Below are 57,268 nucleotides of genomic sequence, written 5' to 3'. Positions count from 1 at the left end.
GCCGTCAGCGCCGCTGAGCACGGTCACCGCCTGGCCTTCGATACGGCGGAAGCCGTACATGTACACAAGATGACCTCTACCACTCTGCACCACCACCGGCACGCCGGCGCGCGGCGTGCCGCCGAGGTCGCACACGCGCACCCGCAGCGTACGCGGCTGGCCCAGCCATGCCGTCTGCGGCAGCACCTCGATGCTGACGCCGAGCCCGGTTTCGGCTTGGGGGGCGAGTGGGTCGCCGCCGTAGAACAGCGCCACCCAGCGCACCGGGTCGAGCCCGAGCGCGGCGACGCAGATCTCAGTGAAGCGTTCAGGCCCGATCAGGCGGATTGCGCGCACCTGCAGGATGTCGGTGAAACGGCCGCCGAGCGCCGCGCGCGCGTCGAGCAGGCGCTGGCCCAAGCGCACGCCGATGTCGGGCTCGCCCGGAAACTCGATGTCGCGGTCGAGCTGGGCAGGGCTCGTTGCCCGGTTCAGAAAGTCGAGCACCTGCGCCGCCTGCGCGGCAGACAGATCGCTCGGTTGCAGATGTACGATCGGCATGGCCTTGGCGTCGGTTCGTGGTGGCGGGCCCTTCGCCTTCAGCGGATCCTGCTCGCCAGGCCGCTGAGCGAGGCGTTGATTGCGTTCAGGCGCGACCCAAGGTCGGCTACCTGGACGACGTCGATCTTGTTGATGCCGTCGCCGAGCGAGCGCAGTCCGGCGCTGATCTCCTTGCCGGTCTGTTCCGCGGCCTTGACGCGGTTCTCCAGCACGGTGACCGCCTGCTTGGCAGTGGCGGCATCCAGTGCCGTGTCCTGCGCCGCCTTCGCGGTCTGGCTGACCTGCTGGGTGACGCCGGCCTGGCGGGCGTAGCCAGCGGCCACGCCGGTGTCGGCGAAGCCCGTCGCGAACTGCATCTGCAGTGCGCCTTGCATCATCGCCTTGCCGTGCTGCATCAGCGTGTCGTTGCCCGGGTTGATGACATTGGCCGCCTTCTCCAGGGCCTTCATGTCGCGGATGCGGCCGAGCACGCCGGCATCGGTCGCACGCTTGTCGAGTTCGCTGACCATGCGGTGCACAAGGTCCGGTACGCGGATGTGGACGTCGAGCAGTCGCGACCAGTCGGGCAGCACCGGATCCACCCAGTCGATGTGGCCGAAGGACCAGTTCGGGATCCATTCGCGGAAATTGACCTGAATGGTGGCGACGCCGCGTGTCGGGTCAGGCGAGGTGGCGACGGCATCGGGCTTGGCGAAGGCCATCACGGTAGCGCGGTAGTGGCGCCATTCGCCCGGGTTGAGGCTGATGCCGCCGATGATGCGCCCTCCGGTGTACTGGTCGATGTAGGCATCGGCAAAGCCGCGCACGCTGCGGTTGCCTTCGTACATCGTGCTGATCGAGCGGAAGGCCATCTGCGCTTCCGGGTCCTGCGGCGAGGCGGCCTCCTGCAGCACCCGCATCACGGTCTTGCCGCTGTTGCCGGCCTGGGCCTGGAGCACGCCGGCAAAGGCCGCTTCGGTGCTGGCAGTGATGCCCTTGGTGAAGTGCGAGCGCAATTGCACCCGCACCTGGCCGGCGTTGTTGAACTGCACCGCGAGCGCGTTTTCCTCGGCGTTCTCGCGCACGATGAAGCCGGGTACGGCGCGCAGCCGGCCCCAGGTGGTGACGATGTCGAGCCAGGGCCGTGGCTCCGGCAGCGGGCCGCCATCGAGCGCGGTGGCGGTGAACACCAGTTCGGCGACCTGGCCGACGAGGTAGTGTTCGTTCGTCGTGCTCACCCTGAGCAGGTAGTTCTCGCGCAGCGGGGCGGTCTCGGCATCGATGCGTGCGACCACTTCGTCCAGGCCTTCGAGCGGCGCGACGCGCGCTGCGAGCTCGGCGATCGCGGCCTGCACCTCCGTTGCCAGTGCAGCGACGTCGGCCTGCACGTCCTGCAGCCCGGTGTCGAGGGCCTCGATCTGCGCGCCATAGGCGCCGAGCACGCTGACGAGCGCATTCCAGTCTTCGGCCCGGATCAGGTGGCCCGCCGCCTTGCCGCCAAGCCCGTCGACGATTGCCTTGGCTTGTTCCAGGGTCATGATGTGCTCTCCTTGACGATTCTGCCTTCGACCATCAGTTGCAGCGGCACCCCGGCCGGGCGGGCGCGCTCGACCAGCTTCCACACCCGCTCGATGAGCGCCGGGTCGGCGGCGGCGTCGGGCTCGGGCAGGCACAGTCGGATGCGGATGCCCACCGCCGGGCCGTCCGGCAGCAGCGCCCACAGCCGTGCCGAGGGCGGGTAAGTGAAGGCGAGGTGGTCGAATTGCCCTTCGCCCTCGGGGTCGGCGACGAAGGTTGGTGCGCTGCGAAAATGCCCCGGCAGCACAGCCTTGCGTGCCGGCGCGGGAAACAACTGGCCCTCGGTCGACCACCATGGGCTGTCTCCTGCGGGGGGCGCGGCGGCGGTGGCTAGTTGGAGGTAGCGCCAGCGCTCGTCGCTGCGGCCGCTGGGCGGCGGCAGCAGGGGCGCGACGCCATCGACCACGCGCAGTTCGTCCGCCTTGATGCGCAGGCGCAGTTCGGCCGGCGGCACCTCCGCATGTGCGCTGAAGCTGCCCGCGGCGGCATCCCACTGGCCGAGTTCGGCACGCACGCCCGGGGTGAACAGCACGGCGGAGATGTTCGCGTCGGCCCCGGCGCCCACGGCTGCGTTGCGGCGGTCAGCCAGCCCGGGGTCGGCGAAGCGCCGCTGCACGGCGTCCCAGCGCAGCCAGCGCGCCTGGTCGCGGTCGTAGCGCCAGTGGCCGCGCGGCATGCTGGTGAAGTCGCTCGGGTAGGCCGTGTCTGCTCGCCCCTCCGCCAGCCAGGTGCCGGCTTCGGTATCGTGGCGTGCGAGGTCGCGTCCGTCGTAGCGGAACAGGCCGTTGTCGGCGGCGATCCACAGCATGCCGCGTTCGTCCACCACCAGGCTGCGCACCGCGCCGATCAGCTCGGGGAAGGCCTCCAGCCGCGTCCCTTCGCCGTCGGCGACATGCCAGCGCGCCAGGCCCTCGGCGCCGCCCAGCCACAGGCTGCCGTCGGCCGTCGCCGCCAGTATGTCGAGCGGCGGCAAGGGGCTGTGCAGGCCGGCGGCTGCGGCAGGCTCGGCCTGCCAGTCGGGCAGGTGCTCGGAGACTGCCGCGCCTTCGTAGCGCCAGCACCGTCCCTGGCGGAACATGAAGAGCGCGTCGGCGGTGGCGACCAGCTCGCGGTCGTGGTCGATGAGGAAGGTGTGGATGTCGAGACCGACATGGCGGCGTTCGATCGCCGGGTGCTCTCCGGGCTGTTCCAGATCGAGCACGCTCAGACCGTCCGCGCCGCCGGCGTAAAGCGTCGATCCATGCGTGGCCAGCGCGCGCACGGCGCCGTCGATGCCGTCGACGGCCTGCCAGCGCAGGCCGCCGGCTTGCGGCCACAGCCGACAGCGGAACAGGCCGGCATCGGTGCCCAGCCAGGCCGAGTCGCCGGCGCAGCACAGGGCAAGGTAGGGGCCGTCGGGTGCGTCGGCCTCGATCGCCGTGAAGCTGCTGCCGTTGAAGCGTTGTACGCGCCAGGTCTGTTGCGTGCGCTGGCGCGCCCACAGGCTGCCGTCAGGGGCGGCCGAGAGGCTGAGGATGCGCCCTGCGGGCAGGCTGGCGGCCTGTTGCCAGGGGCCGTTGGCCGAGGGGTCGCGGCCGGCGTTGGCGGCCGATTCCGCTGCGCTGGCGAACAGGTGGGCGTCGCGCGCCAGCCAGCCGCGCCGGGTGGGCGTCAGGCGTAGTGCCTGGTCGGGCGCCAGTGTGCCCGTCCATGCCAGGCCGATGCCGACCGGGTGGGTGCCGGGGGTGTAGCGCTCGATCATCGGCGTTGCCGTGGCGGCGCAGGGCGGGTCGGCGGCAATGCCGGCGAGGACGAAGCCGGGGGTCGTCGGGGCGTCGAGCCGCCAGCGTGCGAGCGGGGCGATGCGGTCGCCTTGCTGAACCGTGGGCGGAGCGGTCAGCGCGCGCACCCGGCGCAGCACGACCACCGGTTCCTCCAGTGCGAAGCGGCTGCGCTGGCGGGCGAGCGGCGCCGCCATGTCCTCGGGCAGGGCGGCATCGACCAGGCGTTGCAGCGCATCGGGGGTGGTGAGCCCGAGCCGCCAGGCGTCGACGATGTCGGGCAGGCGCTGGCGGTATTCTTCGACGTTCTCGCGCAGGCTGGCGGGCTCCTGCCAGGGCGGCAGATCGAGCAGCGCGCCGATGCGGGCGAGGTCGCGGACCCAGGGGTAGCGCTGCAGTTCGGCGCGGTCGCGCGGCTCGCGCACGTTGGCGGCAGGCAGGCCGCGTTCCCGGCGGTCGGCCTGGTAGTGGCGCGCCCACAGTGCGGCGTCCGCGGTGTCCCACCAGTGCGCGCGCAGAACGTTCTGAAGTTCGGCAGCGGCTTCGCCCTGGGCTGCGGCCACTGCGGCCAGCCAGTCGGCGAGCAGGCCGCCCTCGTCGTGCTGCGGACGCCACAGGCTGGGCAGCAGCGCCAGCAGGCGCTCGTGCTGGCTGGCGTAGGCCGGATCGCGTGCGCTCATGCGGGCCTCCGAGGGTGGGTGGCGTGGCGTGCCGGGGGCGTCCTCATGGCGCATCCTTCGGCTTCACTTCGACCACGATGCCGGCGAGTGACAGGCGTTCGCCGGTGGCGAGTGCGAAGCCCGGGGCAGTGGGGCCGTCCAGCACCTGGCTGAGTGCGTTGGGGCGGGTGAGCACCCAGTGCACCGTGTAGGGGGCGACGTCGGCTGCGCTGGCACCCGCCGTGCCGGCGAGCTGCTGGGCCAGTGTGGCGCTGCTCCAGCCCGCATGCGGGAGCGGCAGGAGGCGGCTGAGCCGGCTCCAGTCGAGCACGCGCTTGGCATCGTCGCTGGCGTTGCCGGCTGCGGCGAGCTCGTTGAGCGCGGCGATGGCGGCCTCGGTGGCGCTGCTCAGCCTGGCCTGGTCGGGGATCGCGGCGCTGCGCGGGTAGCGCAGCACCAGGCGCAGGGCGGTGGCGAGCGCCGGGTCGACGATGCGTACTTCGCCCAGTTCGGTCGATAGCGAGGCCAGGTTCAATACCCCTTGCGCGCTGTCGAGCACGTCGGCGCCGTCCGCGTGGGCGGCCGTGATGCGCACGTCGTCGACGCCGTCGACGCCGATCGCAAGCCCGACCAGGCGCGTCAGGCTGCCGTCGCTGGCCAGCGGCAGGTGGGCGAAGTAGTCGGCGTAGCGCTTGCGGATGCTGTCCTGGACCGCGCGCAACTCGGTGTCGAGCAGGCCCGGGGCGGTGGTGAGACGCAGGTCGAGCGTGATCTTGGCCGGCGGGCTGCCGTCATGGATGTGCACCTGCACGCCGGCCGGGCGCGCGCTGCGCACGGCCTTGTCCAGGCGGGCGCGGTGGTCGGGGTCGAGCACGCCCTGCAACTGGATATCGACGCGGCCGGGCGAGGGTTCGAGGATCTCGGCGCGCAGGCCTTCGGCGGCCACCGCGGCTTCCAGCGCGCTGCGTGTGCCGCGTGCCGAGCCGGCAAGAAAGCGGCGCGCGCGGCTGCGCAGTTCGTCGTCGTTCTCGTCGCGCTCCTGGCGTGCGGTGGCGGCCGGATTGGTGACCGCCTCGACGCCGGCGATCGGGCGCACCATCAGCACCAGGCTGTCGGCACCAAGGGCGTCGTTGGCGGCGACGAGGTCGCGTGCGGCGACCTTGGCCGCGGCCTGGCCGTCGACCAGGGTGAGGTCGGCGGTGGTCTCGTACTCGATTGCACCGTCAGCGGTGGCCACCCGGGTGCCGGCGGGGATGGTGATCTCGCCCGCGGTGTTGCGTGCGCGGGTAAAGCGCAGTTCGCCGCTGTTGCGCCCTGCGCGTACGCGGCGGATGCCGAGCAGGCCCACGACGTGGTCGAGCGCTCCGCCGCTGGCGGTGTCGAGAAAACCCGCACGGTAGACCGTTTCCATCTGTGCATACAGGCCGGCAGTCTCGAGCGCGACGGCTTCCATCAGCGTGCGCACGACCGAGCCGGGATAGAGATCGTTGACGCGCATTTCGCGCTGGCGCGGCAGGTAATGCACCTCGAAGGCCGTACCCTCGTCGGGGCGGGCACCACCTGGCCGCCATTCGAGTTCGGCGCCGTCGGCCGACAGGGCGTAGTCGGCATCGGCGGCGAAGCGGTAGGTCTCGCCGTTGTGCGCGCCCCACACCGCGGTGATGCGGTCGACTGGCGGGCGTTCCAGTGCATGGCGGTAGGGTTCGCGCGCGGCCTTGGCCGGCGGATAGGGGTGGGCCTCGCCGCTCACGCCGCCCAGCAGGCGGTTGAGCAGGCTTTCGGCCACTTCGGGATAGGTTTTGCGGCGGAAAGACATGGCGTCCTCACACGGCAAGTTCGATGGAGAAGGGGCCGATCGTCACCAGTTCGGTGGCGGCGACCGGCTTGACCCGCAGCAGCACATCGACCGTGGAGCGGCTGCCGGGCGAGGGCTCGACACGCAGCTCGGCCACCTTGTCGATACGCGGTTCGGCCTTCAGCGCCTCGAGGATGAAGAGCCGCAGCAGGTTGCGGCGCGGGCTGTCGTTCTCACGCCCGATCAGCTCGTGCACGCGCGAACCGTAGTCGGGGTGGCCGAGCGCGGCGAGTTCGCCACGCGGTGTGAGCAGGCGCAGGATGACGGCCTGGGCGAGGTTCTCCAGGCCGTCGCGGGCGACGAGGTCCCAGGCCGAGCGCGGCCGCCGAGCAGTCTCGCTGGGGCGGTACACCGGACGCAGCTCTCGATGCACCGCATGGATGGCGATATCGCACAGCAGGTGCGCAGTGGAGGGAGGGCGGAAGCTGGGCATGGCGTTCATCCGATCAGGACCGTGCCGCTGGCGATCACGCTGCCGGCGGGCAGGTCGGCTGGGTCGTTGCAGGTCTGCGCCATGTCGCTCATGCGCGCCGCCGGTTTGCCGTTGATGTGCACCGTGGATGAGCCGGCGAGGATGGTGGCACTGTTCGACGGCGGTGTCTGGAACGGACCACCGGCCGGGATGTGGCCGGGCGTATTGGTGGCGGTCGAGTCCTTGGTGGCGGCGGCCTTGCCTTCGATGAGCACGTCGGCCGACAGGCCACCGTCGAGCGTGCCGACGAAGGGGCTGGGCAGCGGTGTCGGCACCGGGCCACCGGGACTGGGCAGCATCACGATGTGGATGTCGGTGGCGAGGATGCGGTCGCCTTCTTTTGCGGCTGGCAGGCTCATCGTCGCGTCTCCCTCGTCAACCTAGTTGATCTTGACCATCGCGCCCTTGAGCACGAGGTTTCCGCCAGCCTCCAGCGTGGCGTCGCCGTCCGCCTTGAGGCGTAGCCTGCCCGCGGCGGAGACATCGAGATTGCCCGGGGTGTCGATCTGGACGCCGCCGCCACCGTCGATGCTGATCGTGGTGTCGGCGACCTGCAGCCGCATCACCGGGTCGTCGTCCTGGACCTCGAGCTTGAAGCGCTCGCCCATCAGGCTGACGCTGAAGCCCTGCGGCGACGACTGGCGGATCTCGACGCGCACGCCGCCATCGCGGGCGTCGGCACCCGAGGGCAGTTGCAGCACCCAGTCGTTTTCGCTGTTGTCGGGCGGCGTGTCGGCCTCGTTGTAGAGCGTGCCGCACACCACAGGGCGGTTGAGGGCGCCACCGACGAAGCTGAGCAGCACCAGGTCGCCGACCTCGGGCAGGCTGGCGAAGCCCTTGCGCGGGGTTGCGACCGGAACCTGGCGCAACACCAGCTCGGTGTCGCGCAGCACCACGTCGGCACTGTAGGCGCCGCCCCCCGATGCGGCCGGGAATACTGCCTGCACGATGCCGATCTCTGTCTGGCGGCGGCTGGCGAGTTCGCGCCGGATCATCTGCTGGATGGTGTCGTAGAGCGTGCTCATGCCGGCACCCCCGTCGCCCGGGTGATGAAGCCCCGGCCGGGCTCAAGCCGGTGCGTCACCGCCACCGCGATCCAGTCGCCGTCGCCGCGCCCGCCGGGGCAGCCTTCGAGCCTGAAGGGGCTGGCGATCTCCAGCGCCGGGCAACCCGGCACGCTGACGTTAACGCGCCCCGCGGCCTTGGCTGCGGCGGGGGCAGCGCCGAGCAGGGCGGCGACCGCGCCGGCAGCACCACCAAGGCCGCCCGGGCCCGCGCCGGGCGCGCCACCGCCCGGCGCGCCCGGCGTGTTCGTGGCTGGCTTTTCGCCGTCGCTCCAGGCGCCTTGCTCGGTGCGCCCGGTGAGGTCGGGGGCAAAGGGTGCGATGGCGGTGTCGTGCAGGTCGGCCTCAAGCGCGAGCAGGTCGCGCCCCCAGGCCCACTTCGCCACTGGCTGGCCGCGTGCGGCACGGGCGTTGAGGCGTCCGGCAGCGTCGGTCCACACCGGCACCCCGGCGGCCTTGCCCAGGCGGGACATCCATTCCCACAGGGAGCATTGGGCGTCGATGGCGAGGAAGGCGAATCGAGGCCCGGTGTCGAGCTCGCCGATGTCGAGCTGCGCTTCGCCCGCCCACAGCGTGAGCAGGTCGGCAAAGTGCTGGTTCTCATAGCCGGCGTTGCGCCGCAGCCGCGCCAGCGCGGTGGCCGGTGCGCCGAGTACGAGTTCGAGCACGCCGCTGGCGCCGCCGAGCAGGGCGATCGGGCCGCTGAAGACGGCCGGCGGATCGTCTCCTGCGCCGAGCTGCAGCTTGAGCACGTCGCCGGCGGCAAGCGCGGGGAAATCGGCGCGCGGCAGGAAGCGCAGGCGGCATGAGGACAGCGCGGGTGCGGGCAGCAGGTTCACTTCGGCGCCAATGAGTGCAGTGGTGAGTGGATCGGGCTGGCCGGGACCGGTGACCAGGGCCACGAGTTCGGCACCGAAGCCCCCCGCCGAGGCCGCGCCGCCGCCGCGCGAAACCTTGGCCTGCGGCGGTGGCAGCGTGCCGTTGCCCGCGCTGTGGTCGAGCGCGGCGCCGAGTGCATCCATGAGCGCGTCGCCGATCATGGTGGCAGCTCCGTGCTGCGGGCGTTGTTCGAGCGGTACCAGCGCAGGTTGCGCAGCACGCCGTCGCCCGGCGCGTCGGCGAAGACGAAGGGCAGTGTGTAGTCGCCCAGGTCGCCTTCCTGCAGGATGGGCCGCGGCGGGGTGTGCGTCGCCGCGCTTGGGTCGGGGCCGGGGACGACGTGCAGGTGAAGGTGGTTGTGGAAGCTCACGCCGGTGCTGCCCGCGCGCATCAGCGGGTTGCCGCGGCGCACCCGGGTGCCGATGATGTCGAGCGCGCCCTTGCCGTAGAGTGCTTGCCACAGCTCGCGCACGCCGCCGGTGGCGCCGTGGCCGTACACGGCATAGGTGGTGACCGGCGTGCCGCCCTGGTCGCGGTCCTGGTTGTCGATGCGGCTGTCGTGGCGGACCACGATGTAGTTCCAGCTCGGATTGCCATTGCGCCAGCCTGCGCCCATCACGGTGTCGGATGCGGTGCGTGCCGCGGTGCGCTGCGTACCGTCGGGATTGATGTTGTCCGGGATCCAGTCGAAGAAGTCGATCACGGTGCCGTCGCGGATGGCGAGGATCTCGTCGCCGAAGTCGTGCGCGAAATCGTAGGCATAGATCTGTGGGAAGCTGTTCCAGCGCGCATGGCTGAAGAAACCGAGATTGGCCTGGCCGACGTACATCGCAATGCCGGCCGCGTAGGGCAGTTGATAGGGCGAGCCGGCCTTGTCGGGATAGCCGGCGAAGTCGCTGCGCGGATTGCCGGCGGCGTCCGTGTAGGGCGTGCCCGCGGGGTCGATGCGCGGGTTGTAGCGCCCGTCGTCGGTACTGCCGTCGCGCTGGGCGTAGAACTCGACGATGAAGGAAAGGGTGCCGACCAGCGCGCCGACGCCGATCTTCTCGCCAAGCTGGATCGGTGTGTGGGTGCGGGCGATGGCCCAGGCGAGCAGGGTGCCGATGGCGTTGGAGAAGGCGCTCGCGAGCGGGGCGCCGAGCAGCATCCAGGGGAAATAGAGCGGGCCGAAGGCGGCCGCGCCGTTGTTGTCGAAGGGCAGGCCGTAGTCGTCGCGCGGAATGAGGGCGCGGAAGCCGAAGCCGATCGCCAGGTTGACGAGGCCGATGACGGCGTCTGCATGTGCCCAGTTGGCCGGGCGCAGGTCCTCGCCCGACGCGGGTGGGCCACCCGCCCCGGTCTGGTTGATCAGCGTGAACAGCGACAGGAAGAAGTCGTTCACGCCCTGGGTGGCGCCGCTGATGGTGTAGGCCGAGAGCGCATCGCCGCCGATGAGCGTGAGCCACTGCAGGAAGCCGAGGCCGGCCGTGGTTTCGGTGTGCACCCCCTCGAAGGAGCCGCCGATGACGGTGAGCATCGGCAGCAATGACGAGAACAGCCAGGTCGAACCCACCCCCCAGCCCAGCGAGCGGCAGAGCAGCGAGGGCAGCGGTGCGCCGCCTGCCCCGCGCGCGATGCCGTCTGTCCAGTGCCACAGCCAGAGCGGGATGTTGCAGGCGTACTCGCGCTCGCCCTGGCCCATCGCCACCGCATGCCAGAAGCCCGCGCCAAGTTTCTGCAGGATGGCGGTGGCCTGGGTCCAGCCTTCGAGGAAGGCTGGCGGTATGGCGCCGAAGCTGAAGTGCTCGCGGCTGGGCGGGCCGGCGAACTGGGGGGCCTGGAACCAGGCGAAGGGCGCGTCGGCGCGGTGCAGCACGGCGTCGTCGACGGTGGCACGGCGCAAGGTCAGGCATCGACCGTCGGTGCTGCGCCAGACCTCGTCGCCGGGGTAGCCAGGGGTGACGTTCTGCAGCAGGCCGATGCCGGCGCCGTTCGAGAACCCCTGGCGATGGCGTGCATACAGCCAGGAGGCGTACCAGCAATACTGTCCGTCGTCTTCGCGGCGGGGCGCGGCGTCCGCACGCGCGCTGGCCGGAGCTGTGCGACGCGCAGCCATCGCCGGTGCGGCGGCAGGGGGCGCGCTTGCCCGCGTGCTGCGGGCTCTGATTGCAGCAGCGCGGGTGATTTCGGCGAGCAGGCGCAATACCGCCTCGATGCGCCCGAGCAGGCATTCGGCCTGGCCGCCGATGCGTGGCAGCGGCGTTGTGCGCAAGGCGCGGATGAGGATGGCGGTGAGGCGGTCGACATCCAGGTCCAGGGTGGGGAAGTGCGGATAGACGTCCGTCTCCAGCCGGTTGAGCAGGCAGGCGAAGCTCTCGCGCACGGCGCGCGCGGCCGTGCTGGCGCCGGCGGGGTGTGTGCGCAACTCGGCGCGTACCTCGCCGAGCATGACCAGGAAGTCGGCGCGGAAGCCGGCCTGGCTCAGGCCCAGGGTGTCGGTGAGGATGCGGCTCGCACGCCGCAGGGTGCTGCGGATCTGTGCGTCGGACAGCAGGCCGGCGAGCGGTGCCAGGCGCTCGAGGCCGGCGGCGATGTGCTCGAGCATGTCGGCGGTCGTGGCCGGCGGCGGCCCGCTCGCAAAGCTGGCAAGCGGTGTGGTGAGGGGCTCTACCAGTGCGCGCAGTTCGTTCAGTGCCTGCGGCAGGCGTGGGCCGATCCGTGCCAGCAGGGTGGAGGCGAAGCGCTGGCCGGCAGCCTCGAAGGCCGGCAGGACCGCGTCCGCGGCAGCAGGGTTGAGGCTGAGCAGGTGTGCGAGGGCAACGACTTCGTCGGCGATCTCGTCACCGGCGCCGCGCCCCTGCATGCGGTTGAGCATTTGCGGCTGGATCAGGAGGGAGCCGAGCATCGTCCTGTTCTCCTAGGTGCCCACGCTGACGCTGACGCTGGCGCTCACGCTCACTGATGCGCCGCTGCCGCCGGGAGCGCTGGCAAGCAGTGCGGCGTAGGCGGCGTCAACGCGGCTGATGTGCAGGCGCAGTTCGGGTGGCAGCGCGTTGATCCAGTCGACGATGAGCTGGATCGAGGCGCTGGCGTCGAGCGCTGCGACCAGCGGCTCCACCGTCGCCCGCCAGGTCTCGTCCAGTGGCTGGAGCAGCAAGGGGTCGGGGTCGAGCGCGCCGACCTTGGCCTGCAGCTCACGGTGCATGGCGTCGAGCTGGGCGCGCTGGGCAGGCGGGATCACGGTGTCGAGCGAGATGCGCGCGAGCAGGCGGTCGCGGGTGGCCTCAAGCGGCTGGCGCAGTCCGGCGGGGTCGAGGGCGCGCAGTTCGCCGAGCAGGTCGCGGTATAGGGTATCGACCTGTTGCGCGTACAGGCCCGGGTCGAGTCCGGCGACGCGGTCGGTGAGCGATTCGATGCCTTCGAGCAGTGCGGCAAGCGCCTGCGGGGCGGCCAGGAGTTCGTCGAGCCTGGCCTGCAGGGCGTCGACCAGGCGGCGCAGTGCGGCCGTGGCGCTGCGCAGCAGGGCCACCAGCACTTGCAGACTGTCGAGGAAGAGCACCAGCGGGCGGCCGAACTGGCGCACCAGGGCTTCGCGCACCCAGGCGCGCAACTGGACGGGGTTGCCCGGCAGCAAGGCGGCGAAGGGGCCTTGTGCGGCCGGAAAGCGGTTGCCGAGCTGGTCGAGCAGGGTTGTCATGCGGGCGTCGGTTTCGGCCAGACGACGCGACAGCGCGGCGATGGCGATCAGGCCGTCCTCGGCGGCGCGGGTGTCGGCTTCGTCCAGCCAGCTGGCGATCGGGTTGGCGAGCGCGGGGGGGAGTGCGCCGAGCTGGCCGCGGATGCGGGCGCGGGCGAGCGCGAGTTCGCGCAGCAGCGCTGCGGACTGGGTGCCGGGGCTGGTGTCGGCGAGTGTTGTGGCGAGCGCGTCACGGTGTGCGGCCCACTGCGCGCGCAGGGCGTCGGCACTGCTGGCGAGCGCGGCCTGGCGCAGCGTGTCGAGGGCCTCGAGCTGCGCTGCTGTGGCCGTTTCCGGGATCTTGGCGAGGATGCCGTCGAGCCAGCTGTCGAACTCGCTGCCGGCGTCTCCCAGGGTGCCGAGACGGTCGACGAGGTGGTCGGCGACATCGAGCGCGCTTGCCAGGGTGCTGGCGAAGCTGCGTATGCGGTCGAGTGTCGCCGCCAGCGCCGTGCCGAGCTCGCCCGCCGGTACGGCAGCGTCCAGCGCCTGGAGGGCCTGGCCGAGTGTGGTGGTGAGCGGCTGCAGCAGGGCGGATGGGCGCAGGCCTTCGAGCTCGCGCACCAGCGCGCCATGGGCTTGCGCCGGTGCGGCGAGCGCGCCGCCGATGTCGAGCTGGCGGCCGAGGCGCTGGCGGGTTTCGGCCAGCGTGCGATCGGCTTCGTCCAGCCATTGCGCGGGCTGGAAGGCGGCCAGGCCGTCGCGCACTGCAGCAAAGGGTTCGGCCAGCAGTGGGGCGAGGGCCGCGCGCGGCGACAGTGCGAGCAGGCGGGCTCGTGCCTCTTCGGGAATGGCCTTGAGCTGGGTCAGCAGTTCGGTCGGGCTGGCCTCGAGCTGGGTGTCGAGACGGACGATGAGCGGGTCGGTGAGCGGCACCAGCGAGGGCGGCAGTACGCTCATGGCCGAGCGGATCAGCTCGGGGCCCGGAGCGGGCAGGGTGGCGGGGTCGATTGCGCGCAACACGGCTTCGAGCTTGCCGATGGCGGCGATGACCTCGTCCGCCACCGGTGCGAAGGAGATGCGTGACAGCGATTCGCTCAGCGCCTTCACCTGACCGAGCACTTGGATGAGCCGGGCCACGTCTTCTTGCTGACTGAGGCTGGCAAGGGGTTGCAGGATCTGCTGCAGCGGTGCGGAGAGCGCTTCCGGATCGATCGCGTCCATCGCCGTGTCCGCGGCCTGGAGGGCCTGCGCAAGGGCCGTGGTGGCGGGCGCAAGCGTGGCGGCAAGGGCTGCCTCGATGGCCCCCACGGCTTGCTCCAGGCTCTGTTCGAACTGACGCTGAAGGCGCGCGAGGTCGAGTGTCTGGAGCTGGCTGCGGGCATCGTCGAAGGCGCGTGCGCTGCTCGCCCCGAGCGCGGCGAGCTGGGCTTCGATGTTTGCGAGGGTACTGTTTGCGCGCGCCAGTGCGGTGGTGACAGGGGCGCTGACGGCGCTGATGTCGAGCAGGTCGAGCACCGTCTCGAGGCGCGTCTGGATATCGTCGATCAGGGCCTCCAGTGCGGCGAAGGCATTGGCAGGCAGACCCGGGATGGCGAGTCCGGGTACGGACTGGGTGAGGTCGGCCAGGCTCGCCCGTGGCAGCAGCAGGACCAGCGTGCGGCACAGCCCGGCGTCGAGGGCGCCAGGCAGCGCGAGGAGGGCGTTGTGCAGGCGTGCGCGGGCTGCCGTGCTGGCCGGGGCGAGCGTGACGTTGCGCGCCGCGAGCAGCGGTGCGCGCAGGGCCTGCGCATTCGCGAGCGCGGCCGCGATGGCAGCGGAGTCGGTGGGCTGCTCAGCGGTGAGGGCCGCGAGCGAGCCCACTGCAGTGACGAAATCGGCGCCCGCGCTGCCCAGTTCGATGCCGGGCTGGGTGGCAAGGTCCGCAGCAGGGAGCGCGCGGGGGATGTGGGCGCTGGTATTGGCTGCGATCAGCGCCGCGAGTTGCTCCAGTGTCTGCTGGAGTTCGGCCTCTACCGCTGCGGCGCTGGCATCGTCCCAGCGGATCAGTGTGTCGAGCGGGTCTCGCAGATCGTCGAGCACGGGTAACGAGCGCAGCTGGAAGTAACCCGGACGGAAGGTGCCCACGCGTGCATGCAGCCAGCGCAGCAGGCTGGGGACCGAAAGGTCGGCGGGCAGGGTGTCGATCAGTGCGTTTGCGGCCGTAACCTGTGCGGTGTCGAGCGCGCCGGCAGCGTTCGTGCCTGTTGCGCCGCTGCCTTCTCCCCCACCTTCGGCTCCGGCCCCGCTCGTGCTTGCGCCTGCACTGCTGCTAGCGGGGCCGGCCCCTGCCGTGAGGTCTGCCGGGATGGCGAGACCGCAGTGCCAGTCGGTGTTGAACACGGCCTGCAGCCGCGCAATGCGTGCGAGCAATGGTGCAAAGGCCGCTTGCAGGTCGGCGCCGAGGCGTTCGGGCAAGGCGGCAATATCGGCCTGCAGCGCCTGCGCGAGTCCGCCCAGCTCGCCCTGCAGGTTCGGCAGCAGCGTGCCGAAGCCAAGGCTGAACTCGAAGCCGCCGGACAGTTGTGGCACCGGCAGGCCGGCCAGGTCGGCGAGCGCGCTGCCGAAGTCGCCCGGCGGGCCGCTCTGCCAGCCGGCGATGAGGCGGCCGAGCTCACCGTAGGCGCCGCCGACGCTGCCCGCGATCGCGGACAGGTCGGCGCCGGATACTGTCAGGTCGAGTTGAACCAGCAGTCCGGCCATGGTCGCCTACTCCAGCAGGTCGCGCAGCCCGGCACCGATGCTGCCGAGTTGGCCGATGGCGGGCGCGGTGTCGCCCAGGATGCCGGTGAGCGGGCCTGTCGGGTCGGACAGTTCCGGCATGCTGCCGAGCGCCTGCAGCGCGTCGAGCGCCCCCATGGCGTCGTCGAGCAGGCCGGCAGCCTGGTCGAGCAGGCTGGTGTCGATGCCGCCGAGGATGTTGCCCGGTGGCGGTGGCGGTGGCGACTCGATGAGCCACAGCGCGTAGTCGATCTGGTCGGGCGCGCTGGCCTCGGCCTGGACATGAACCTGCTGCAGCAGCACGTACTGGATGTCGGTGCCGGTGACGATGTCGGAGACGAAGGTCAGGGGTTGTCCAGCGCCGTAGTGCTCGCGTACGGCGTTGAGCAGGTCGAGGCCGGCCTCGCTGCCGAACACCGAGCCTTCGATGATGATGCGTGCGGGACGGCGCTCGAGGTCCTGGAACAGGCTGCCCGCGCGCCCGGGTAGCGGGAGCTCGAGGAAGTCGCGCGTTTCGAGGGTCTCGAGCCTCGTCACCCGCGGCAGCTCCCAGTCGGCAAGCATCGGTGTCAGGCTCATGACAGATCGACTCCGCGTAACCAGGCCTGCTCGCGCAGCAGGCGCTCGAGTCCGGCCGCGAGCTCACCGGGGTGGGAGGGGGCGGCATCGGCGTGGTGCTCCGCCTGCGTGGGCGCACCGCCGGTCGTTTGAGGCGTGCGCGCGAGGACGGCGTCCTGGGCGCCCAGCAGGCGCGAGGGCGCGCGCCCTTGCGGGAGCAGCGCCGGTGCTCCGGACGTGCGGCCTGCAGGCTGCCCGGCAGCGGTTTGCGCCGGAGCAGGGCGGAGGTCTGCCCGGGGCGCGGTTGCGAACAGGGTGCCGACCAGTTGCCGCAGTGCGTCGTTGCCGAGCTGCGGTGAGCCGGTGAGGCTATTGTCCGCTGGGTGGCCAGGGGGAGGCACATCGGCGCGGCCCGGGCGATCGCGATGGAGAGCGGTGCGGCCAGGCCACCCCCCCTCGCCTTGCCGCAACGGTGCGCGCGGGTAAGAGGGCGTTGTGTCGGGAGCGGCCTGGACGGCTGCAGGCGGGCGCACATGTGCGGGGCCGGCGGCAGCCGGCAGGTGGCCAACGCGTGCGGGGCGAGTGTCCGGGCCCATTGAGAACCCGGACGAAGCGGAGCGGGAATCCCGGCCGTCTGCCTCCCGGGTGCCGCCGGTAGGATGCAGGCGGGGGAGGCGCTGCGGGCCGGGGCGGGGCGCAGTGTGGCGTCGGAGCAGGGCGGTGATGAGCGCGCCGGCATCCTCGCCTGCAGCGGTGGCCGCGATCGGGGGCGGTGTGCTCATCCCGCGTGCTGCCTGGCCGGCGACTTCTCTTGGCGGCGGGGAGGCAGTGGCCTCGTTGCCCATCCGGTCCGCGTGGCTGGTGCGGGCCATCGCCTGGCGTGTCCCCCGCAGTGGGCGTGGGTCGGCAGGCATCGCGCTTGCGCGTGGCTGGCTGCGAGCGTTGGCCCCGGCTGTCTCGGCACCCGCCGCGGCGGCGGCTGGCGCTGCAAAGGGGTCGAAGGACGCCAGGGCAGGAAGCCGGTCGAGGTGTGCGGCATGCGCGAGTCCGTGTTCGCTACAGCGGGCGATCAGGCTGGACAGCCTGGCTTCGACCGCCTGCAAGGCGTGCACACAGCACTTGAACCCGTCAAGGGTGCGATCTGGGGGCGTACGACCGTGCGTTTCAGCCATCGCCGTCTCGCTCTTCGCGCAGCATCTGCAGGTGCAGCAGGATCTGACCGAGGGTCAGCTCACCGATCTGTTGCGGCGTCCAGCCGAAGGCGCGCGCCAGCACATGGGCTGCGCGTGCAATGGGTTGCTCGGCGGCGTCCTCGAGTGCGGCCGGCGCTACGGCGAGGCCGCTGATGCGGTTGACCTCGGCGAGAAGGAACTCCATCAGGCCGAGCGGCAACGCGCTGATCTGCGGCAGGGTCAGCGCGGGGGTCTGCAGCGCAGCGTGCACCATCAGTGCGCCGGCGAGGCTGTCGCTGTCGCGTGCGGCGCGGCTGATGAGCTGCAGGTCGCGCACGGTGAGCGGACGGATCTGTACGCGGCCGGCGAGGCCGCTGCGCCCGGCTTCGACCAGCACGGCTGGGACCTCGATATCGAAGCTGGCGGCGCTGCCGGCGAGCAGCTCGTCGGCGGCAAGGTAGCGATCATGGGCGGGCGCTGCGGCTGTCGCTGCGCCTGCCTGGGCAGAGAGCGCCATGGCGTCAGCCCTGTTCGTCGCGGACGCTCAGGTAGAGGGCCTGGAAACGCGCGCCCTCCATGACGAAATCGTCTTCGGGCATGCTCAGGTTCCACTGTTCGAGCTTGACGTCGTGCAGCGTCACGATCGAGCGCGTGCCCGGGTTGGCGGCGTTCTCCGCCATCAGCGTGATGTTGAAGGCGGGTTGGGCCCACGCACTGCGCGGCCGCTGTTCGCTTGCCTCGCCCAGCAGCAGGCGCAGCAGCGCGCCGTTGAGCCAGGCACGGTCGATCTGGCCGCGCACGCTGACGTTGCCTGCGCGCAACTCGCTCGCGTAGCGCTGGCCGATCTCGTGAAAGGGACGGATCGCCGAGCTTACCTGGACGGTGACGCCGGTGACGCGGCCGACCTGGATGAGGTCGTTGCCTTCGATCACCGTGCTGGCGGCCGCACCTTCGGGGCCTTCGCCTGCAGGGGCGAGCAGGATGGAACCGTCGGCTCCGGTGTAAACATGGGTGTTGGCGGCGGATGGCATGTCGGTCTCCTTTCCTGCGCGTTCAGGACAGCGCGAGGGTCACGCGGATGTAATCGATGCTGAAGGTCGGCTGCATGGCGACGTTGACGATGCAGCGGCCCGCGACCTCGTCGGCGCGTGTCGCCTTGACCTCCAGCTGGTAGCCGGTGAGCGCCTCGTCGACCACCATGGTGGTCAGGAAGCTGTCGAGCGCGCCGTGCAGGGCGGTGCGCACGCGTTCGTTGTTGAGCCGGCCGACGAAGGGGTTGGCGACCTGGCGAATGCCTGCCTTGGCGTAGTCGACGATGCGCCGTGTGGTGATCTGCGCGAAGGCTTCCCCTTCGGTGGTGATGCCCCGCACGACACGGATGCCCTGGCGGTCCTCAAGCGCGCATACGTTGCCCTGCAGCAGTGCCTTCAGCTGGCCATAGCTGTAGCGGGTGGCGAGCTGGGTGACGCCGGCAAGCACCTTGTTGGTGGGGCTGGCCTGGGGCGCGAGGCTGGCGACCAGGCCCGCGACCGCGGCTGCGGTGTAGTTGCCTGGCAGGGTGACCATGGCGCCGGCCGCCGGGTCGTAGGCGCGCACCCCGGGCGATACCAGCACGACGCGCTTGTTGGCCGCAACCTGGTCGACGACGGCGGTCACAGTGCTCGCATCCGAGCCGATCACCGTGATCATGTCCTTGCCGTCGCCCTCGGCGGCATTGACCGCCGCCGGCAGCACTTGCAGCGCGGTGGCGGTGGCCAGTTCGGGCGCGACCAGGATGTTGATGGTGTCCTTGAGGAGTTCGGCCGTGCCGTTGGCGAAGGCGGTCTGGTCGGCGCCGGCTGCCAGCGCATGGGCATAGACGGTGCGTGCACCGTTGGCAAAGAGCAGGGCGAGGCCGCGCATCAGGTTGAGCGTGCCGGCGCTGAGCGCGTCCGAGGCAGCGTAGAGCTTGGCCGCATCCTCCATGCTGCCAAGGATGTGAGTCTGGCCGATCGCATCGGTGACGTCCTCGGCCGCAGCCGCGGTGCCGACGATGCCGACGTTGCCGAAGCTGACGCCCTTGGGCGCGATCAGTCCCTCTGCCTGTACCCGGATGAATGTGCCCGGAACGATCTGTTCCGCAAAGTTCTCTTCCATCGCCCGCTCCTTGGTTCCCCCTGGGGGTGTGTGCGCCCCGCGCGGGGCATTTTCGGCCGCACGGCGCGTGGTACGCGCGGTGCGCTGTGCGCGTCCGGGCACTCAGCCGTCGGGCGCGATGTCGAGGATGAGGTCCGTGATCACGCCCTCAGAAGTCGCGGGTGGGCGGATGAACTCGAAGTCGATGTCGAAGAGGATGGCGCGCGCATCGCTGCTGTCCGCACGTGCCATGCGATGGATGCCCGCAGCATGCAACTCGCTGCGCGACAGGCTGAGCAGGTGGGAAGCCAGGTTGTGCACATGGGCCCGTGCATCGGCCTCGCTGCCGCCATTGATGCTGAGGTTCAGGCGGGCATTCAGGCGCCGCCCGAACAGTGCGCCCTCGGGCGCAACATGGTGGCCGACATAGCCACCTAGCCCGAGCGGCCTGACGTGTCGCACGTCGAGCGCCCTGGTGCGGCTCAGGCCCGCGGGAGGCGCGTCCGGGAGCAGGCTGTCCACAGCCACACCCAGTGCGTCGATGGCGTTCTGGGACAGGGCATCAGGCATCTGTCTCTCCTGCGTCCGTTCGCACGCGGCCCCCCGGGCTCAGCTCGTGGAGTGGCGCGGGTGGGGAGGCTTTCCTTCCTTTGTCATAACCGGTTTAGTTGCCGGTGGGCGCTTTGTCAAACCGCGTGAATGGGGAGGTTCGCGGGCTGGCGAGGCGAGCCGCGAGGCCCTCTTGTCCGTTCGTGTGAAATCCTTGGCGCCAGGGCGGCTGCGGACTCTTCAAGGGGGGGCAACAGGGGAGTAGGCTTGTAACGATGATGAGTGAAGAGACCGTGCTCCTGCATTTCGAAGACGAGGCCGAGCAGGCCGGGCGTCTGGCGCAGGCTGCGGGGCTGGACCTGCAGTTGATCGAACGCCACCGCTTTCCCGACGACGAGTTGCGCTTGCGCCTGCCGGCCAGGCTGCCGCCGAGTGTCCTGCTCTACCGCAGTCTTTATCGCCCGAACGAGAAGCTGCTCGAGTTGCTGCTGGTCGCGCGTACGGCCGGCCGTCTGGGGGCGCGGCACCTGAGCTTGGTGGCCCCCTACATGGCCTACATGCGTCAGGACATGGCCTTTTGCAGCGGCGAGGTCGTCAGCCAGCGTGTGGTTGGCGACTTTCTGGCGGGCCTGTTCGACGCCGTGGTCACGGTCGATCCTCACCTGCATCGCGTCGCGACCCTGGCCGAGGCGATCCCTGTCCCACATGCGGTTGCTCTGTCAGGGGCCGGGCTGCTGGGTGCGCTCGCTGCCGAGCGGCGCGAGCGGCCGCTGCTGGCAGGACCGGATGCGGAGTCGAGGCAGTGGGTCGAGCTTGCTGCGCGCGAGCAGGGCCTGGACTTCATGGTGTGCACCAAGGTCCGCCATGATGACCGCCGCGTCGACATTGCGTTGCCGGACGGGGCCGCAGTGGCCGGGCGCGCGGTCGTGCTCCTGGACGACGTGGCCAGCTCCGGGCACACGCTCGCCGAAGCGGCGCGGCAGTTGCGCGCAGCCGGCGCCGCATCGGTCGATGTCGCCGTCACCCACGCCCTGTTTGCCGATGGGGCGCTCGAACTGATCCATGGCGCAGGCGTCGAGCAGGTGTGGAGTACCGACTGCATCGCCCACCCGAGCAATGTCGTCAGCGTGGCGCCCATGCTTGCAGCTGCGCTGACTACAATGGGACTCTGCCGGTAGCCGTGTGTGCCGCATGCGCGTGCGGGATGCGCGCTTGCAGTGGAAAGGTCCCCCACGGTGCGGCCCTGCACCGAGATGCGCTTTGTGCAGGGCGCGATGCGCATGTCGGCGGCGGCACCTTCAGCGATGACGTCTTCAAGCCTTAGTGCTAGCATCACGCATTCCGCGATGCTGCGAATGCGCGCCCCCTCTGCACGGGGCGCCCGTCTGCGCGTCCGGCGACAGAATGAGGAGGCGTGTGGAGCAATCGGTCAGGACCGTGGTATTCGCCGATCTTACGGGCAGCACCGGGCTGTTCGAGACGGCGGGCAATGTGGCGGCGACGCAGATCGTCACTCGCCGCATGCACGCGCTCGGTCGCCATCTGGCATGCGCCGGGGGGCGCGTCGTCAAGTACCTGGGCGACGGCGTGCTGGTGCTGTTCGACGACACGGTCGCCGCGGTTCAGGCTGCTGCGAACATGCCCGAGGTCGTGCGCGAGCTCACGCATGGCGAGACCGAACGCGCACCGCTGGGGATCAAGACGGGGGTCGCGCGCGGTTCGATCGTCGAGCATGGCGGCGATTGCTACGGCGATGCGGTCAACGTGGCCGCCCGCCTGAGCGACCGTGCCCAGGCGGGAGAGATTCTCATCGGCGAGAGCGTCTTCGACAGCTTGCCCGATGCGATGCGCCTCGGTTGCCACAGCCTCGATCGCATCAGCATCAAGGGCAAGGCCGAGCCGTTGCGGGTGTGGCGGGTGGATTTCAGTCGCACCGCCGAGACCACGATCACCACCATGCTTGGTTTCCAGGAACTCATCGATGGGCCGGTCTCGGTGCAGCGCATCGATATCGAGCGCCTCGACCAGCGTATCGAGCTCCATCCTGACGATGGCCCGCTGGTCATAGGTCGTGGCGACGGCGTTGGCTTCTCCATCGACGATCCGCGTGTGTCGCGCCGCCATGCGCGTATCGAGTGGACTGGCGGTCAGTGCGTGTTCACCGACTTCAGCAGCAACGGCAGCTGGGTTCGCTTTGCGTCGGCATCCGCGCCGGTGGCCCTGCGGCGCGACACCTGTACCCTGTATGGCGATGGCGAGATCGGGCTCGGTGCGACGCCCGACGATTTCACCGCGCCCACCCTGGGTTTTCACGTCATCGACCAACGCTGAGGCTGGGTTAACTTGCCGTCGCGGTCGTGGCCAGGCCTTCACTAATGACCACCTAGAGCTGCGATGAGAGTCCTCGCTGTTGTGTTGCTGTTGCTTCCCACGCTGTCGTTGGCGACTGAGTGGAGCGCGAAACCCCTGTCCGAGATCGCCCTTTACCCCGAGTTCCGCATACCCGCTGCAGTCCACGCGCGTGACGAAGCCGGCATCGCCGCCGAGCTTTCCGCACGTATCCTTGCCATGCCGGTGCGAGAGGGTGAGGCCGTTGCGCGCGGTGCAGTGCTGGTGCGTCTGGATGATGCGGCCTACCGCATCGAACTCGAACGCGCCCGCGCCCAGCGCGCCCTGGTCGATAGCCGCATCGAGCTGGCGCGTGCCCAGCTTGCACAGGCGCGTGCGCTGGCAGCGCGCGGTTTCATCAGCGCCGACGGCTTGCGCATCCGCGAGACCGAGGTCGGCGTGCTCGAGAGCGAGCGTGCTGCGGCCGCGGCTTCGGTCGCGTCCGCCGAGCTTGCCCTTGCGCGCTGCGTGGTACGTGCGCCCTACGCGGGTGTCGTGCGCAGCCGCAGCGCCAGCGTAGGCGACCTGGCAAGCCCGGGCATGCCTTTGCTCACCCTGGCGGCGAGCGATGAGGTCGAGGTCCGCGCCCGTGTACCGGCCAGCCAGGTCGAGGCTTTCGAGCGCGCCCAGGCCTGGCGACTGCATGTCGGCGACGCCGCCCATGAGTTGTCGGTGCGGCGTATCTCGCCTGTTGTAGAAACCGCGGGCCAGGTGCGCGAGGCGGTGCTGGTGGCGGCAAGTGCGCTCGCCCCCGGGCTGGCGGGCGAGTTGCGCTGGCGCAGCACGGACCCGCACCTGCCCGCGGCTTACCTGCAGCAGCGCGAGGGCGTGCTGGGTGCCTGGGTCGTTCGCGATGGCCAGCCGCAGTTCATACCCTTGCCGCAGGCTCAGGCGGGCCGGCCGTTGGCGGTGGATTGGCCGTTGGCGACCGAACTCGTCGACGACGGGCGCTTCGCGCTCGACCTGCATGCCGAGCGCGCGGCGGAAGCGCGGTGAGTGCGCCGATGCGCGGTGATCATGGCGGCGGCGTTTATGGCCGGCTGATCGACAACCATCCGCTGGCCAACATCACTTTCATCCTGGTGCTGGTAGCGGGCCTGTTCGCCTATCTCACCATGCCGCGCGCGCAGGATCCGGAGATCAACTTCAACTGGGTCAGCATCATGACCAGCCTGCCCGGGGCCTCGGCCGAGGATGTCGAGCGCGAGCTCACCGGGCCGCTGGAGGATGCGATCAAGCAGGTCAAGGATATCCGTTTCGTGTCCTCGTCCAGCCGCGAGGGCATGTCGTCGATCCTGGTGCGCTTCGAGGAGGTCTCCGAGCGCCAGTTCGACAAGCGCGTGAACGACCTGCGGCGCGAGATCCAGAACAAGGCGGCGGCGGAGTTGCCGCCCGATGCGACCGACCCGATGGTGCTCGAGATCACCAGTTCGAACGGGTTTCCGACCGCCGTGATGGTGCTGCACGGCAGCGGCGGCGAGCGCCTGCGGCGTGCAGGCTTCGTGCTCAAGAAGGAGATAGAGGGCCTGTCCGGCGTTGATCAGGTGATCGCGGCCGGGCTGGACGACCCGCAACTACAGGTCGATTTCGATCCGGCACGGCTGGCGGCGGCAGGGCTGTCGCCGATCGCGCTTTCCGATAGCGTCGCGGCCTGGTTCCAGAACACGCTCGGCGGCCGGGTCAGGGTTGAGGACCGCGAATGGCTGGTCCGCCTCGAAGGCAAGACGCCCGACCCCGAAGCGCTGGCCCAGGTCGCGGTGGTGACGCCGCAGGGGCGCGTTGCCGTCGACGAGGTCGCCGCGGTGGTGCGCGGCAGCGAGCGCGCGAACCAGCTTGTCAGCTACGGCGGGCAGCCCGCGGTGATGTTCTCGATCACCAAGCAGCCCGACGCCAATACCCTGCAGCTGGTCGAGCGCCTGCAGCAGTTTGCCGCCGATCGCAACATGCTGCTCGCTGCGCAGGGCGTTCAGCTGGCGCTGATCGACGATCAGACGCACGCCACGCGCCACGCGATCGGGGTCATGGAGTCGAACGCGCTGTTCGGTCTCGCTGCGGTGCTGCTGATGTGCTGGATCTTCCTCGGTTCGCGGCTGGCCCTGCTGGTGGCGCTGGGCGTACCGTTCTCGCTGGCGGGCACCTTCATCGCCGCCGAGCTGATCGGCTCGACGCTCAACCTCACCGTGCTGCTGGGCGTGGTGATCGCGCTCGGCATGCTCGTCGATGATGCAGTCGTGGTGGTCGAGGCGATCTATTACCGTCTGCAACGTGGGGATGAGCCCCATGCAGCGGTAATCGGTGGCGTGCGCGAAGTGGGGCTGCCGGTGCTGGCAGCGGTATTGACTACCATCGCTGCCTTCCTGCCGCTAATGCTGCTGCCGGGCATCCTGGGCAGCTTCATGTTCATCGTGCCTTTCGTTGTGACCGTTGGCCTGCTGATCAGCCTCTTCGAGGCGTTCTGGATCCTGCCCACGCATATCCTCGCCCTGAAGGTGCGGCCCGCGCAGCGGCGCACGCGAGCGCAGGTGCTGCGCGAGCGCTTCACCCATTGGCTGCGGGTGAAGTACGCGCGTGCCCTGGTCGGTGTGTTGCGCCGCCCGCGTTTGGGCGTTGCCGTCCTGGTTATGGTGATGGCAGGCGCTGGCGGGGCGGTCGGCGGAGGCTGGGTGAAGATGGAGTTCTTCGCCTTCGACTCGATGCGTCTGTTCTACGTCAGCGTCGATATGCCGCCCGGCGTCACTCCCGAGCGTTCGCTGGCCGCCGCCGAGCGTGCCGCCGAGGTGCTGGCGCGCACGATCGATCCTGCCGAGTTGCGCTCGATCACGCCCTATGCTGGGCTCAAGTTCACCGACACCGAGCCGGTTTATGGCGACCAGTACGCACAGGTGCTGGTGTCGCTGACGCCACGCAACGGCGACATGCGCGACACCGGCGAGCTCATCGCCGAGTTGCGTCCGCTGATCGAGGCGCTTGACGGCGAGGCGCGGTACTCCTTCATGGAGATCAAGGGCGGACCACCGACGGCCAAGCCTGTGTCGGTGAAGGTCAAGTCGGACGACTATGCCGTGTTGCGTGCGGCGGCCGATGCGGTGATGGCCGAAGTGGCCGGGCTTCCGGGCGTGCGCGACCTGACCGACGATGATGTGGCCGGGCGCAACGAGATGCGCCTGGTGCTCAACCGCGAGAAGCTCGCGCGTGCCGGGGTGGGGGCGCACGAGGTGTCGCGCCTGCTGCGTCTGTACGGCGAGGGCGAGATCGTCGCGACCACGCGCGACGCCGGCGAGAAGGTCGAGGTCGTGGTGCGCGCACGTGCCGAACCCTTCGCCGACGTGACCGAACTCTTGCAGCGGCCCGTGCCTCTGCCTGCGGGCGGCAGCGTGCAGTTGGGCGACCTGGTGGACCACGAGCTGCGCCTGTCCAAAGGCTACATCCGCCACTACCAGCTGACTCGCGCGATCACCGTCGAAGCCGAGCTCGAGCGCAGCGAGATCGACACGCTGGAGGCCAACAACCGCCTCAAGGCCGCCTGGGAGCGGCTGCAGCCGCAGTATCCGGGCGTGGAACTGGATTTCTCGGGCGAGCTCGAGGACATCCAGGAGAGTCTCGATTCGATGGGGCGCCTGTTCCTGCTGGGCCTTGGCCTGATCTACCTGATTCTGGCCGCTCAGTTCCGCAGCTACTGGCAGCCCTTCATCATCCTCGTCACCGTGCCGCTGGCTTTCACCGGCGTCGTCCTCGGCCTGCTGGTGTCGGGTAATCCGCTGTCGCTGTACACCCTGTACGGCGTGATTGCGCTCACCGGCATTGCGGTGAACTCGGCGATCGTCCTCATCGACGCCGCCAACGAGCGCCGTGCCGCAGGCATGAGCGTGCAGCACGCCGCGATCTATGCCGCGCGTCGGCGCGTGGTGCCGATCCTGATCACCTCGACCACCACCATCGGCGGTCTGTTCTCGCTCGCCATCGGCCTCGGCGGCAAGTCGCTGATGTGGGGGCCGGTCGCGGCGAGTATCGTGTGGGGCTTGGGCTTCTCGACCGTGCTGACCTTGTTCGCCGTGCCCTTGGTGTATCGCATGGCGATGCAGCGCGGCCAGGCGGGGTGATCTTCTGGCCACGGCGCCCTTAAAGCGGGTGTAGGGGACAGACCCCGATTTCCCCCTTGGTTTGTTGGCTTGTTGGCGACTTCGCTTTGACCCTGTGTGCGGGCTCGGCTAGAATCCGCGCCGTCATTGGGGAGTAGCCGCCCTCCGGAGCTCGGGAGGGGTGCGCGCCAACATGCTCGGCCGTCCGGCCGTGGTGCGCACGGGTCCATGGACCTGGCAAGACCTTTGACCCTGCTGCTGCCGTCAATGGCCGGGGTGGCGCGGGGTCATGGGTTTTCTGCCGGCCAGGACTGGAATCGAATGGACGCCTTCCTCATCTCCACTGCCATCGTCGCCCTTGCCGAGATCGGCGACAAGACGCAGCTGCTCGCCTTCATCCTTGCCGCCAAGTTCCGCCGCCCATGGCCGATCATTGCCGGCATCCTGGTCGCCACCCTGGCGAATCATGCCTTCGCCGCTGCGGTCGGCACCTGGCTCACCACCCTGATGGGGCCGCAGACCCTGCGCTGGGTGCTGGGCCTGTCCTTCATCGCGATGGCGGTATGGACGCTGATCCCCGACAAGCTCGATGAAGACGATGCCAAGCTGCCGCGTCTTGGTGTCTTTGGTGCCACCCTGATCGCCTTCTTCCTTGCCGAGATGGGCGACAAGACGCAGGTCGCCACCGTGGCGCTGGCCGCGCAGTACCAGGCCCTGGTTGCGGTGGTCGCAGGCACTACGCTGGGCATGATGATCGCCAACGTGCCGGCGGTGGTACTCGGCGACCGCATCGCCGCGCGCATGCCGGTACGGCTGGTGCATGGCATTGCTGCAGCGATCTTCCTCGGCCTTGGTATTGCGACACTGTTCGGTGCGGGCGAGGCGCTCGGGTTCTGAGTGCCTGCGAGGCGCCGCGCCGACAGACACCTGCCGCGCTCGAGCCACAGCGTGGGAACGGCGCCAGCCGCGAGGGCTTGAAGGCGATGCCGCCCGGGTCTGGCTCGGAAAAGCTCGCGGCTGGCGCCGCTCCTACAGCAGGCCGCGGTGCGCCTCATCCCGTGTGGGAGCGGCGTGAGCCGCGAGGGCTTGAAGGCGATGTCGCCCGGGTCTGGCTCGGAAAAGCTCGCGGCTGGCGCCGCTCCTACAGCAGGCCGCGGTGCGCCTCATCCCGTGTGGGAGCGGCGTGAGCCGCGAGGGCTTGAAGGCGATGCCGCCCGGGTCTGGCTCGGAAAAGCTCGCGGCTGGAGCCGCTCCTACAGCAGGCCGCGGCGCGCCTCATCCCGCGTGGGGGCGGCGTGAGTCGCGAGGGCTTGAAGGCGATGTCGCCCGGGCCTGGCAGTCCGCTTGCGATTTATCCAGTGTGGGCAGGGAACTGACATCGACTTGTTGCGATGGCCTGTTATGCTTGGACGCTTTTTGCACCCACGCCTCATGGAATCGTCCTTCCGCCGCGGTGCCCGCGAGGGCATGCGCGACTTCCTGCCGCTTTCGGTCGGTCTCGTGCCTTGGGCCGTGGTCACCGGCATCGCCATGCGCTCGATCGGGCTGTCGCCGCTCGAGGCCATGGGCATGAACCTGCTGGTCTATGCCGGCACGGCCCAGCTCGGCACGCTGCCGCTGATCGGCAGCGGCGCGCCGCTGTGGCTGATCTTCCTTACCGCGCTGGTGCTCAACCTGCGCTTCGTCATCTTCAGCGCGGCACTGGCGCCGGTGTTCCACGGCCACCCCTTCATGCGCCGCCTGGCGTCGAGCTACCTGCTGGTCGATGGCATGTTCGCGATCGGCGCCGAGAAACTGCACAAGGCGGACGATCCGCACTGGCGCTGGGGCTATTACATCGTGCCCTCGCTGTACTGCTGGGCGCTGTGGCAGTGCTGCGTGCTGGGAGGGGTGCTGGGGGCCGGCGTGATTCCGCGCGACTGGTCGCTCGAGTTCATGACCACGATCGCGCTGATGGTGATGATGATCCCGATGTTGCGCGCGCGCCCGATGTGGGTAGCAGCCCTGGTCGGCGGCCTGGGCGCGGTGTTGTTGCGTGAGCTGCCGTTGCGTCTAGGCCTGATCGCCGGCATTGCGCTCGGTATCGGTGCCGGGTTTGTCGCCGAACGCGCGCTGGCGGGGAGGGCGGTGCGATGACCGAAGGCGTGATGAGCGAGGGCCTGTGGCTGTGGCTGACCTTGCTGGCGATCGGCTCGACCACCATCCTCACCCGTGGCAGCTTCATCCTCGCCGGCGAGAAAGGCCGTCTGCCGCCTGCGTTGCAGCGCGCCTTGCGCTATGCGCCAGCGGCGGCGCTGTCGGCGCTGGTGATGCCTGACCTGTTGCTCGATGGCGGCAGCTTCGATCCCTTCAACCCCAAGCTCGCCGCCGGCATCGTGGTGGTTGCCGTGGCCGTGCGCTGGCGCAACCCCTGGCTGCCCTTCATCCTCGGCATGGCGGTGCTGCTGCTGATGAGAAAAGGGCTGGGCTGGTAGCGTTTCTGCTAACAGCTCCAGCCCCCTCGGCGGCCGCCTGCGCCGGGGCGGGCCCCAGCGCAGCGTGCGATCCGATTCGACGATTACTTCCTGGCCACGCCGTGCTCGTCGCCGGCTTCGATGTCGGCCGTGTTGTCGCCGATGATCGACAGGTCCTGCTTGGCACGCTGGGCGGCGTTGGGACGCTCGATCAGCCAGTACAGCAGCAGGCCGATCACCACCGCGTACACGGTCGCCTTCGGATCAGGCATGGCCAGCGTCACCGCCACGATGCCGGCCACGCCGCGTTCGGTCGAGTTCTTCAACTCTTCCATGCCCACCATGATGCAGATGTAGGCCGTCAGCACCAGGGTCAGCGACAGCGCGATCGGCAGCACCGGCTTGAAGAAGGACACCAGCGGCAGGATGAAGAGCGCGACGAAGCCGGTGATCCAGAACGTACCGCCGCCGGAGAAGATCGAGTCCATCGACTTGCGACCCAGCGCGTAGCGTTCGGCCACGGTGGCGTGGGCAGCGGTCCACAGCGGGCCGGCGAGGCCGGGCCAGGGCGCGAAGAAGGCGTGGATACCGTTACGCAGCGCGGTGACCAGGTGCACGCGGGTGACGTCGAGCTCGATCTTCTCGTCCGGGCGCAGGTGGTCGACGCGCTTGCACAGCGTGAAGCCGACCAGGATGTCGCCGAAGGCGATCACGTAGGCGATGATCGCGGTCGGGATGGCGAGCAGGAACATGTCCAGGCTGGGCATGCCGACGGCAAAGATCAGGTACTCGGTCATGCCCTTGAAGTCGGGCTGGGTGATGCCCCACTCGATGCTCGGCAGCGGGTACTCACCCACCGCCCAGCCCACCAGGATGGCGACGAAGAGGCCAGGGATCATGCCGAAGTTGGAGATCGTCTTGGCGAATCGGCTGGTCTCGACGATGTGCTTGAAGGAGAGCGAGAACAGGATGTAGGCCGACACGATCGAGCCCAGCAGCAGCGAGATCGGGGTGCTGTCGATACGGCCGCCGGCCTTGAGTTCGCCCATCATTGCCGCGATGCCGGCGCCGATGATGATGCCGCTCTTGAGCGAGTTGGGAATGATCGTCACCAGCTTGTTGCCCAGGCCGGTGATGCCCAGGATCAGGAAGATCGCGAACACCATGATCTGCAGTGCGAACATCGCGCGCACGGCCTCGGGGCCGGGCTCGAAGCCCTGCAGGAAGAGGATGACGACCGGAATTGCGGGGGTGATCCAGCCCGGGACGAGCGGTACGCCGAGCAGTGCGGGCAGCATGTAGCCGATGCCGGCGATGACGCAGAAGGCGAGCGCCGCCTCGTAGGGCATGCCAAGGTACTTCTGCAGCAGGGGGATCATGGCCAGGCCGACCACGAACATGAACAGGCCCTGCACCATCTCGGGGTATTCCCAGCGATAGTGGATGAAGGGCAGGCGGATCTTGAACGGGCCGAGCGGCCAATACGGATGCTCGGCGCCGTGCTGGCGCTGAATCAACATGGTTTGTCTTCCTTGGGTTGTCGTTATGCTGGGGGAGGCCCGGGCCGCGGCACGATGGCCGCCGCCCGGGTCTCGGGGGGCCTTGCGGGGTGCTTACTCGATGGCCGAGGCGGACTTGGCCATTTCGCGCAGCGCGAACTTCTGGATCTTGCCGGTCGAGGTCTTGGGCAGGACGCAGAACTCGATGTGCTTGGGCACCTTGTAGCGAGCGAGGTGTTCGCGGCAGTGGGCGATGATGTCGTCCGCGGTCACGCCGGCGCCGTCCTTGACCTCGATGTAGGCGGCGGGCACCTCGCCCCACTTCTCGTCGGGCCTGGCGACCACGGCGGCAGTCAACACTGCGGGGTGGCGGTACAGCACCTCTTCGACCTCAAGCGAGGAGATGTTCTCGCCGCCGGAGATGATCACGTCCTTGGAGCGGTCCTTGATCTTGACGTAGCCGTCCGGGTGCATGACCGCGAGGTCGCCGGTGTGGAACCAGCCGCCCGCGAAGGCTTCATTCGTGGCCTTCTCGTTCTTGAGATAGCCCTTCATCACCAGATTGCCGCGGAACATGATCTCGCCCATGGTCTCGCCGTCGGCGGGCACCGGCTCCATCGTGGTCGGGTCGAGCACGGTGATTGCTTCCTGCATGTGGTAGCGCACGCCCTGGCGACCGTTGCGCTCGGCGCGGCGGTCGATCGGCAGTTCGTTCCACTCGGGGTGCTTGGCGCACACCGATGCCGGACCGTAGGTTTCGGTCAGGCCATAGACGTGGGTGATGTCGAAGCCGATGCGCTCGGCGCCTTCGATGATCGCGGCCGGGGGCGCGGCACCTGCGATGAGGCCGGCAACGCTGTGCTCGATGCCGGCGCGCAGTGCGTCGGGGGCGTTGATCAGCATGCCGTACACGATCGGCGCGCCGCACATGTGGGTGACCTTCTGGCTGCGGATCAGCTCGAAGATGAGCGCCGGATCGACCTTGCGCAGGCAGACGTTGACGCCGGCGTTGGCTGCCAGGGTCCACGGGAAGCACCAGCCGTTGCAGTGGAACATCGGCAGCGTCCACAGGTAGACCGAGTGCTGCGGCATGCCCCAGCTGATGATGTTGGAGGCGGCGTTCAGATATGCGCCACGGTGGTGGTAGACCACCCCCTTGGGGTTGCCGGTGGTGCCCGAGGTGTAGTTGAGCGCGATCGCGTCCCACTCGTCGGCCGGCAGGCGCCAGGCGTAGTTGGGGTTGCCGCCGGCGAGGACCTCTTCGTACTCGAGCGTTCCGACGCGCTCGGTGCCCGGGTACTCGGAGTCGAGCGCGTCGATGACGAGCGGCTTGTCGCCGTCGAGCAACTCGAGTGCGGCACGGATCACGCCCGCGAACTCGGGGTCGGTGATCAGCACCTTGGCCTCGCCATGCTTGAGCATGAAGGCGATGGCCTCGGCGTCGAGCCGGGTGTTGAGCGTGTTGAGCACGGCGCCCGTCATCGGCACGCCGAAGTGGGCCTCGAACATTGGCGGCACGTTGGGCAGCATCACCGCCACCGTGTCGCCCTTGCCCACGCCGTGGGCGACCAGCGCGCTCGCCAGGCGGCGGCAGCGCTCGTAGGTCTGCGCCCAGGTATAGCTGCGCGCGCCGTGCACGACGCTGGTGCGCGCGGGGTACACCATGGCGGTGCGCTCGATGAAGCTGAGCGGCGACAGGGGCACGTAGTTCGCCGGATTCTTGTCCAGTCCTTGTTCGTATGCAGTCTTCGACATCCTTCTCCACTCCCAGATGTGTGCAACAGGTTGGCGATCGGGATGGCGAGCCCAGGGACGGCCTGGGTCTCCATACCGTCGGGTATGGAGAATGACAAAACATCTTGTCCGTAATTGCGTGGGAATGTACTGAATCGTGTCCTGGGCGTCCGCATGGCCGGCACAGGCATAGAATGGGCCGGTTTTGTGCGGGTGATTGCGGACTGAGTTGGAGCGCCACGGGGATGAGTCGGGAGCAGCAGATGTCGAGCGAGGAGCGGCTCAGTCACAGCGAACTGCGCCTGCGCCAGATCACCGATACGATTCCGGCCCATGTGGGTTACTTCGATCACGACTGGGTGTTCCGCTACGGCAACAAGCGTTACGCGCAGTGGTTCGGTACCACCAGCGAGGCAATGAAGGACCGCCCCATCCCTGAGGTGATCGGCCCCCACGTGTTTGCCCAGGTCGAGGACAAGGTGCGCCGCGCGCTTGCCGGCGAGCAGGTGAGCTACGAGTACAGCATGCCCGGCCCGGACGGCGAGACGCGCTTTACGCGCAGCACCCTGGTGCCCGATTTCGGGCCGGATGGCGAGGTGATCGGCTGCTATGTGCATGCGGTTGACATCACCGAACAGCGCCGCACGCAGGACGCGCTCGCCCAGGCGCAGAAGATGGAAGCGATCGGCCAGCTCACCGGCGGTCTCGCCCACGACTTCAACAACATGCTCACCGTGGTGATGGGCAACCTGCAAGGCCTGATCGAGGTGCTGGGCGAACATCCCGCGGTGGACGAATATGTGCAGCCGGCGATGGCGGCCGCCGAGGGCGGCGCCGGACTGGTGCGCAGGCTGCTCGCCTTCTCGCGCCGGCAACCGATCGCGCCGGTGGTGGTCGAGGTCAATGGCCTCGTGCTCGACATGGCACGCATGATCCGGCGCTCGTTGCCGAGCACGATCGCCATCTCAACGGCCTCCCGCGACGTCGATCTGCGCGCGCTGGTCGACCCCAACCAGCTCGAGAGCGCACTGCTCAATCTCGCCCTCAATGCCCGCGACGCCATGCCCAATGGAGGTGAGCTGCGCATCGAGTGTTCGCTCGAGTGCATCGAGGGGCGGGCGGCGGCCGACCTTGAACTGCCGCCCGGCTGCTATGTCCAGATTGCGGTCAGCGACAACGGTACGGGCATGGATAGCGCGACGCTGGCGCGCGTGTTCGAGCCCTTCTTCACCACCAAGAGCTTTGGCCGCGGCAGTGGTCTCGGGTTGCCGATGGTGTATGGGTTCATCAAGCAGTCGGGCGGGGGGGTGCGGATCCGTAGCCGGCAGGCAGTCGGCACCACCTTGTCGCTCCTGCTGCCGCAGGCGCCGCAGCAGGTGCAAGCGGTCGTGCCGCCACCCGTGAGCGTGGCGCCGGCAGCGGCGCTCGAGGGGCGCCTGGTCCTGCTCGTAGAGGACGACGACAAGGTGCGCGACGTCGTGCGCAAGCAGCTTTCGGCGCTTGGCTGCGCCGTGCTCGAGGCCGAAAGTGGCCACGAGGCCGCCGACATGGTCGAGAATATCCCCGCGATCGGCCTGGTGTTGTCCGACATCGTGATGCCGGGGGGCATGGACGGGCGTGCGCTTGCACGCTTCGTGCGCCGTTTCCGGCCCGAGTTGCCGCTGGTGCTGATGAGCGGCTACGCCGACAAGGCGGAGGACGGCCGCGAGGAAGCGGACGTGCAGGTGCTCGACAAGCCCTTCAGCGCAGAGCAGCTTGCCGCCGCGCTGCATGCCGCGATCGCCTGAGCGTCCGCGCCGCCAATCGCGCCGCGGGCAAAGCATGCTTCAAGCTTGAGGGAGCCGAGTTGAGCGACAGGGCACAGCCAGGGCAGGCGTTGATTCACGTCGTCGAGGACGATGCCGCGGTGGCGCGGCTGATCACCGGTACGCTCGAGCGCTTCGGCTACCGCCATGCGGTGTTCCCGACCGGGGGTGAATTCCTGCGCCAGTTGCGCATGCAGTCGCCCGATCTCGCCATCCTCGACCTCGGCCTGCCCGACATGGACGGCATGGAGGTGCTGCAGCAGGTGCGTGGCCGTCATCGCTTCGGTCTGCTCATTGCCACCGGCCGTGACGATACCCATGACCGTGTGATGGGCCTCGAGCTCGGCGCCGACGACTATGTGGTCAAGCCCTTCGAGCCGCGCGAACTCATCGCGCGCGTGCGCAGCATCCTGCGCCGCTACCAGCCCGAGCCGGCGGCCTGCGCCCAGCCCCCGGGCGTTGCCTGCTTTGCAGGCTGGACCTTCGAGCGCGGCACGCATCGCCTGGTGTCGCCAGAGGGGGTCGAGGAGACCCTGAGTCTGGCCGAGTCGCAGTTGCTCATCGCCTTCCTCGAGCGTCCCAACCAGATCCTGTCGCGCGAGCAGTTGCTCGCCGGGCGCGACGTGTCCGCCCTCGATCGCAGCATCGATCTGCGCGTGTCGCGCTTGCGCAAGCGTTTCGAGCAGGGCGGGCATAGCGGCAAGTTCATCAAGACCGTGTATGGCGCAGGCTATCTGCTTGCCGCTACCGTGACCTGGCGCTGACAGGTACGCAAGGGCGACACAGGAGGAGGGTTTTTTTGATCGGGATCAAATGCGAATAATTCGCATTTTTGTATTATCATTTCGTCCGATCCTTATATCCTGAAGAGCAAGCCAGCCGCCGCCAGCCAGCTCGAGAACCCTTGGAGCTGTCATGCATTTGCGTCTGCGCGCGCTGGCCTCGGCGATGCTGGGCCTTTCCTTCGCTTCCTTGCCTGCGGTCGCAGCCGACACCGTGCTCGGCACCCAGGTCGTCACCGCCAAAGGCTATGCCGCCGACGTGCTGGAGACGCCACAGGCGGTCGAGATCCTCCACGCTCCTGCGGCGAGCGGCGCAGTAGCCGGCGAGCTGTTGCGCGGCAAGCCGGGCCTGGCGGCGCAGTCCGACGGTGCCTGGGGGCAGAACCCGGTGCTGCGTGGGCTCAAGAAGGAAAGCGTGGTGGTCATGGTCGATGGCCTGCGGGTCAATTCCGCCCAGCCGCAGGGGGCGATCGCATCGTTCATGGATCTCGGCCTGCTCGAGCGTGTCGAGGTGGTCAAGGGGCCGGGTTCGGTGTTGTACGGCAGTGGCGCGATGGGCGGTGTGGTCAACCTGATCACGCCCGAGGCCGAGTTCAGCGACCAGGCGCGCACCGGCGGCCGAGCGGGTGTCCGCTTCAGCAGCGTCGACAAGGGCATTGCCGGCGCGCTGCTGCTGCAGCATGCCAGTGCCGACAATGCGCTCGTGCTCGGCGTCGCCGGCCGTGACGTCGATGACTATCGCAGTCCCGATGGGCGTGAGGCGCGCACCGGCTACCAGTCCGACACGCTGCTGGCGAAGTACCGCCACCGCGTCGCCGACGGTGTCAGCCTGCGCCTGAACCTGCAGCGCCATAACGACGAGGATGTCTGGTACCCCGGCTCGGCACGGGAGCAGAGCTTTCGCAGACGCTTGCCCGATGGCAGTTACGCAGAGACGCCTTTGGGAGAGGTCACAATCCATTCTCCCGAGCAGCGCCGCGAGCTTTACGAACTCGGCACCGACATGACGTTAGGTGATGGGACCCTCTCGGCCGAGGTGTACCGTCAGGAGGTCTTTCGCCAGATTCGCGCGTATACCGAGCGGTTCGGCAAGAATTACGTGCGCAACGACGTTACGTTCTCCACCAATGGAGCGAAGGCGAAGTATGTCTTCCCGTTAGCGGGGGCACATCTGCTGACGGTGGGTGTCGATACATGGGAGATGAAGGGCAGCCCGGAGCGCTATATGGGCAATCCGGCGACCGGCTTTGAGGCTACCGTGCGCAACGACCCTTTCAGCAGGGGGAGGGTGAAGTCCGCAGGGGTGTTCGTGCAGGACGAGTTCGAGCTGGGTGTCACGCGATTGGTGGCGGGCGCGCGCTACGACCGCGTCACGGGCAATGCGGCTCAGAAAGGCTGGGGTGCGGATGCTCGTACGACCGGGCTGAAGAAGTCGGACAACAACCTGTCGTGGTCCCTGGGGGTGGTGCACCCCTTGGCCGAGGCGCTGAACGCGTACGCCAACATCGGTCGCGCCTACCGCGCTGCCGACATGCGCGAGCGCTTCGAGGACTCGGCGCGCGGGGATGGCTACTTCCATGTCGGCAACCCCCAGCTCGACCCCGAAGTGTCGACCAGCTTCGAGATCGGCCTGAAGTCCACCGCGGCCGGGTTGAGCTACAACGTGGCGGCCTTCTACACCCGTATCGACGACTACATCGCAGGGCGCATCACCGGCGCCAGCCATCCGGGTACCGGCCTGCCGCTCAAGCGCACCGAGAACCTCGACAAGGTCAGCATCTACGGCATCGAGGGCAGCGCCAGCATGCCGCTCGGCGCCTTCGTTGCCGACGCCGGCTTTACCTGGCTGCGCGGCAAGAACCACCAGGACAACGAGCCGCTGTTCCAGATGCCGGCGCCCGAGCTGACGCTCGGCATTGGCCAGCCGGCCGAGCGCGGCTTCTGGTGGCGCGCCCAGCTGCGCGCGGTGGCCGAGCAGGACCGCATCGCCACGCGCTTCTCCAATGGCACCGAGAACCGTACCGCCGGCTTCGTCACCGCGGATGCCGGGTTCGGCTGGCACTTCGGCAAGGTCGGCGCCTTCGAGTCCGCCGGCCTGGCCGTACAGCTCACCAATCTCGCCGACAAGCGCTACCACGAGCATCAGACCGACGGCGTCTCCGGCAACGAGCTTGCCGCGCCCGGGCGCGGTGTCGCACTCAGCCTGAACGGGAGCTTCTGATATGGAAAACGGCCACCGCTACTCAGGACGACGCCGGCGCTCGCGCGGCGTCGTGTTTGCGGACCGCTCGACGCAGCGCTTCGGGGGTGCATCGGGCGCGTCGGGCGCGGAGAAGGGGGCGGTGGCCGCCCGGAGCGAGCGGCGCGCACTGATGCTGCCGGCGTGGACACGCGCCGTGCTGCACGTGTGCGTGGTATGCGCCTTCCTGCTCGTCACTGGCGTCGTACATGCGCAGAAGCTGCCGAGGCTGACCCTGTCCGGGCCTTCGGCCTCGGTGTCGAATGCATTGATCCACATGGCCGACTCCGGTGCGCTCGCCGACGTCGCCGAGGTGGTCGAGTTCGTGCCCTGGCGCGACCCGGACCAGCTGCGCGTGATGGCGCTCGACGGCCGTGCCGACGTGCTCGCCATGCCGACCAACGTCGCCGCCAACCTGTACAACCGCGGCGCCAAGCTGCAACTCATCAACGTGTCGACCTGGGGCGTGCTGTGGCTGGTGTCGCGCGATCCGACGCTCAAATCGCTTGCCGACCTGCGCGGCAAGGAGCTGGCGATGCCGTTTCGCGGCGACATGCCCGACATCGTGCTGCAGCTGCTGGCCGAGCAGCAGGGCATCGACGTCAGGAAGGATCTGAACCTGCGCTACGTTGCCAGCCCGGTCGATGCGATGCAGCTGCTGGTCATGCGTCGCGTCGACCACGCCTTGCTTGCCGAGCCGGCCGCCTCGATGGCCTTGCGCAAGACGGGCTCATTCCCGCTCAGCGTGCTTGCCCCCGAGCTCCACCGCAGCGTCGACCTGCAGCAGGAGTGGGGGCGGGTGTTCGCTCGCGAGGCACGCATCCCGCAGGCCGGCATTGCGGTGATGGGCGCCCTGCGCGCGCGCCCCGAGCTGGTCGCGCGCATCGAGGCCGAGTACGTGCGCTCGCTGGCCTGGTGCAAGGCCAACGCCGAAGCCTGTGGCAAGGCGGTGGCGGCACGCATCGACATGCTCAGCGCCGAGGCGGTGGCCGATTCGATCGCGGTGAGCCAGCTCGACGCCGTGCCGGCGGCGGCAGCGCGCGCCGAACTCGAGTTCATGTACGGACACCTGCTTGCAAAGAACCCCGCGTTGGTCGGTGGCAAGCTCCCCGATGATGGCTTCTACGCCGGAGCGGGGATGCAATGACGCTGCTGCGCGCCTGGCTCGCCGGGTTGCCCGCCTACCTGTGGAGCGGCTGGGGCGCGATCGCCAGCCTGTTCCTGCTGCTCGCCGCCTGGGAGGCGGTGAGCCTCGTTTACGGGCCCTTGGTCATGCCCGACCCGCGTTCGGCCTTCGCCACGCTGTGGGCGCTCATCGACAGCGGCGCTGCCTGGCCCGAGCTCGCCGCCACTGCTCGCCGCGCGCTGTCAGGCTATGTTCTGGCGGTGCTTGCCGGCAGTGTGCTGGGGCTGGTCGCCGGGCTGTCGATGACCGCATCCATGATGTCGCGCCCGCTCGTCACCGTGCTCATGGGCACGCCGCCGATCGCCTGGCTGGTGCTCGCCATGCTGTGGTTCGGCGCGAGCGACGGCACACCGGTGTTCACCGTTTTCGTCGCTGCCTTCCCGGTGATCTTCATCGGGGCGCTGCAGGGCACGCGCACGCTCGACAACCACCTGCGCGGCATGGCCGAGGCCTTCCGCCTGCCGCGGCGAATGATGTTCGTCGACGTCTATCTGCCGCATGTCGTCTCTTACCTGTTCCCGGCCTGGATCGCCGCGCTCGGCACGGCCTGGAAGGTGGTGGTGATGGCCGAGCTGCTCGCCACCCAGGATGGCGTCGGTGCGGCGCTCGCGGTGTCGCGCTCGCACCTGGACACGGCGTCGACCATGGCCTGGATCGCGGCGGTGGTCGGCTTGCTGCTGGCGGTGGAGTACCTGGTGCTCGAACCGATCAAGCGCGAGGTTGAGCGTTGGCGGGAGCAGGGCACATGAGCATCGGCACACTGCCGGCAGCGGCCGGCACGCAGCATGAACTGCGCATCCGCGCGCTCGATCACGCCTTCGGGCGCGACGAGGTACTGGCCGGCATCGATTTCCGCCTGCGTGCGGGAGAGGTGGTCGCCCTGGTCGGCCCCTCGGGTTGTGGCAAGACCACGCTGCTGCACCTTGCTGCCGGTCTGTTGACGGTGCAGGCGGGTGAGGTGTCGAACAGCTTTTCGAGCACCGCCTTCATGTTCCAGCAGCCACGCCTGCTGCCATGGAAGACGGCGCTCGACAACATCGCCCTCGGTCTCAAGGCCGCCGGCGTGGGGCGCGACGAGCGCCACTTTCGCGCTCGCGAGCTTGCCCTGCGCCTGGGTCTCGCGCATCGCGACCTCGACAAGTTTCCCCACCAGTTGTCGGGCGGCATGCAGAGCCGTGTTGCGCTTGCGCGCGCGCTGGTGCTGGCGCCCGAACTGCTGCTGCTCGATGAGCCCTTCTCGGCGCTCGATGTCGGTCTCAAGGAAGAGCTCTACCGCCTGCTGCTGGCGCAGCAGGCCGAGCAAGGCATGGGCGTGCTGATGATCACCCACGACCTCATGGAGGCTGTCCGCCTGTCCGACGCCATCCTGGTGATGGCGCCCACGCCCGGGCGCATCGTGTGCCGGTTCGAGCTCGGTCAGCCCGCGGCGAGCAGGGACGACGCCTGGGTCTATCACCATACCGCGGAATTGCTGCAGGCGGAGGCGGTGCGCGACAGCTTCGGCTTGCCGCCCGCCGTGCCTGCGTTGGCTGAGGTGCCGGCAGTGCGCCCGGGTGCAGGCTTGCGCCTGGTCGTGCCCGCCGAGCCGGTGCTGGGCGCCCGTGGCGGCGCGCGCTGCGGCGGCTGAGGCATACACGTCATGCGCTTAACGACTCGCGACACCTTGTTCGACCGGCTGGCGGCGCGGCCGCTGTTCATGTGCGGCTTTCGCCCCTTCTTCCTCGCCACGGCCGGGTACGCCGTGATTCTGCTGTCGATCTGGTTGGGCTTTCTTGCCTGGGGGCTGGGCGTGCCGGCCGTGTCCGGCGGCCCGACCGTCTGGCATGCGTATGAGCTGATGTTCGGTTTCGGACTGGCTGCGGTGGCGGGCTTCCTGCTGACGGCGGTGCCCGAGTTCACCGGTACACCCGCCCTGGGGCGCCGTGTCGCACTCGGTATGGTCCTGCTGTGGGCGGCTGCCCGTCTCGCCTTCTGGCTGTCCGGGACATTGGGCGTTGTTGGGGAGGCCCTGGCGGCGGTGCTCAACCTGGGCTTTCTCGGCGCGCTGATCGCGCTCGTCGCACCGCGCCTGTGGCGCGACCCCGAGCGTCGCCACCTCGCTTTCCTGTGGGGGCTGGGCGCGATGTGGCTGGCGCTGGCCGGCTTCCATGCCGACGCCCTGGGCGGGCTGTATCCGATGCGCTGGGTAAAGGTAGGTGTCGGCGTGATGATGGTGCTGATCGTGGTCGCCTTGAGCCGCATCTCCATGCGCATCGTCAACGATGCGCTCGATGCCGAGCGTCTGCGACGCGATGGTGCTGCGGCCCGCCGCCATGGCGAGGACGACGACCTGCCTGATTACCGCGCGCGTCCGCCGCGACGCAATCTCGCCATCTTCGGCGTGGCGCTGTACACCGCGGTCGAGTTCGTGCTGCCCGGATCGGTCATTGCCGGCTGGGTGGCGCTGGCTGCGGCTGCCGCCGTGCTCAACCTGCTCAACGACTGGCATGTCGGCCGCGCGCTGCTGTCGCGCTGGGCCCTCATGCTCTACGTGGTGTATTGGCTGATGGCGGCAGGCTATGCCTTGAGCGGCCTGGCCCTGCTCGGTGTGCCGGTGGCGCCCAGTGCAGGCCTGCACTTGCTGACAATCGGCGCGATGGGGGTATCGATCTTCGGCGTGCTGTGCATCGCCGGGCGCACACATGCGGGCCACGAACTGGACATGAGGTCCTGGGTACTGCTGGCCGCAGTCGGGCTGGTGGTGGCGGCGCTGGCGCGCGCGGCCTCGGGGCTGCCCGGCCTGCCGATCGCGGGTCTTCAGGCGGTGAGCGTTGCCGCCTGGGTGGTGGCCTATGGCCTCGCCGCGCGCTATCTGGGCGCAGTATTCGTGGCGCCGCGGCCCGATTCGGGAACGGGCTGCGAGGAAGTGCTCGAAGAGGCGAGTCCGCCCTGATACGCGTCATATCGACGATGACGATGAGCCTGGTGCACGGCGCCGCCAAGCTGGAGTTCGGCTGGAGTCGCGATGGCGGGGTGCGCGGCTTCGAGGGCGCCGCTGGCTTCGGGCCGATCGACAACGTCGAGGTGGAGGTCGGGCTCGGCCGGGCCAAGGATCGCGACGCCGATCCCGACGCCAGGATCCGCGCCGTCGGCGCTGCGCTGAAGTGGATACCCCTGCAGGCCGAGGCTGGCCTGTCGGCGGGCCTGAAGTACGAGTATGGCCGCGAGCGCGTGAGCGGCGAGGGCACGGCACGAGCCCATTCGCTGGCAGGCCTTGCGACCTGGGCGTTCGAGCAGGGGCCGAGGGTTCACCTCAACCTTGGCCGAGGTTGGACGAAGGGCGACGAAGACCTGAACTTCTGGGGTCTGGGCCTGGACGTTCCGCTGAGCGAGCAGGTCGATTTCGTCGTCGAGACCTTCGGCGAGGAGCATTCCGGCCCTGATCGCCAGGTCGGGCTGCGTTACACGATTGCCGAAGGTGTGAAAGTGTCTGCCGCAGTTGGGCGAGGCAACGGCCGCACGATCGCCAATGCGGGCGTCGCCTGGGAGTTCTGATTCTGCCGGCACCGGGGCTGCAATTGCAGCCCTGTTTGACTTTTGTCATATCCGCAGCGGCGGGATGGCGTAGAGTTTTTTCATCGATGTGAAGGGGTGGTTGAGCGGTGGATTCGCTCCCGCCCGGTTTCTGCATCGAGTCGGGTTCGCGTAGCCAGCCGAAGTTGCCAGCCAGGAACCCCCTGGAGCGTTTTTCGCTCGGGGTGGCTGGCGTTGCGTGCGGTGCTCGATCCGTACCCTTGCGCAGCCTCCCGGCGTGGATGGGTGGATCTGCAAGATGCCTGATTTCGAAGAACTGCGCGCTTTCCTGCGGGAGGTGCGCATCGCCCATCATATCCGCGGACGAATCCGCCTCAAGGTCGAGGCGGCGGCGGTGTCGATCGACTTTCCGCGCGAACGTGCGCAGGTGTTCCAGTCCCTGCTCGACCACATCCCGGGCGTGCGCTCGGTCCAGGTCAATCTGCTCGCGCGCTCGTGCACCGTGCAGTACGACCCCGCGCTCATCCCCGAACGGGCGTGGAGCGACCTGCTGGACGGCAGGGTGTCGGATGCCGCAGCAATCCTCGAACGCATTCTGCGCGATACCTACGTGGAGATCGGCAATGCAAAACCATGACGAACTGATGCTGCGTACGCAGCGGATCGATCCGCGCGCGCCGTACCCGGTGGTGCACCAGGCTGTCAGGATCGCGCTCTATGACGAGTATGCGGCCCGCAGCTTCTACGCCCGTGTGATCGAAGCCTTCGGTGAGCGGCCGCCGTTTGCAAACATCCTGCGCTCGGAAGGACAACATGTCGCCGCCCTGCTGGGGCTCTGCGAGCGCTTCGGCATTCCGCGTCCGCTCGATCCGTTCGCGCAGGAGACGACGGTCGAGCCGACCTGGTTGGCGAATTGCCAGCGCGCCGTCGTCGGCGAGATCGCCAATGTGCAGCTGTATGCCTACCTGCTCACCCAGGTGGCAGAGCCCGAGGTGCGCCGGGTGTTCCAGAACCTGCAGGCAGCGGCCCTGCATAACCACCTGCCCGCGTTCCGCCAGGCAGTGGCAGCTGCCTCGGCCCAGGAGAATTACCACGCTGCTCACGGCATCCCGCCACAACAGGCTTATGTGAGCCACGGACCGCTGTCCGACTTTCTCGAGCGCGCCTTCTCGCAGTTGGGCCCGTATGCCGGCCCCATCGGTGTCTTCAGTCCGCTTCTGCGTCGTGCACACCCCGCCATGCTGGCCGGCATGGTCGCGGGGGGCGCCGGAGTCTACCTGTTGAAGGACAGGATCGGCCGTCAACGCAAGGAGAACTGACATGTTCCCGCTGTTTCCCTTTGTAGCTGGGGTGCTGACCGGCGCAGTCGCGCTCCGTCTGATCAAGACCGACAAGACCAAGGCTGGCCTGGAGAAAGCCCAGGACAAGCTGCGCGGCGCGACGGTGTCCAGCCTTGAGGCGATCGAGAGCGCTTCCGCACGCGTGCGCCAGCGTTTGACGGCCGAGGATGCAGAGGCGTCCGCAACTGCCGAAGCAGTTGCCGATGTCGTTGCGCCCGCCGCCGCCCCCGAAGCGCCACCGCGCAAGCGTGCAGCGCGTGCCGCCAGGCCCGCGGCAGGGCGTGCTCCGAAGACCAGCTCCAAGGCCAAAGCCGCGCCTGGCGGGGAGCCGGCCGATGATGGAGAGGCCGGGTCATGAGGCCGCTGCCACGCCTCATGCCGGCGCCGACGCCCAGGATAGGGGGGGGCACCTTCGTGCAGGGCTTCGTTGCAGGGGCCTGCGTATCGGCTTTCCAGGATCAGGCCTCGCCCCTTTCCAGAACCGAACTCAAGCGCGTGCTCCGCCATGGGCTGCAGGGCGGTACGGCGCTGACCGCCGGCAGCGCCGCCGCGCACGCCGTACGCCGGCAGGACTACGCGGCGGCGCTGCTCGCCGCGGCTGCGGGTGCTGCCGGCGTACTGATCATCGAACGAATGCTGCGCGCACGGGTGCAGACCGAACAGGAGAAGAAGGATGTCCAAGAAGCATAAGAAGGCCCACCGCCGCGCCTATGGCGAGATGGCGGGTGGCCACCCGGGGGCTGCCGGCCCGATGTACCAGGGGCATTACGGCCAATACCCGCAGTACGGCCACAGCGGCATGGCGGCTGATCCGGCGATGACGGGCATGTACGGAGCGAGTGGCGGGTTTGGGCAGGGCGTGGGCGATGGCCAGGGCGGCCAGGGCCTGTATGACGGTCTGCAGGCGGGCCTGCACGCGGCTGGCCTGGACAAGGGCCTGCTGCAGGGCATGCCGGCCTTCCTGCGCACGCGCAACACCGAGCAGTTCCTGCTCGGGGCGCTCATCGGCGCGGCCGCGGCCTGGGTGCTGAGCGACGAGGAACTGCGCGGCAAGATCGTGAAGTCGGCAATCAAGCTCTACGCCGGTGTCGCCGGCGGCTTCGAGGAGATGAAGGAGCAGATGTCCGACATCCGCGCCGAGGTCGAGGCGGAGCGCCACGGGGACGCATGATGGCCAGTGCCTGGGTGTCTGCGCTCGAGCCCGTGCATGCGACCCGGGGGCGGGTGCGCTGGCGCTATGCCTTGCGCCCGGGTGCATCGGCCGACGTGCAGGCCCTTGAGCGCGCGGTCCTGGTCGTCGACGGGGTGCGCAAGGTGCGCGTCAATGCCGCTGCGCGCGCACTGGTCGTGGAGTACGACCACAGGACCACTACGGCCGAACGCGTCGCGATCGAGATCCTGCGCATGGATGCCGTCCGTGCGCGCAGGGCGGGCGCCGCCAATGGCGAGCCGAGCGCGGCACCGCTGGCGCTGAGCGCGGCGACCTTGCTTGCGACGCGCTCGCTGCAGCCCGGGCTGCAGGCTCCGGTGGCCCTCGGCACAGCGATCCCGCTGCTGGGCGAGGCGATGGACGATTTCCTCGAAAAGGGGGTGACGTCGCACGTGCTCGAGGCGATGGCGGTGGCGATCTCCATTGGCCGGCGCGATTTCCTCGCCGCGAACACCACGTCCTTCCTGCTCGCGCTCGGCGAGTACCTCGAGGCCTCGATCGAGCGCCGCTCGGACGAACTGCTCAAGCACCTGCTCAAGCCCGCGGTCGATGAGGTTTGGGTGGAGCACAACGGAGAGGAAGTCCAGGTCGACGCGGACGAGGTGCGCGTCGGCGATACCGTGATCGTCGCGACCGGCGCCGTGATTCCGGTCGATGGCACGGTGCTCGGCGGCGAGGCCTTGGTCAACGAGGCCACGATGACCGGCGAGAGCGTGCCGGTGGCGCGTCGCCGTGGCGATGCGGTGCTGTCGGGCACGCTGGTCGAGGAAGGGCGCTTGCGCATCTATGCCGAGAAGGTTGGCGCCCAGGCTGCCGTCGCGCGCATCGCCGACTTCGTCGAGCAGTCGCTCGCGGTCAAGAGCAAGACCCAGCTCGAGGCCGCGCGCATGGCCGACCGCCTGGTGCCCATGGTGCTGGGGCTGGCGGGTGCCACCTGGCTGGTGTCGCGTGACTGGCAGCGTGTGGCGGCCGTGCTGCAGGCTGACTATTCCTGCGCGCTCAAGCTGTCCACACCGGTGGCCTTCAAGGCGGCGATGTATGCCGCCGGCAAGTCTGGGATGCTGGTCAAGGGCGCCAAGGCGCTCGAGCGACTGGCCGAGGCCGACACCTTCGTGTTCGACAAGACCGGCACCCTGAGCACCGGCAGGCTCGAGGTGACCGACTCGGTGGCCTTCAAGCCCGGCTATTCGCCCGAGGACCTGATCAACCTGGCCGCGTCGGTCGAGGAACACTATTTCCACCCGCTCGCGCTGGCGGTGGTCGAGGCCTCGCGGCGGCTGGAGAAGCCACGCCACTTCGACCACAAGGAAGTCGAGTTCATCGTTGCCCACGGGGTGGCCAGCGTCATTGACGGACGGCGCATCGTGGTCGGCTCGCGCCACTTCGTCGAGGACGACGAGGGCATTCCGGTCGCGGCTCACCGCGAGGTCATCGACCGTCTCCACGTCGAGGGCAAGACCCTGCTCTACATCGGCTTCGGCGGCGAACTGCTCGGCGTGATTGCACTGCGTGACGGCCTGCGCAGCAACAGCGCGGTAACCATCCGCCGCTTGCGCCGGCTCGGCGTCAGGCGTGTGCTGATGCTCACCGGCGACCACCCCGAACGCGCACGTGCAATGGCGGAAGCACTCGGCCTGGACGCGTTCCATGCCGGGCTGATGCCACAGGACAAGGCCAGCATCCTGCAGGCGCTGGCAGCCGATGGTGCGCGCATCGCCTTCGTTGGCGATGGCGTCAACGATGCGCCGGCACTCAGCGGTGCGCACGTCGGCATCTCTATGCACAACGGCGCCGACGTGGCGCGGCTGGCGTCGGACGTGGCGCTGCTCGAGGACGACATCGCCCGTGTGGCGGATGCCCGTGCGCTCGCGCTGGCGACGCGGCGCCTCATCGACAGCAACTTCAAGCTCACGGTTGGCCTCAACACCACGATCCTGTCGGCGGCTGCGTTCGGCTGGCTGACGCCGGTGGCCGCTTCGGCCCTGCACAACGGCACGACGATCGCCATCCTGCTGCGTGCGCTCGCTGGCGCCGGCCTGCCGCGCGGACCGAGCGTACGGAATGAAAGCGCCGCAAAAGGGGGCGTAGCCGCATGAGCCACCCAGACCGTTCCAGTGCCTTCCCCCTGGCGATGGCAGCCGAGGGTGAGGCCGTTTGCGTGGTTGCCATCCTGGGCGGTTCGGCCATGGCCTTGCGCGTGGCCGAGATCGGCCTGAATGTCGGCAGTGAGCTCGTCGTCCGCCAGCGCCAGGGGGGTGGCCTGGTGGTGGGGCGCGGCGAGACGCGCTTTGCCCTGGGCGCCGGCATGGCCCACAAGATCCTGGTGGCGCGTGCCGGAGCCTGAGCCGCGCGTCCCTTCACATGCTGCGGGTGCGTGCTGCACGCGCGGTCAACAGCTGGAGTCGTTGTGATGATGCTGAAGCAACTCGAGGTCGGAGACCGCGCAAAGGTCAGTGGTTTTGCCGAGGCGGACGGGGCCTATCGCCGCAAACTGTTGTCGATGGGGCTCACGCCTGGGGCCGAGTTGCAGGTCGTACGCGTCGCTCCCATGGGCGACCCGGTCGAGATCCGCGTGCGCGGCTTCGCGCTCACGCTGCGCAAGGGCGAGGCCGACGCCCTGACAGTCGAGAAACTCTGATTCAGGTGCTGCAATGAACCACGAACACACCATTGCCCTTGTAGGCAATCCCAACTGCGGCAAGACGACCCTGTTCAACGCCCTTACCGGCTCGCGCCAGCGTGTCGGCAACTGGCCCGGCGTCACTGTCGAGAAGAAGTGCGGCGAGTACCGGCATGATGGGCGGCACTTCGAAGTCGTGGATCTTCCCGGAACCTATTCGCTCGACGTGGTCGATCGCGAGGTGTCGCTCGACGAGAGCGTGGCGCGCGACTTCGTCCATGGCAACGAGGCCGGGCTGGTCGTCAATATCGTCGATGCCGCGAACCTCGAGCGCAACCTCTACCTGACGAGCCAACTCGTCGAGATGCGCGTGCCCCTGCTGGTCGTGCTCAACATGGTGGACGTGGCCGAAGCCAAGGGCCTGCGCATCGATGCCGATGAGCTGTCGCGTCGGCTCGGTTGCCCGGTGATCCCGGTGGTGGCCTCCGAAGGCCGCGGCGTGGATGCGCTGAAGTCAGCGATCCGCAGCGCTGTCCAGGTGCGCCAGCCGGCGAGCGCCACAGTTGATTATCAGCCGGCGCTGGAGCGCGCGATCGAGACGCTCGTTCCCTTGCTCGGCGAGCCGGCCCGGGCTGCCGGAACGTCTGCGCGCTGGCTTGCGGTCCGCGTGCTCGAGGGCGACGACCTGGCACGCCGCGCAGCGGGGCCGGCGGTCGCTGCCGAAGCGGAGCGGCTGGGGGCTGGGCTTGACGACGATCTCGACATCATGGTGGCCGATGCGCGCTATGGGCTCGCCAACCGCATCGCCGCGGCGGCGGTCACCGTCAGCGGCCGTGTTGGGCGCGATCTCACCGACCGCATCGACCGCGTGGTGCTCAACCGCGTCCTCGGGGTGCCGATCTTCCTGCTGATGATGTACCTGATGTTCCTCTTCACCATCAGCATCGGCGGCGCCTTCATCGACTTCTTCGACCAGTTTACCGGTGCCTTGCTGGTCGATGGCTTTGCCGAACTGCTGTCCGGCCTCGGTTCGCCCGAGTGGCTCACCGTCCTGCTCGCGCAGGGCATCGGTGGTGGCATCCAGGTGGTCGCCACCTTCATCCCGATCATCGGCTTCCTGTTCCTGTTCCTGTCGGTGCTCGAGGACTCGGGCTACATGGCACGCGCAGCCTTCGTGATGGACCGCTTCATGCGTTGGGTGGGGCTGCCCGGCAAGTCCTTCGTGCCGCTCATCGTCGGCTTTGGCTGCAACGTGCCGGCGATCATGGCCACGCGTACGCTCGAGCACCGCCGCGACCGCCTGATGACGATTGCCATGGCGCCCTTCATGTCCTGCGGCGCGCGTCTGCCGGTGTATGTGCTGTTCGCGGCCGCCTTCTTTCCGAGCGGCGCACAGAACGTGGTGTTCGGGCTCTACCTGATCGGCATCGCAGTGGCGGTGCTGACTGGGCTGGTGTTGCGCAACACCCTGCTCAAGGGCGAGCCGACGCCCTTCATCATGGAACTGCCGCCCTACCACCTGCCCACCGTGCGCGGCGTGCTGCGCCACGCCTGGGAGCGCCTGATGGCCTTCATCGTGCGCGCCGGCCGGGTGATCGTGCCGATGGTGCTGGTGCTGAATGTGCTCAACTCGGTTGGCACCGATGGCAGCTACGGCAACGAGGACAGCGATGCCTCCGTGCTTGCCGCGGTGGGGCGGAGCATCACGCCGGCTTTTGCGCCGATGGGGCTGACCGAGGAGAACTGGCCGGCTGCTGTGGGGATCTTCACTGGCGTACTTGCCAAGGAGGCGGTCGTCGGCACGCTCGACGCCGCCTACTCTGCGCTCGCCGCCAAGGACGCGGGTGAAGAGGGCGGCGAAGAGACCCCCTTCGACCTCGTCGAAAGCGTCGCCGCCGCCTTCGCCACCATCCCGGCGAACCTGGCCGATGCGCTTGGCGCCTGGGCCGACCCGATCGGCCTGGACGTTGGCGACCTCAGCGACCAGGCTGCGGTGGCCGAGGAGCAGGCAGTGTCGACCGGTACCTTCGGCGCGATGGCCGCACGCTTCGACGGCGCGGCGGGGGCCTTCGCCTACCTGTTGTTCATCCTGCTCTATGCGCCATGCACGGCTGCGATCGCGGCGATCTATCAGGAGTCGGGTGCGCGCTGGGCGGTGTTCGTCACCGCATGGACGACGGCGATGGGCTACGGCGTGGCCACGGTGTACTACCAGGCCGCCACCTGGGCGCAGCATCCGGGTGCATCGCTGGCCTGGATCGCCGGTGTTACCGTGTCCATGGGGCTGGTGCTGTGGGCGCTGCGGCGTCACGGCGCACGCGAGGCAGGCGCCAGCATGCCCCTGCCGCAGCAGGTCTGAGGGGGAGCGATGATCTTGTCACGCCTGGGCAACTACCTGCGGGAGCGCCGCCGCGCCAGCGTTGCCGACATGGCCAACGGCTTGGGCAGCACGCCGGCTGCGCTCGAACCCATGCTCGCCACGCTCGAACGCAAGGGCAGGGTGCGACGCCTGGCCGCCGCATCGGCTTGCGGTACCACCTGCTGCAAGTGCGATCCGGCAACGGTCGCCGTCTACGAGTGGGCGGGCGATGAACGGGCGGGCGATGAGCGGGCCGCAGGCAAGGGGGCCGGCGGCGACGCCACGGTGTGAGCGCAGACGGAGGCAGTGTGGTGGCGGGCGTGCTCGTCGTGATCGGTATCCACCGCGAGGAGCTTGCCTTCGGTCGCGAGGTGCTCGATGGCTTCGATCCAGGCGAGATCGACGTGCTTGAGGTTCCCGACGGCTTGTCCGGCCGTCGGCCCCTGCCCGACGAGTGCTTCCGCAACCGCGTCGTGCACCGCGCACTCTACCTTCAGCTCCTGTCGCAACTCGGCCCCGCTCACCGGCTGCTGCTTGACCTCCATGCCGGATATGACGATACGGGGCCAAGCGCAGACCTGTTGTGCGCGAGTCCGCGCCTGCGAGCCTGTCTCATGCACGCGCTCGAGGCGCCCGCTACGCTTGCGGCGGGCGAAGCACTGCCCTCGCTGCGCGAGCAGGTGCGTATCGTTGCGCTCGACGCGGGCCAGCCCTTGCATGCGCGCACCGTCATCCCGGAGGCGGTCTGGAACAACCCCCGTTTTGCCTACCTGGGCGTCGAGGTCTACCTGCCGGATGATGCTGCCCGCCGCGCTTCAGCTGTCCTGCTGGCGCGCCGGATCATCCACTTGGCCGGGTGCTGCGCCTGAGACACGGCTGCTGCCTGATCGCCGCGGGAAGGCGGTCAGCGCAGCAAGGCCTTGCGGTGCAGCCCGATGTGCACGCCGAGACAGGCTACGAACACGCCGCCACTGAGCGCGTGCCAGCGCTTGTTGCCGGTGGCCGCGAGCGCAAGCGATGCCCCCAGGCTGCCCAGCATGCCGACCTTGGCGATGCGGTTCGCATGCCTGCGCAGGCTGCGGCGGCCCGGGCTGCGCGGTGCGGCGAGCACGGCGTCGACCAGTGCATCGACGCGGCGCTCGAGCTCGACGGCCTCGATCCGGTCGCCATCGTATCGGATCACCACGCTACCAGCGCTTGCGTTCGCCTCGATCTCCCGGATGCCGTCGATCTGATGTAGCTGCGCTTCGAACTGTGCGATCCGGTCGCGGTCGCGAAGGGCCAGGTCCCGGATTCGCAGCCGACCGGGTGAGCTTGATGCAATGCGCGTTTTCCGTGGGTTCATACCGATGTGTTCCTGATTGCGGGGCCGGCTTTCATTTCGAGGCAAAGCCGGCGTATAATAATTACAAATAGAAATCATTCTTACGTAGATTTGATCTAGCTCAATTTTGCCCGCTTGTGCTGTGCCTGTCTGCAGCCAAGCGGAGTATTCGGTCCCTTTTTCGCATATCAGCCAGCAACCAACGCCTGTACGGATAGGTAGCCAGCCAAATCTTCCTTCCTGGAGAGCTTGATGGTTACCTTCACTGGCGTTCAGTCGACGCTTCGGTCCGCATCGTTTGGCGGTGTGTCACGGATCATGCTGGCGCTCGCCGTCCTGCCCGCCGCGCAGGCCTGGGCTGGGGCGGCTTCCGATTCGAGGCTCGACGAGGTCTTCGTGACCGCCACTCAGCGCGAGCAGGCTGTTCGCGACGTGCCCGCAGCGGCAGCGGTGGTCAAGCGCGAAGAAATCGAGGCCGCAGGTGCCGACAATGTGCTTGCGGCCGTGCGCGAGACGACGGGAATCGGCCTCGTCGGGCAAAGCGTTGCTGGCCGCAAGACGATGTCCCTGCGCGGCATGGACGGCAAGCACACCCTCTATCTCGTCAATGGCCTGCGCGTCATCAATACCGACGACTGGGTCGGACATTCCGATTTCCAGTATGACTGGACACCTGTCGACAGCATCGAGCGCATCGAGGTTGTGCGAGGGCCGATGTCCGTGCTCTATGGCTCGGATGCACTCGGTGGCGTCATCAACACGATTACCCGCCGGCCCGACGCCGAATGGCGTGGCGGCGTTCGCCTCGGCGGGCGCAGCGTAGCGGGTGGGGGTGATTCGCTCAGCGGCGGTGTTCATTTTTCCGGTGGCCTGACCGACACCTTGCGCATGGCGATCTCGGCCACGCGGCTGCAGCGCTCGCCGCTCGAGCGCAAGGAAGACCGGCGCACCTCGGAGATCGAGGGTACCGACCTGCAGTCGGGGCATCTGTTGCTGTCCTGGCAGCCGCTGGCCGCGCACACGTTCGACCTCGAGCACCGCGTCAGCAACGAGGAACGTGAGCGCGACCAAGTCCGCAGCGGCACCTACTACCGCGATACCTACGACATCGATCGCTCGCAGTCGATCGCGACCTGGCGCGCCGACTGGTCGGGTGTGGAGACCCAGTTGCGCGCCTGGGAGTCCGATTTCTCGGTGTCGAACCGGCGCACCAATGGCGTGGCGCCCACCCGCCCGCAGAGCATGGACGACCGTGGTGTGGACGGGCGCGTCGGCTTCGCGCTCGGCAGCATGCAGTACCTGACGGTGGGCTTCGACACCCGGACCGAGACGATGAAGAACGCCGGCCTCGCCGGTGGCAAGGACGACGCCGATTTTCGCGCGCTGTATATCCAGGATGAGATTGCACTGGCTGCAGACCTCACGCTTACGCTCGGCTTCCGTCGCGACCGACACTCGATCTTCGGTGCCGAGAGCAGTCCGCGCGCCTACCTTGTCTGGCATGCGACCGATGCCTGGACGCTGCGAGGCGGCTACGGCGAAGGCTTCCGCGCGCCAACGCTCAAGCAGGCCTCGTCGTCGTACGAGGGTGCCGAAGGGCCGCATACCTTCTACGGCAACGGCGACATCCGGCCCGAGACGAGCAAGTCGTGGGAGCTCGGTCTCATGTACGCCAAGGGTGCGATCGACTGGGAACTCACCGCGTTCCGCAACAGTGTCACCGACCTCATTACCACGCGCGAGATCCGGCGCGTCGGTCCCCGAGCCTTCTACATCTACGACAACATCAACGATGCCCGCATCCAGGGGGTCGAGACCGCACTGCGCGTGGATCTTGGCGGCGGTTTCGATGCCCGCCTGAGCGGACAATGGCTCGACACCGAGGACAAGACCTCGGGCAAGCCGCTCAATGCGCGGCCCGACCACTTGCTCAATGCCCGCCTGGGCTGGAAGCAGGGGCCCTTGAGCGCAGCCCTCCGCCTGGAGCACACCGGCCGTCAGTATGTCACCTCGGCGGCGCGCAAGGCGCCAGCCTACAACCTGCTGCATCTGCAGGGTGGCTACGCGTTCAACAAGCACCTGCGCGTGACTGCTGGCATCGACAACATCACCAATGTCCGCCTGGCCGACAAGTCCAGTTTGTTCAGCTACTCGGAAACCCCGCGCGCGCTGCGCGTCACGCTGCACGGCGCGTTCTGATCGCCGCCTGCCCGTTGTTGCGCCCCGCGTTCCTGCGGGGCGCTTGTCGAATCCAAGATACCGCCCATGAACAGCTCCACTCCGGTCGAATCCGTCTCGCATGCGCCAGCCCGTGCACCCTGGCGTCATCTAATCCTCGTCTGTGTGCTGCTCGTGCTTGCCGCCGCGTTGGCGATCGCCCTCCAGCCGCAGCCCCGTGCAGGGCGGGTTGCCGTGATCAGCAGCGACTTCGTGCTCGGTGGCAAGTTCGTCGCGCTGCACGCCCTGGCCGACACGGCCGGGGTGGATCTTGCCGTGGTCAATGTCGACCGTGACGCCGCGGATGCGGTCGAGGCGGCCCTGCGCGGCGTGAGGCTGGCCGTGCTGGACGCGCCACGCGAGGAAGACGGCCGACGCATGCGCGAACAGGTCGTGCCCGTGCTCGATCGCCTCGCTGTGCCCTGGATGCTGTCGTCGGCACGTGGCGTACAGGTGGGCGGTGGGTTGGAGCCTGCGACCGGCGAGGCCTTGTACGCCTATTACCGCAACGGTAGCCAGCGCAATTTTGCCGGCTTCTTCGCCCATGTCCGCCATCACCTCTTCGGCGAAACCGCCGTCGCGGTGCCGGCCCCGGTGGTGTTCCCGGACACCGGCATCTACCACCCGGATCACCCCGATCTCGTGGTCGGCGATCTTGCCGCCTACCGCCAGTGGCTGGGCGAAGAGCGCGCTCGGCGCAGCCCGGCGGTCGGCATCGTCGTCCACCAGGCCTATATCGGCAACATGGGCATGGGGCACATCGACGAGCTGGTGCGCATGCTGGAAGCGCGGGGGGCGCTGCCGGTGGTGTTCTACCACCCGCTGACGGCGCCGAGCGGCGCGCTCGACATCGTGATGGACGAAGGGCGAGCGGCGGTGGATGTGCTGCTCAATTTCCAGGTCATGTACCAGGGCAGCCGGCGCGAGGACTACGCCAGGCTGGACGTCCCGGTGCTGCAGGCGATGACCTGGCGCGAGGGCGACGCCGCCCACTGGCGTGCGAGTGCCGAAGGCGTGCCGGGCGGTGCCGTGCCCTTCCTGCTCGCGATTCCGGAGCAGGCTGGCCTGAGCGACCCGCTGATGGTCGCCGCGATCGAGGACGAGCGTGCCGTGCTGATCCCCGAGCAGGCGAACGCCCTGGTGGATAAGGCGTACCGCATTGCCCGCCTGCGCGCGAAGGCGAATGCGGACAAGCGTGTGGCGCTGATGTTCTACAACTACCCGCTCGGCGAGCGCAACCTGTCGGCCTCGTTCCTGAACGTGCCGCGCAGTCTCGCCCGCCTGTCCGAGGCCCTGCAGGGCGCGGGCTACACCGTGCCGCCCGCCGAGGAGCAAGCGCTCATCGACAGCGCAGCCCGTCTGCTCGCACCTTTCTACCGCGAGGGCAGGCTCGACGCCCTGCTGGCCGACAACCTCGCGGCGGCCTTGCCCCTTGCCGACTATCTTGCCTGGTTCGATGGCCTGCCTGCGCACGCCCGCGAGCGCATCAACAAGCACTGGGGGTCGCCCGAGAACGACCCGATGCTGGTCGGTGCGGGTGACACGCGCAGCTTCGCGATCCCGCGCCTGCAGCTTGGCAACCTGGTGATCATGCCGCAGCCGCCGCGCGGCCGCATCGACGAGCCGCCCGAGAAGGCGATCTACCACGACACCAAGGTGCCGCTGACCCACTTCTACCTTGCCGCCTACCTCTATGCGCGCACCGCCTTCGATGCCGACGCGCTGATCCACTTCGGCACCCACGGCAGCCAGGAGTGGACGCCGGGCAAGGAGCGCGGCCTGTCCATCCATGACGACCCCTACCTGGTGCTGGGCGACCTGCCGGTGATCTATCCCTACATCGTCGACAACATCGGCGAGGCCACCCAGGCGAAGCGGCGTGGCAGGGCGACCATCATCAGCCACCAGACGCCATCGTTCGCACCGGCCGGTCTGCATGCGCAGCTGATGCCGCTGCACGACCTGCTGCACGAGTACGAGCTGCTCGACGTCGGCGCAGTCAAGGATCGCACCATGGGCGCCATCGTCGATGAGGCGGCACGCCTGACCCTGATCGAGGACATCGGCTGGACGGCCGAGCGCGCACGCGCAGACTTTCGCCCCTTCGAGCGCGAGCTGCACGACTGGCTGCATACGCTGGCGCAGACCGCCCAGCCGCTCGGCCTGCACACCTTCGGCGAGGCGCCGCGCTTCGAGCATCGCGTCGGCACGGTGATGCAGATGCTCGGCGACCGCCTGTACGCAAGCCTCGGCCTGGCCGAGCCGGACGAGCTGTTCGTGGAGGACTACAAGGCGCTGCCCGAGTCTGCCCCCTACCGCCTGCTCGCCGGCGCGTTCGCGACCGAGCCTGCGGCGGACGAAGACGCGCTGCTGAGCGAGGGGCGCGCCTACTTTGACGCACTTGCGGCAGCCGGCGAGCACGCCGGTCTGCTCAAGGCGCTCGACGGCCGCTTCATCGACACCCAGTACGGCGGCGACCCGATCAGGAACCCCGAGAGCCTGCCCACCGGGCGCAATCTCTACGGCTTCGATCCCTCGCGCATCCCGACCGAGCAGGCCTGGCTCGCCGGCGCTGACGCTTTCGCCCAGCTGCTCGAAGCGCACCGGGCGGAGCACGGCACGCCGTTGCGCAAGGCGGCGTTCTCGCTTTGGTCGGTCGAGGCGATGCGCCACCTCGGCGTGCTCGAGGCCCAGGTCTTCCACGCCCTCGGCGTGCGCCCGGTGTGGGACCGCTTCGGCCGCATCAGCGACGTGGAGGTCATCCCGCGCGAGGAACTCGGCCGTGCGCGGGTGGATGTGGTCGTGTCCGCCACCGGCCTCTATCGCGATCACTTCCCGACCGTCATGACGCTCATCGCGCGTGCGGTCGAGCGCGTGGCGGAGCTCGACGAGCCCGACAACGCCGTACGCGCGAACGCGCTGGAGATCGAGCGCTCGCTCATCGAGCAGGGCTTCACCGCCGAGGACGCGCGCCTGCACGCGCTGACGCGCATCTTCTCGAGCGAGAGCGGCGCCTACGGCACCGGCCTGGATGACGCTACGCTCGCATCCGACACCTGGGACGACGAGGGCAAGCTTGCCGATCTCTATCTGGAGCGCATGCAGTACGCCTATGGTCCGGACCCCTCGCGCTGGGGCGAGCGCGTGCGTGCGCCCGGCAATCGGGAGGCGGCTGGCGGCGCGGCAGGCAAGGGCGGCTTCAACCTCTATGCCGAGCACCTGAGGGGAACCGAGGCGGCCGTGCTCGCGCGCTCGTCCAACCTCTACGGCATGCTCACCACCGACGATCCCTTCCAGTACCTGGGCGGCATCGGCCTCGCCGTCCGCCGCCTCGACGGGCGCACGCCCGGGCTCTATATCAGCAACCTGCGCGACCAGGGCAAGACCCGGGTCGAAGGCGCAGGGCGCTTCCTGGCGGCGGAGCTGCGTGCGCGCTACTTCCATCCGCAGTGGGTGGAGGCGATGCAGCAGGAGGGTTATGCCGGCACGCTGGCGGTCGTCGATACGGTCAACAACTTCTGGGGCTGGACCGCCGTGGCGCCTGAGATCGTCCGCGACGATCAGTGGCAGCAGTTCTTCGAGGTCTATGTCGAGGACTCGCTCGAGCTGGGCATGGAAGAGTGGTTCGAGCGCCACAACCCCACCGCCCGTGCCCAGGTCGCAGAGCGCATGCTCGAGGCCGCGCGCAAGGAGTACTGGAGCACCGACGAGGCCACGCTGAAGCGGCTCGTCGAGATCTATGCCGACGCGGTCGAGCGACTCGACTACCAGCCGGTCAGCAGCAAGGTGGACGCCTATGCCCGCTCGCTCGCGGCCGGCTTCGGGCTGGAATCGAGCACGGCACCTGCGCAGGATGCGGCGACGACCCCGACCCCGACCCCGAACGCGGCCGAGGCAGAGCCGCAGCAAGTGACCGGACAGGTGCTCGAGCAGGTCGCACCTGATGCGGCCGCCGACATGCCGGCGCCCTGGCTGGAGCTTCTGCTTGCGCTGCTCACCCTGGGCGCCTTCTTCGCGGGTACGCTGAGCCAGTCGCGCCGGCAGCCGGGCGTCATGCCTGGTACGCGAGCATGATGCGAGCGCGTGCGCACCTTGGGTCGCTGCTTGCGGCGCTTGCCGCCGGCTTGCCGGTGGGCGCCCTGGCGGACACCGAGCTGAAGGCGATCGAGGTCGAGGCCGTGCTCGATGCGATCGCCGAGCAGCGCTATGCGGCGGGCCAGAAAGTGGTCTTCGACCGCGAGGACATCGCCAGCCTGGGCGGGCTGTCGGTGTCCGAGGTGTTGCGCAAGCTGCCCGGACTGGAGCGCGGTGCGGATGGCATGGAAGGCGCCTCGGCCTCGGCGCGCGGGATGGCGCGCGATTCGGTGCTCATCCTCGTCAATGGCAAGCGCCCCACGGCGAGCGGGCGGCATGCGCTTACCGTGGTCGGCCGGCTGCCTGCTGGCGAACTCGAGCGGGTCGAACTGATGCGCGGCGGCTCGGCCGAGTTCGGCGTCACCGCCGAGGTGGTGGTGAACCTTGTCGTGCGTGCGCCGCAGGCCAAGCCGAGCCGCTCGCTGAAGGCCACCGTGGGCCTGCGCGGCGACGAACCCAACCTGCAGTTGACCGGCAGCGTCGAAGGCGGGGTGGCCGAGCGTGCGTGGACCCTGCCGCTGACGTTCAACCGCCACCGCATGCCGGTCGAGCAGCAGCGCATGCGCGGCGATCCGGCCGGCGTCGTGGCCGATGAGCGGACGCTGGGCCGCTACCGTGTCGATGAACTGATCCTGTCGCCACGATTGTCCTTGAAGGACGGCGAACGACGTCTGACTGTGTGGCCAAGCCTCTATCTCAACAACGGCTGGCGGCGCCAGCAGCTCAGCGCCGGCGGCGTCGATACCCGCGTCGACCGCGAGCGCAGCGACATGCGCATCGCGCGCCTGCGC

48 protein-coding genes and 1 riboswitch (2 of these 49 only partly in view) are annotated in these 57,268 nt (G+C 68.9%); of the genes, 29 read left to right on the top strand and 19 right to left on the bottom strand.

Annotation, left to right across the window (positions count from 1 at the left end; genetic code table 11):
- From LQF09_RS16155 to LQF09_RS16080, 16 genes are all read right to left on the bottom strand, one after another.
- Positions 1-540, bottom strand: the beginning of a protein-coding gene (locus LQF09_RS16155) for a hypothetical protein (RefSeq protein WP_270068429.1). Its footprint begins 1,086 nt before the window's first position; the window shows 540 of its 1,626 coding nt (coding positions 1-540); its start codon is at positions 538-540; its stop codon lies beyond the left edge, outside the window.
- A 38-nt stretch (positions 541-578) separates the two neighbouring features.
- Positions 579-2,057 carry a hypothetical protein gene (locus tag LQF09_RS16150; RefSeq protein WP_270068428.1) on the bottom strand — a complete coding sequence of 493 codons (1,479 nt, stop codon included), beginning with the start codon at positions 2,055-2,057 and terminating at the stop codon, positions 579-581.
- On the bottom strand, positions 2,054-4,537 hold the full coding sequence (locus LQF09_RS16145; protein ID WP_270068427.1) for a hypothetical protein: 2,484 nt from the start codon (positions 4,535-4,537) through the stop codon (positions 2,054-2,056). Before LQF09_RS16145 ends, LQF09_RS16150 begins: the two co-directional genes overlap by 4 nt.
- 43 nt (positions 4,538-4,580) lie before the next feature.
- Entirely contained in the window at positions 4,581-6,332 is a 1,752-nt protein-coding gene (locus LQF09_RS16140; RefSeq protein WP_002925970.1) for a baseplate J/gp47 family protein, read from the bottom strand.
- Between the two features lie 7 nt (positions 6,333-6,339).
- On the bottom strand, positions 6,340-6,804 hold the full coding sequence (locus LQF09_RS16135; RefSeq protein ID WP_002925972.1) for a GPW/gp25 family protein: 465 nt from the start codon (positions 6,802-6,804) through the stop codon (positions 6,340-6,342).
- 5 nt (positions 6,805-6,809) lie between these two features.
- The gene (locus LQF09_RS16130; protein WP_002925974.1) at positions 6,810-7,202 is read right to left on the bottom strand and encodes a PAAR domain-containing protein; all 393 of its coding nucleotides are present in this window, start codon (positions 7,200-7,202) and stop codon (positions 6,810-6,812) included.
- Between the two features lie 21 nt (positions 7,203-7,223).
- The gene (locus LQF09_RS16125; protein ID WP_002925976.1) at positions 7,224-7,868 is read right to left on the bottom strand and encodes a phage baseplate assembly protein V; all 645 of its coding nucleotides are present in this window, start codon (positions 7,866-7,868) and stop codon (positions 7,224-7,226) included.
- On the bottom strand, positions 7,865-8,947 hold the full coding sequence (locus tag LQF09_RS16120) for a hypothetical protein (protein WP_270068426.1): 1,083 nt from the start codon (positions 8,945-8,947) through the stop codon (positions 7,865-7,867). Before LQF09_RS16120 ends, LQF09_RS16125 begins: the two co-directional genes overlap by 4 nt.
- The gene (locus tag LQF09_RS16115) at positions 8,944-11,670 is read right to left on the bottom strand and encodes a M23 family metallopeptidase (RefSeq protein WP_270068425.1); all 2,727 of its coding nucleotides are present in this window, start codon (positions 11,668-11,670) and stop codon (positions 8,944-8,946) included. Before LQF09_RS16115 ends, LQF09_RS16120 begins: the two co-directional genes overlap by 4 nt.
- 12 nt (positions 11,671-11,682) lie before the next feature.
- Positions 11,683-15,183: a hypothetical protein gene (locus LQF09_RS16110; RefSeq protein ID WP_270068424.1), complete on the bottom strand. Its 3,501-nt coding sequence runs from the start codon at positions 15,181-15,183 to the stop codon at positions 11,683-11,685.
- A gap of 6 nt (positions 15,184-15,189) precedes the next feature.
- Positions 15,190-15,780, bottom strand: coding sequence for a hypothetical protein (locus LQF09_RS16105; protein WP_002929529.1), 591 nt, complete (start codon positions 15,778-15,780; stop codon positions 15,190-15,192).
- Positions 15,777-16,931 (bottom strand): hypothetical protein, encoded by a 1,155-nt coding sequence (locus LQF09_RS16100; RefSeq protein WP_270068423.1) that lies wholly within the window; start codon positions 16,929-16,931, stop codon positions 15,777-15,779. Before LQF09_RS16100 ends, LQF09_RS16105 begins: the two co-directional genes overlap by 4 nt.
- Positions 16,924-17,448 carry a hypothetical protein gene (locus LQF09_RS16095; RefSeq protein ID WP_270068422.1) on the bottom strand — a complete coding sequence of 175 codons (525 nt, stop codon included), beginning with the start codon at positions 17,446-17,448 and terminating at the stop codon, positions 16,924-16,926. The genes LQF09_RS16100 and LQF09_RS16095 overlap by 8 nt, the downstream gene beginning before the upstream one ends.
- A gap of 4 nt (positions 17,449-17,452) precedes the next feature.
- Positions 17,453-17,962, bottom strand: a complete 510-nt coding sequence (locus tag LQF09_RS16090; RefSeq protein WP_002929540.1) for a hypothetical protein — start codon at positions 17,960-17,962, stop codon at positions 17,453-17,455.
- A gap of 22 nt (positions 17,963-17,984) precedes the next feature.
- On the bottom strand, positions 17,985-19,067 hold the full coding sequence (locus LQF09_RS16085; RefSeq protein ID WP_002929541.1) for a phage tail sheath C-terminal domain-containing protein: 1,083 nt from the start codon (positions 19,065-19,067) through the stop codon (positions 17,985-17,987).
- Between the two features lie 102 nt (positions 19,068-19,169).
- Positions 19,170-19,616 carry a hypothetical protein gene (locus LQF09_RS16080; protein ID WP_002929542.1) on the bottom strand — a complete coding sequence of 149 codons (447 nt, stop codon included), beginning with the start codon at positions 19,614-19,616 and terminating at the stop codon, positions 19,170-19,172.
- A gap of 257 nt (positions 19,617-19,873) precedes the next feature.
- On the opposite strand from LQF09_RS16080, the gene LQF09_RS16075 reads away from it, so the two are divergent.
- From LQF09_RS16075 to LQF09_RS16045, 7 genes are all read left to right on the top strand, one after another.
- Entirely contained in the window at positions 19,874-20,773 is a 900-nt protein-coding gene (locus LQF09_RS16075; protein ID WP_232433262.1) for a ribose-phosphate diphosphokinase, read from the top strand.
- Between the two features lie 238 nt (positions 20,774-21,011).
- The gene (locus tag LQF09_RS16070; RefSeq protein ID WP_002929545.1) at positions 21,012-21,926 is read left to right on the top strand and encodes an adenylate/guanylate cyclase domain-containing protein; all 915 of its coding nucleotides are present in this window, start codon (positions 21,012-21,014) and stop codon (positions 21,924-21,926) included.
- A gap of 63 nt (positions 21,927-21,989) precedes the next feature.
- Positions 21,990-22,979: an efflux RND transporter periplasmic adaptor subunit gene (locus tag LQF09_RS16065; protein WP_270068421.1), complete on the top strand. Its 990-nt coding sequence runs from the start codon at positions 21,990-21,992 to the stop codon at positions 22,977-22,979.
- Between the two features lie 8 nt (positions 22,980-22,987).
- Positions 22,988-26,083, top strand: coding sequence for an efflux RND transporter permease subunit (locus LQF09_RS16060; protein WP_333482884.1), 3,096 nt, complete (start codon positions 22,988-22,990; stop codon positions 26,081-26,083).
- A gap of 108 nt (positions 26,084-26,191) precedes the next feature.
- A riboswitch (yybP-ykoY riboswitch) is annotated at positions 26,192-26,381 on the top strand.
- A 2-nt stretch (positions 26,382-26,383) separates the two neighbouring features.
- Positions 26,384-26,959: a TMEM165/GDT1 family protein gene (locus LQF09_RS16055; protein WP_002941602.1), complete on the top strand. Its 576-nt coding sequence runs from the start codon at positions 26,384-26,386 to the stop codon at positions 26,957-26,959.
- Positions 26,960-27,493: 534 nt separating this feature from the next.
- Positions 27,494-28,198 (top strand): AzlC family ABC transporter permease, encoded by a 705-nt coding sequence (locus tag LQF09_RS16050; protein WP_002929555.1) that lies wholly within the window; start codon positions 27,494-27,496, stop codon positions 28,196-28,198.
- Positions 28,195-28,536: an AzlD domain-containing protein gene (locus LQF09_RS16045; RefSeq protein WP_002941605.1), complete on the top strand. Its 342-nt coding sequence runs from the start codon at positions 28,195-28,197 to the stop codon at positions 28,534-28,536. Before LQF09_RS16050 ends, LQF09_RS16045 begins: the two co-directional genes overlap by 4 nt.
- Before the next feature lie 83 nt (positions 28,537-28,619).
- On the opposite strand, the gene LQF09_RS16040 is transcribed toward LQF09_RS16045, so the two are convergent.
- Positions 28,620-30,035 (bottom strand): solute carrier family 23 protein, encoded by a 1,416-nt coding sequence (locus tag LQF09_RS16040; protein ID WP_270068419.1) that lies wholly within the window; start codon positions 30,033-30,035, stop codon positions 28,620-28,622.
- A 93-nt stretch (positions 30,036-30,128) separates the two neighbouring features.
- Positions 30,129-31,769, bottom strand: a complete 1,641-nt coding sequence (locus tag LQF09_RS16035) for an acyl-CoA synthetase (protein ID WP_002941613.1) — start codon at positions 31,767-31,769, stop codon at positions 30,129-30,131.
- 224 nt (positions 31,770-31,993) lie between these two features.
- Between LQF09_RS16035 and LQF09_RS16030 the strand changes: the two genes are divergently transcribed.
- The 19 genes from LQF09_RS16030 to LQF09_RS15940 all read left to right on the top strand — a co-directional run bounded on the left by LQF09_RS16030 (position 31,994) and on the right by LQF09_RS15940 (position 49,671).
- The gene (locus tag LQF09_RS16030; RefSeq protein WP_270068418.1) at positions 31,994-33,535 is read left to right on the top strand and encodes a PAS domain-containing sensor histidine kinase; all 1,542 of its coding nucleotides are present in this window, start codon (positions 31,994-31,996) and stop codon (positions 33,533-33,535) included.
- A gap of 89 nt (positions 33,536-33,624) precedes the next feature.
- Positions 33,625-34,317: a response regulator transcription factor gene (locus tag LQF09_RS16025; protein WP_002929565.1), complete on the top strand. Its 693-nt coding sequence runs from the start codon at positions 33,625-33,627 to the stop codon at positions 34,315-34,317.
- Between the two features lie 151 nt (positions 34,318-34,468).
- Entirely contained in the window at positions 34,469-36,556 is a 2,088-nt protein-coding gene (locus LQF09_RS16020) for a TonB-dependent receptor plug domain-containing protein (RefSeq protein ID WP_270068417.1), read from the top strand.
- 1 nt (position 36,557) lies between these two features.
- Positions 36,558-37,721: an ABC transporter substrate-binding protein gene (locus tag LQF09_RS16015; protein WP_270068416.1), complete on the top strand. Its 1,164-nt coding sequence runs from the start codon at positions 36,558-36,560 to the stop codon at positions 37,719-37,721.
- The gene (locus LQF09_RS16010; RefSeq protein WP_002929571.1) at positions 37,718-38,509 is read left to right on the top strand and encodes an ABC transporter permease; all 792 of its coding nucleotides are present in this window, start codon (positions 37,718-37,720) and stop codon (positions 38,507-38,509) included. The genes LQF09_RS16015 and LQF09_RS16010 overlap by 4 nt, the downstream gene beginning before the upstream one ends.
- Complete coding sequence (locus LQF09_RS16005) at positions 38,506-39,387, top strand: ABC transporter ATP-binding protein (RefSeq protein ID WP_002941629.1); 882 nt, start codon at positions 38,506-38,508, stop codon at positions 39,385-39,387. The genes LQF09_RS16010 and LQF09_RS16005 overlap by 4 nt, the downstream gene beginning before the upstream one ends.
- A gap of 12 nt (positions 39,388-39,399) precedes the next feature.
- Positions 39,400-40,692 (top strand): NnrS family protein, encoded by a 1,293-nt coding sequence (locus tag LQF09_RS16000; protein ID WP_270068415.1) that lies wholly within the window; start codon positions 39,400-39,402, stop codon positions 40,690-40,692.
- 17 nt (positions 40,693-40,709) lie between these two features.
- Positions 40,710-41,294, top strand: coding sequence for a hypothetical protein (locus tag LQF09_RS15995; RefSeq protein WP_270068414.1), 585 nt, complete (start codon positions 40,710-40,712; stop codon positions 41,292-41,294).
- A 277-nt stretch (positions 41,295-41,571) separates the two neighbouring features.
- Positions 41,572-41,910 carry an HMA2 domain-containing protein gene (locus tag LQF09_RS15990; protein WP_002929582.1) on the top strand — a complete coding sequence of 113 codons (339 nt, stop codon included), beginning with the start codon at positions 41,572-41,574 and terminating at the stop codon, positions 41,908-41,910.
- Positions 41,897-42,592, top strand: a complete 696-nt coding sequence (locus LQF09_RS15985) for a ferritin-like domain-containing protein (protein WP_002929583.1) — start codon at positions 41,897-41,899, stop codon at positions 42,590-42,592. Before LQF09_RS15990 ends, LQF09_RS15985 begins: the two co-directional genes overlap by 14 nt.
- A gap of 1 nt (position 42,593) precedes the next feature.
- Positions 42,594-42,971 (top strand): hypothetical protein, encoded by a 378-nt coding sequence (locus LQF09_RS15980; RefSeq protein ID WP_002941653.1) that lies wholly within the window; start codon positions 42,594-42,596, stop codon positions 42,969-42,971.
- A complete protein-coding gene (locus LQF09_RS15975; RefSeq protein WP_270068413.1) occupies positions 42,968-43,303 on the top strand; it encodes a hypothetical protein in 336 nt (111 codons plus the stop codon). Before LQF09_RS15980 ends, LQF09_RS15975 begins: the two co-directional genes overlap by 4 nt.
- On the top strand, positions 43,287-43,784 hold the full coding sequence (locus LQF09_RS15970) for a hypothetical protein (RefSeq protein WP_002941655.1): 498 nt from the start codon (positions 43,287-43,289) through the stop codon (positions 43,782-43,784). Before LQF09_RS15975 ends, LQF09_RS15970 begins: the two co-directional genes overlap by 17 nt.
- Entirely contained in the window at positions 43,781-45,919 is a 2,139-nt protein-coding gene (locus LQF09_RS15965; RefSeq protein ID WP_270068412.1) for a heavy metal translocating P-type ATPase, read from the top strand. Before LQF09_RS15970 ends, LQF09_RS15965 begins: the two co-directional genes overlap by 4 nt.
- Positions 45,916-46,167, top strand: a complete 252-nt coding sequence (locus LQF09_RS15960) for a FeoA family protein (RefSeq protein WP_002929597.1) — start codon at positions 45,916-45,918, stop codon at positions 46,165-46,167. The genes LQF09_RS15965 and LQF09_RS15960 overlap by 4 nt, the downstream gene beginning before the upstream one ends.
- Before the next feature lie 66 nt (positions 46,168-46,233).
- Complete coding sequence (locus tag LQF09_RS15955) at positions 46,234-46,461, top strand: FeoA family protein (RefSeq protein ID WP_270068411.1); 228 nt, start codon at positions 46,234-46,236, stop codon at positions 46,459-46,461.
- A gap of 13 nt (positions 46,462-46,474) precedes the next feature.
- The gene (feoB, locus tag LQF09_RS15950) at positions 46,475-48,802 is read left to right on the top strand and encodes a Fe(2+) transporter permease subunit FeoB (protein WP_270068410.1); all 2,328 of its coding nucleotides are present in this window, start codon (positions 46,475-46,477) and stop codon (positions 48,800-48,802) included.
- Between the two features lie 9 nt (positions 48,803-48,811).
- Positions 48,812-49,093 carry a FeoC-like transcriptional regulator gene (locus tag LQF09_RS15945; protein WP_002941661.1) on the top strand — a complete coding sequence of 94 codons (282 nt, stop codon included), beginning with the start codon at positions 48,812-48,814 and terminating at the stop codon, positions 49,091-49,093.
- A complete protein-coding gene (locus LQF09_RS15940) occupies positions 49,090-49,671 on the top strand; it encodes a hypothetical protein (RefSeq protein WP_270068409.1) in 582 nt (193 codons plus the stop codon). Before LQF09_RS15945 ends, LQF09_RS15940 begins: the two co-directional genes overlap by 4 nt.
- Before the next feature lie 35 nt (positions 49,672-49,706).
- On the opposite strand, the gene LQF09_RS15935 is transcribed toward LQF09_RS15940, so the two are convergent.
- A complete protein-coding gene (locus tag LQF09_RS15935; protein WP_002929612.1) occupies positions 49,707-50,147 on the bottom strand; it encodes an HMA2 domain-containing protein in 441 nt (146 codons plus the stop codon).
- A gap of 231 nt (positions 50,148-50,378) precedes the next feature.
- Between LQF09_RS15935 and LQF09_RS15930 the strand changes: the two genes are divergently transcribed.
- From LQF09_RS15930 to LQF09_RS15920, 3 genes are all read left to right on the top strand, one after another.
- On the top strand, positions 50,379-52,325 hold the full coding sequence (locus LQF09_RS15930) for a TonB-dependent receptor plug domain-containing protein (RefSeq protein ID WP_270068408.1): 1,947 nt from the start codon (positions 50,379-50,381) through the stop codon (positions 52,323-52,325).
- 66 nt (positions 52,326-52,391) lie between these two features.
- A complete protein-coding gene (gene cobN, locus LQF09_RS15925) occupies positions 52,392-56,417 on the top strand; it encodes a cobaltochelatase subunit CobN (protein ID WP_270068407.1) in 4,026 nt (1,341 codons plus the stop codon).
- Positions 56,414-57,268: the beginning of a TonB-dependent receptor plug domain-containing protein gene (locus LQF09_RS15920; RefSeq protein ID WP_270068406.1), read on the top strand. Its footprint extends 1,245 nt past the window's final position; the window shows 855 of its 2,100 coding nt (coding positions 1-855); it begins with the start codon at positions 56,414-56,416; its stop codon lies beyond the right edge, outside the window. The genes cobN and LQF09_RS15920 overlap by 4 nt, the downstream gene beginning before the upstream one ends.

The sequence above is a fragment of the Thauera sp. WB-2 genome, from assembly GCF_027594845.1.
GTDB lineage: Bacteria > Pseudomonadota > Gammaproteobacteria > Burkholderiales > Rhodocyclaceae > Thauera > Thauera mechernichensis.
Note: the sequence above shows the minus strand (reverse complement) of the source record. Positions and strands in the feature narration are given on the sequence as shown.

Coding starts and splice junctions, on each gene's coding strand:
- LQF09_RS16080 (WP_002929542.1), bottom strand. CDS start 19,616: ATGCCTGATGCCCTGTCCCAGAACGCCATCGACGCACTGGGTGTGGCT.
- LQF09_RS16030 (WP_270068418.1), top strand. CDS start 31,994: ATGAGTCGGGAGCAGCAGATGTCGAGCGAGGAGCGGCTCAGTCACAGC.
- LQF09_RS16020 (WP_270068417.1), top strand. CDS start 34,469: ATGCATTTGCGTCTGCGCGCGCTGGCCTCGGCGATGCTGGGCCTTTCC.
- LQF09_RS16150 (WP_270068428.1), bottom strand. CDS start 2,057: ATGACCCTGGAACAAGCCAAGGCAATCGTCGACGGGCTTGGCGGCAAG.
- LQF09_RS16125 (WP_002925976.1), bottom strand. CDS start 7,868: ATGAGCACGCTCTACGACACCATCCAGCAGATGATCCGGCGCGAACTC.
- LQF09_RS15965 (WP_270068412.1), top strand. CDS start 43,781: ATGATGGCCAGTGCCTGGGTGTCTGCGCTCGAGCCCGTGCATGCGACC.
- LQF09_RS16140 (WP_002925970.1), bottom strand. CDS start 6,332: ATGTCTTTCCGCCGCAAAACCTATCCCGAAGTGGCCGAAAGCCTGCTC.
- LQF09_RS16130 (WP_002925974.1), bottom strand. CDS start 7,202: ATGAGCCTGCCAGCCGCAAAAGAAGGCGACCGCATCCTCGCCACCGAC.
- LQF09_RS16045 (WP_002941605.1), top strand. CDS start 28,195: ATGACCGAAGGCGTGATGAGCGAGGGCCTGTGGCTGTGGCTGACCTTG.
- LQF09_RS16050 (WP_002929555.1), top strand. CDS start 27,494: ATGGAATCGTCCTTCCGCCGCGGTGCCCGCGAGGGCATGCGCGACTTC.
- LQF09_RS15945 (WP_002941661.1), top strand. CDS start 48,812: ATGATCTTGTCACGCCTGGGCAACTACCTGCGGGAGCGCCGCCGCGCC.
- LQF09_RS16115 (WP_270068425.1), bottom strand. CDS start 11,670: ATGCTCGGCTCCCTCCTGATCCAGCCGCAAATGCTCAACCGCATGCAG.
- feoB (WP_270068410.1), top strand. CDS start 46,475: ATGAACCACGAACACACCATTGCCCTTGTAGGCAATCCCAACTGCGGC.
- LQF09_RS16000 (WP_270068415.1), top strand. CDS start 39,400: ATGCGCTTAACGACTCGCGACACCTTGTTCGACCGGCTGGCGGCGCGG.
- LQF09_RS16005 (WP_002941629.1), top strand. CDS start 38,506: ATGAGCATCGGCACACTGCCGGCAGCGGCCGGCACGCAGCATGAACTG.
- LQF09_RS16110 (WP_270068424.1), bottom strand. CDS start 15,183: ATGGCCGGACTGCTGGTTCAACTCGACCTGACAGTATCCGGCGCCGAC.
- LQF09_RS15955 (WP_270068411.1), top strand. CDS start 46,234: ATGATGCTGAAGCAACTCGAGGTCGGAGACCGCGCAAAGGTCAGTGGT.
- LQF09_RS15985 (WP_002929583.1), top strand. CDS start 41,897: ATGCAAAACCATGACGAACTGATGCTGCGTACGCAGCGGATCGATCCG.
- LQF09_RS15990 (WP_002929582.1), top strand. CDS start 41,572: ATGCCTGATTTCGAAGAACTGCGCGCTTTCCTGCGGGAGGTGCGCATC.
- LQF09_RS15930 (WP_270068408.1), top strand. CDS start 50,379: ATGGTTACCTTCACTGGCGTTCAGTCGACGCTTCGGTCCGCATCGTTT.
- LQF09_RS15995 (WP_270068414.1), top strand. CDS start 40,710: ATGACGATGAGCCTGGTGCACGGCGCCGCCAAGCTGGAGTTCGGCTGG.
- LQF09_RS16015 (WP_270068416.1), top strand. CDS start 36,558: ATGGAAAACGGCCACCGCTACTCAGGACGACGCCGGCGCTCGCGCGGC.
- LQF09_RS16010 (WP_002929571.1), top strand. CDS start 37,718: ATGACGCTGCTGCGCGCCTGGCTCGCCGGGTTGCCCGCCTACCTGTGG.
- LQF09_RS16035 (WP_002941613.1), bottom strand. CDS start 31,769: ATGTCGAAGACTGCATACGAACAAGGACTGGACAAGAATCCGGCGAAC.
- cobN (WP_270068407.1), top strand. CDS start 52,392: ATGAACAGCTCCACTCCGGTCGAATCCGTCTCGCATGCGCCAGCCCGT.
- LQF09_RS16105 (WP_002929529.1), bottom strand. CDS start 15,780: ATGAGCCTGACACCGATGCTTGCCGACTGGGAGCTGCCGCGGGTGACG.
- LQF09_RS16040 (WP_270068419.1), bottom strand. CDS start 30,035: ATGTTGATTCAGCGCCAGCACGGCGCCGAGCATCCGTATTGGCCGCTC.
- LQF09_RS16075 (WP_232433262.1), top strand. CDS start 19,874: ATGAGTGAAGAGACCGTGCTCCTGCATTTCGAAGACGAGGCCGAGCAG.
- LQF09_RS16120 (WP_270068426.1), bottom strand. CDS start 8,947: ATGATCGGCGACGCGCTCATGGATGCACTCGGCGCCGCGCTCGACCAC.
- LQF09_RS16060 (WP_333482884.1), top strand. CDS start 22,988: ATGCGCGGTGATCATGGCGGCGGCGTTTATGGCCGGCTGATCGACAAC.
- LQF09_RS16095 (WP_270068422.1), bottom strand. CDS start 17,448: ATGGCGCTCTCTGCCCAGGCAGGCGCAGCGACAGCCGCAGCGCCCGCC.
- LQF09_RS16055 (WP_002941602.1), top strand. CDS start 26,384: ATGGACGCCTTCCTCATCTCCACTGCCATCGTCGCCCTTGCCGAGATC.
- LQF09_RS15980 (WP_002941653.1), top strand. CDS start 42,594: ATGTTCCCGCTGTTTCCCTTTGTAGCTGGGGTGCTGACCGGCGCAGTC.
- LQF09_RS16085 (WP_002929541.1), bottom strand. CDS start 19,067: ATGGAAGAGAACTTTGCGGAACAGATCGTTCCGGGCACATTCATCCGG.
- LQF09_RS16145 (WP_270068427.1), bottom strand. CDS start 4,537: ATGAGCGCACGCGATCCGGCCTACGCCAGCCAGCACGAGCGCCTGCTG.
- LQF09_RS15970 (WP_002941655.1), top strand. CDS start 43,287: ATGTCCAAGAAGCATAAGAAGGCCCACCGCCGCGCCTATGGCGAGATG.
- LQF09_RS16065 (WP_270068421.1), top strand. CDS start 21,990: ATGAGAGTCCTCGCTGTTGTGTTGCTGTTGCTTCCCACGCTGTCGTTG.
- LQF09_RS16090 (WP_002929540.1), bottom strand. CDS start 17,962: ATGCCATCCGCCGCCAACACCCATGTTTACACCGGAGCCGACGGTTCC.
- LQF09_RS15975 (WP_270068413.1), top strand. CDS start 42,968: ATGAGGCCGCTGCCACGCCTCATGCCGGCGCCGACGCCCAGGATAGGG.
- LQF09_RS15935 (WP_002929612.1), bottom strand. CDS start 50,147: ATGAACCCACGGAAAACGCGCATTGCATCAAGCTCACCCGGTCGGCTG.
- LQF09_RS15960 (WP_002929597.1), top strand. CDS start 45,916: ATGAGCCACCCAGACCGTTCCAGTGCCTTCCCCCTGGCGATGGCAGCC.
- LQF09_RS16100 (WP_270068423.1), bottom strand. CDS start 16,931: ATGGCTGAAACGCACGGTCGTACGCCCCCAGATCGCACCCTTGACGGG.
- LQF09_RS16135 (WP_002925972.1), bottom strand. CDS start 6,804: ATGCCCAGCTTCCGCCCTCCCTCCACTGCGCACCTGCTGTGCGATATC.